Origin of the sequence: Achromobacter sp. NPDC008082 (genome assembly GCF_042957345.1) — a bacterium.
GTDB lineage: Bacteria > Pseudomonadota > Gammaproteobacteria > Burkholderiales > Burkholderiaceae_B > Achromobacter > Achromobacter kerstersii_A.
Window position 1 is genome coordinate 514,170 of record NZ_JBIBIB010000002.1, and the last position, 57,671, is coordinate 571,840.

General features: G+C 64.0%; 46 protein-coding genes (2 of these 46 cut by a window edge). 36 read left to right on the plus strand and 10 right to left on the minus strand.

Annotated features, from left to right (window positions below; genetic code table 11):
• From betT to ACFZAI_RS09455, 11 genes are all read left to right on the plus strand, one after another.
• A protein-coding gene (betT, locus tag ACFZAI_RS09405) for a choline BCCT transporter BetT (protein ID WP_391566661.1) crosses the window boundary here: on the plus strand, positions 1-1,801 show its 3' portion. The gene continues 170 nt to the left of window position 1, outside the view; 1,801 of the gene's 1,971 nt are visible here — the last part of the coding sequence; its start codon lies off the left edge, out of view; its stop codon occupies positions 1,799-1,801.
• A 157-nt stretch (positions 1,802-1,958) separates the two neighbouring features.
• Positions 1,959-3,092: an efflux RND transporter periplasmic adaptor subunit gene (locus ACFZAI_RS09410; RefSeq protein ID WP_391566662.1), complete on the plus strand. Its 1,134-nt coding sequence runs from the start codon at positions 1,959-1,961 to the stop codon at positions 3,090-3,092.
• Between the two features lie 13 nt (positions 3,093-3,105).
• Positions 3,106-6,207, plus strand: a complete 3,102-nt coding sequence (locus ACFZAI_RS09415) for a MexW/MexI family multidrug efflux RND transporter permease subunit (RefSeq protein WP_391566663.1) — start codon at positions 3,106-3,108, stop codon at positions 6,205-6,207.
• 199 nt (positions 6,208-6,406) lie between these two features.
• Complete coding sequence (locus ACFZAI_RS09420) at positions 6,407-7,825, plus strand: efflux transporter outer membrane subunit (protein ID WP_391567097.1); 1,419 nt, start codon at positions 6,407-6,409, stop codon at positions 7,823-7,825.
• Positions 7,826-7,883: 58 nt separating this feature from the next.
• A complete protein-coding gene (locus ACFZAI_RS09425; RefSeq protein ID WP_391566664.1) occupies positions 7,884-8,549 on the plus strand; it encodes a helix-turn-helix transcriptional regulator in 666 nt (221 codons plus the stop codon).
• Positions 8,546-9,442 (plus strand): LysR family transcriptional regulator, encoded by an 897-nt coding sequence (locus ACFZAI_RS09430; RefSeq protein WP_391566665.1) that lies wholly within the window; start codon positions 8,546-8,548, stop codon positions 9,440-9,442. Before ACFZAI_RS09425 ends, ACFZAI_RS09430 begins: the two co-directional genes overlap by 4 nt.
• 214 nt (positions 9,443-9,656) lie before the next feature.
• Entirely contained in the window at positions 9,657-11,159 is a 1,503-nt protein-coding gene (locus ACFZAI_RS09435) for an ABC transporter substrate-binding protein (RefSeq protein ID WP_391566666.1), read from the plus strand.
• Positions 11,160-11,244: 85 nt separating this feature from the next.
• Positions 11,245-13,044, plus strand: a complete 1,800-nt coding sequence (locus ACFZAI_RS09440) for a gamma-glutamyltransferase family protein (protein ID WP_391566667.1) — start codon at positions 11,245-11,247, stop codon at positions 13,042-13,044.
• A gap of 93 nt (positions 13,045-13,137) precedes the next feature.
• Entirely contained in the window at positions 13,138-14,130 is a 993-nt protein-coding gene (locus ACFZAI_RS09445) for a diacylglycerol/lipid kinase family protein (protein WP_391566668.1), read from the plus strand.
• Positions 14,127-14,921 carry a metallophosphoesterase family protein gene (locus ACFZAI_RS09450; RefSeq protein ID WP_391566669.1) on the plus strand — a complete coding sequence of 265 codons (795 nt, stop codon included), beginning with the start codon at positions 14,127-14,129 and terminating at the stop codon, positions 14,919-14,921. The genes ACFZAI_RS09445 and ACFZAI_RS09450 overlap by 4 nt, the downstream gene beginning before the upstream one ends.
• Positions 14,918-15,685, plus strand: coding sequence for a phosphatase PAP2 family protein (locus ACFZAI_RS09455; RefSeq protein ID WP_391566670.1), 768 nt, complete (start codon positions 14,918-14,920; stop codon positions 15,683-15,685). Before ACFZAI_RS09450 ends, ACFZAI_RS09455 begins: the two co-directional genes overlap by 4 nt.
• Here the strand turns inward: ACFZAI_RS09455 and ACFZAI_RS09460 are convergent.
• The 3 genes from ACFZAI_RS09460 to ACFZAI_RS09470 are packed head-to-tail and all read right to left on the minus strand — an operon-like array spanning position 15,656 to position 17,147.
• Positions 15,656-16,093: an NAD(P)-binding domain-containing protein gene (locus tag ACFZAI_RS09460; protein WP_391566671.1), complete on the minus strand. Its 438-nt coding sequence runs from the start codon at positions 16,091-16,093 to the stop codon at positions 15,656-15,658. The two genes, ACFZAI_RS09455 and ACFZAI_RS09460, sit on opposite strands and share 30 nt — an antisense overlap.
• Complete coding sequence (locus ACFZAI_RS09465) at positions 16,090-16,533, minus strand: PaaI family thioesterase (RefSeq protein ID WP_391566672.1); 444 nt, start codon at positions 16,531-16,533, stop codon at positions 16,090-16,092. The genes ACFZAI_RS09460 and ACFZAI_RS09465 overlap by 4 nt, the downstream gene beginning before the upstream one ends.
• Complete coding sequence (locus ACFZAI_RS09470) at positions 16,530-17,147, minus strand: TetR/AcrR family transcriptional regulator (RefSeq protein WP_391566673.1); 618 nt, start codon at positions 17,145-17,147, stop codon at positions 16,530-16,532. Before ACFZAI_RS09470 ends, ACFZAI_RS09465 begins: the two co-directional genes overlap by 4 nt.
• A 459-nt stretch (positions 17,148-17,606) precedes the next feature.
• Between ACFZAI_RS09470 and ACFZAI_RS09475 the strand changes: the two genes are divergently transcribed.
• The 17 genes from ACFZAI_RS09475 (at position 17,607) to ACFZAI_RS09555 (ending at position 36,691) form a co-directional block, all read left to right on the plus strand.
• Positions 17,607-18,722, plus strand: coding sequence for a porin (locus tag ACFZAI_RS09475; protein ID WP_391566674.1), 1,116 nt, complete (start codon positions 17,607-17,609; stop codon positions 18,720-18,722).
• Positions 18,723-19,020: 298 nt separating this feature from the next.
• On the plus strand, positions 19,021-19,380 hold the full coding sequence (locus ACFZAI_RS09480; protein WP_006217959.1) for an NADH-quinone oxidoreductase subunit A: 360 nt from the start codon (positions 19,021-19,023) through the stop codon (positions 19,378-19,380).
• A 42-nt stretch (positions 19,381-19,422) separates the two neighbouring features.
• Entirely contained in the window at positions 19,423-19,899 is a 477-nt protein-coding gene (locus ACFZAI_RS09485) for an NADH-quinone oxidoreductase subunit B family protein (protein WP_006217960.1), read from the plus strand.
• 76 nt (positions 19,900-19,975) lie between these two features.
• Positions 19,976-20,602, plus strand: a complete 627-nt coding sequence (locus ACFZAI_RS09490; protein ID WP_391566675.1) for an NADH-quinone oxidoreductase subunit C — start codon at positions 19,976-19,978, stop codon at positions 20,600-20,602.
• 3 nt (positions 20,603-20,605) lie between these two features.
• A complete protein-coding gene (locus tag ACFZAI_RS09495; protein ID WP_006217962.1) occupies positions 20,606-21,862 on the plus strand; it encodes an NADH-quinone oxidoreductase subunit D in 1,257 nt (418 codons plus the stop codon).
• Positions 21,863-21,909: 47 nt separating this feature from the next.
• Positions 21,910-22,404, plus strand: coding sequence for an NADH-quinone oxidoreductase subunit NuoE (nuoE, locus tag ACFZAI_RS09500; RefSeq protein ID WP_006217963.1), 495 nt, complete (start codon positions 21,910-21,912; stop codon positions 22,402-22,404).
• The gene (nuoF, locus tag ACFZAI_RS09505) at positions 22,401-23,768 is read left to right on the plus strand and encodes an NADH-quinone oxidoreductase subunit NuoF (protein WP_054424156.1); all 1,368 of its coding nucleotides are present in this window, start codon (positions 22,401-22,403) and stop codon (positions 23,766-23,768) included. The genes nuoE and nuoF overlap by 4 nt, the downstream gene beginning before the upstream one ends.
• Positions 23,769-23,783: 15 nt before the next feature.
• Positions 23,784-26,111 (plus strand): NADH-quinone oxidoreductase subunit NuoG, encoded by a 2,328-nt coding sequence (gene nuoG, locus ACFZAI_RS09510; RefSeq protein ID WP_391566676.1) that lies wholly within the window; start codon positions 23,784-23,786, stop codon positions 26,109-26,111.
• A complete protein-coding gene (gene nuoH, locus ACFZAI_RS09515; RefSeq protein ID WP_391566677.1) occupies positions 26,111-27,184 on the plus strand; it encodes an NADH-quinone oxidoreductase subunit NuoH in 1,074 nt (357 codons plus the stop codon). Before nuoG ends, nuoH begins: the two co-directional genes overlap by 1 nt.
• A 21-nt stretch (positions 27,185-27,205) precedes the next feature.
• Positions 27,206-27,694 carry an NADH-quinone oxidoreductase subunit NuoI gene (gene nuoI / locus ACFZAI_RS09520; protein WP_006217967.1) on the plus strand — a complete coding sequence of 163 codons (489 nt, stop codon included), beginning with the start codon at positions 27,206-27,208 and terminating at the stop codon, positions 27,692-27,694.
• A gap of 17 nt (positions 27,695-27,711) precedes the next feature.
• A complete protein-coding gene (locus tag ACFZAI_RS09525) occupies positions 27,712-28,365 on the plus strand; it encodes an NADH-quinone oxidoreductase subunit J (protein ID WP_391566678.1) in 654 nt (217 codons plus the stop codon).
• Positions 28,362-28,670, plus strand: coding sequence for an NADH-quinone oxidoreductase subunit NuoK (nuoK, locus tag ACFZAI_RS09530; protein ID WP_006217969.1), 309 nt, complete (start codon positions 28,362-28,364; stop codon positions 28,668-28,670). The genes ACFZAI_RS09525 and nuoK overlap by 4 nt, the downstream gene beginning before the upstream one ends.
• Before the next feature lie 17 nt (positions 28,671-28,687).
• Positions 28,688-30,730: an NADH-quinone oxidoreductase subunit L gene (gene nuoL / locus ACFZAI_RS09535; protein ID WP_391566679.1), complete on the plus strand. Its 2,043-nt coding sequence runs from the start codon at positions 28,688-28,690 to the stop codon at positions 30,728-30,730.
• A complete protein-coding gene (locus tag ACFZAI_RS09540; protein WP_391566681.1) occupies positions 30,727-32,229 on the plus strand; it encodes an NADH-quinone oxidoreductase subunit M in 1,503 nt (500 codons plus the stop codon). Before nuoL ends, ACFZAI_RS09540 begins: the two co-directional genes overlap by 4 nt.
• Positions 32,230-32,238: 9 nt before the next feature.
• On the plus strand, positions 32,239-33,723 hold the full coding sequence (gene nuoN / locus ACFZAI_RS09545) for an NADH-quinone oxidoreductase subunit NuoN (RefSeq protein WP_391566682.1): 1,485 nt from the start codon (positions 32,239-32,241) through the stop codon (positions 33,721-33,723).
• A gap of 13 nt (positions 33,724-33,736) precedes the next feature.
• On the plus strand, positions 33,737-34,066 hold the full coding sequence (locus tag ACFZAI_RS09550) for a DUF2818 family protein (protein ID WP_391566683.1): 330 nt from the start codon (positions 33,737-33,739) through the stop codon (positions 34,064-34,066).
• 348 nt (positions 34,067-34,414) lie between these two features.
• Complete coding sequence (locus ACFZAI_RS09555) at positions 34,415-36,691, plus strand: TonB-dependent receptor (protein ID WP_391566684.1); 2,277 nt, start codon at positions 34,415-34,417, stop codon at positions 36,689-36,691.
• 78 nt (positions 36,692-36,769) lie between these two features.
• On the opposite strand, the gene serB is transcribed toward ACFZAI_RS09555, so the two are convergent.
• The gene (serB, locus tag ACFZAI_RS09560; RefSeq protein ID WP_391566685.1) at positions 36,770-37,627 is read right to left on the minus strand and encodes a phosphoserine phosphatase SerB; all 858 of its coding nucleotides are present in this window, start codon (positions 37,625-37,627) and stop codon (positions 36,770-36,772) included.
• 25 nt (positions 37,628-37,652) lie between these two features.
• Positions 37,653-41,135, minus strand: a complete 3,483-nt coding sequence (gene mfd / locus ACFZAI_RS09565; protein ID WP_391566686.1) for a transcription-repair coupling factor — start codon at positions 41,133-41,135, stop codon at positions 37,653-37,655.
• Positions 41,136-41,164: 29 nt separating this feature from the next.
• On the opposite strand from mfd, the gene ispD reads away from it, so the two are divergent.
• The 3 genes from ispD to ACFZAI_RS09580 all read left to right on the plus strand — a co-directional run bounded on the left by ispD (position 41,165) and on the right by ACFZAI_RS09580 (position 44,609).
• The gene (ispD, locus tag ACFZAI_RS09570; protein WP_391566687.1) at positions 41,165-41,848 is read left to right on the plus strand and encodes a 2-C-methyl-D-erythritol 4-phosphate cytidylyltransferase; all 684 of its coding nucleotides are present in this window, start codon (positions 41,165-41,167) and stop codon (positions 41,846-41,848) included.
• The gene (gene ispF / locus ACFZAI_RS09575; RefSeq protein WP_391566688.1) at positions 41,845-42,330 is read left to right on the plus strand and encodes a 2-C-methyl-D-erythritol 2,4-cyclodiphosphate synthase; all 486 of its coding nucleotides are present in this window, start codon (positions 41,845-41,847) and stop codon (positions 42,328-42,330) included. Before ispD ends, ispF begins: the two co-directional genes overlap by 4 nt.
• A gap of 146 nt (positions 42,331-42,476) precedes the next feature.
• A complete protein-coding gene (locus tag ACFZAI_RS09580) occupies positions 42,477-44,609 on the plus strand; it encodes a DUF4344 domain-containing metallopeptidase (protein WP_391566689.1) in 2,133 nt (710 codons plus the stop codon).
• Positions 44,610-44,717: 108 nt separating this feature from the next.
• On the opposite strand, the gene ACFZAI_RS09585 is transcribed toward ACFZAI_RS09580, so the two are convergent.
• The 4 genes from ACFZAI_RS09585 to ompR form a co-directional block, all read right to left on the minus strand.
• Entirely contained in the window at positions 44,718-45,236 is a 519-nt protein-coding gene (locus tag ACFZAI_RS09585) for a carboxymuconolactone decarboxylase family protein (protein WP_391566690.1), read from the minus strand.
• A gap of 74 nt (positions 45,237-45,310) precedes the next feature.
• Positions 45,311-45,859, minus strand: a complete 549-nt coding sequence (locus ACFZAI_RS09590; RefSeq protein ID WP_006217982.1) for a peroxiredoxin — start codon at positions 45,857-45,859, stop codon at positions 45,311-45,313.
• A gap of 59 nt (positions 45,860-45,918) precedes the next feature.
• Positions 45,919-47,313, minus strand: coding sequence for an ATP-binding protein (locus tag ACFZAI_RS09595; RefSeq protein ID WP_391566691.1), 1,395 nt, complete (start codon positions 47,311-47,313; stop codon positions 45,919-45,921).
• Positions 47,314-47,347: 34 nt separating this feature from the next.
• A complete protein-coding gene (ompR, locus tag ACFZAI_RS09600; protein ID WP_003813882.1) occupies positions 47,348-48,082 on the minus strand; it encodes a two-component system response regulator OmpR in 735 nt (244 codons plus the stop codon).
• Positions 48,083-48,213: 131 nt separating this feature from the next.
• Between ompR and tsaB the strand changes: the two genes are divergently transcribed.
• Positions 48,214-49,482, plus strand: a complete 1,269-nt coding sequence (gene tsaB, locus ACFZAI_RS09605; RefSeq protein WP_391566692.1) for a tRNA (adenosine(37)-N6)-threonylcarbamoyltransferase complex dimerization subunit type 1 TsaB — start codon at positions 48,214-48,216, stop codon at positions 49,480-49,482.
• On the plus strand, positions 49,479-50,498 hold the full coding sequence (locus ACFZAI_RS09610; protein WP_391566693.1) for a uracil-DNA glycosylase: 1,020 nt from the start codon (positions 49,479-49,481) through the stop codon (positions 50,496-50,498). Before tsaB ends, ACFZAI_RS09610 begins: the two co-directional genes overlap by 4 nt.
• A 69-nt stretch (positions 50,499-50,567) precedes the next feature.
• On the opposite strand, the gene lplT is transcribed toward ACFZAI_RS09610, so the two are convergent.
• Positions 50,568-51,881, minus strand: a complete 1,314-nt coding sequence (gene lplT / locus ACFZAI_RS09615) for a lysophospholipid transporter LplT (RefSeq protein ID WP_391566694.1) — start codon at positions 51,879-51,881, stop codon at positions 50,568-50,570.
• A 264-nt stretch (positions 51,882-52,145) separates the two neighbouring features.
• Here lplT and smc point away from each other — a divergent pair, with 264 nt between their 5' ends.
• The 3 genes in view from smc to ligA are tightly spaced (at most 47 nt apart) and all read left to right on the plus strand, a layout consistent with a single transcriptional unit that may run on beyond the window.
• On the plus strand, positions 52,146-55,679 hold the full coding sequence (smc, locus tag ACFZAI_RS09620; protein WP_391566695.1) for a chromosome segregation protein SMC: 3,534 nt from the start codon (positions 52,146-52,148) through the stop codon (positions 55,677-55,679).
• Between the two features lie 47 nt (positions 55,680-55,726).
• Positions 55,727-56,809, plus strand: coding sequence for a cell division protein ZipA C-terminal FtsZ-binding domain-containing protein (locus tag ACFZAI_RS09625; RefSeq protein WP_391566696.1), 1,083 nt, complete (start codon positions 55,727-55,729; stop codon positions 56,807-56,809).
• Positions 56,809-57,671, plus strand: the start of a protein-coding gene (gene ligA, locus ACFZAI_RS09630; protein WP_391566697.1) for an NAD-dependent DNA ligase LigA. The gene runs 1,240 nt beyond the window's last position; only the first 863 of its 2,103 coding nucleotides appear in the window; it begins with the start codon at positions 56,809-56,811; its stop codon lies off the right edge, out of view. Before ACFZAI_RS09625 ends, ligA begins: the two co-directional genes overlap by 1 nt.

Here is a 57,671-nt window from a genome sequence, read left to right on the forward strand (position 1 = left end):
GGTCGTGGCGATCATCCTGTTGGCCGTGGTGTTTCTGGCCGTCAGCCGCTATGGCGACATCAAGCTCGGGCCGGATCACAGCGAACCCGACTATCGCAATTTCACGTGGTTCGCGATGCTGTTTTCCGCCGGCATGGGCATCGGCCTGATGTTCTTCGGCGTGGCGGAACCCGTGATGCATTTCATGTCGCCGCCGGTAGGCGAGGGCGGCACCGCTGTCGCCGCGCGCGAAGCCATGAAGATCACGTTCTTCCACTGGGGCCTGCATGCGTGGGCGATCTACGCGGTGGTGGCGCTGATCCTGGCGTTCTTCAGCTATCGCCACGGGCTGCCGCTGACATTGCGTTCCGCGCTGTATCCGTTGATTGGCAACCGCATCCACGGGCCGATCGGACACGCCGTCGACATCTTCGCCATCATCGGCACGGTGCTGGGCGTGGCGACGTCGCTGGGCCTGGGCGTGGCGCAGATCAACAGCGGGCTGAATCATCTGTTCGGCATTCCGGTCGGGGTGACGACGCAGATCATTCTGGTCATCGTCACCTGCGGGCTGGCTACGCTGTCGGTCGCAAGCGGCCTGGACAAGGGCATCCGCATCCTGTCCGAAACCAATCTGGTGCTGGCGGCTGTGCTGCTGCTGTTCGTGCTGGTCGTGGGGCCCACCGTGTTCCTGTTCCAGACTTTCGTGCAGAACACCGGCGCGTACCTGTCCGACATCGTCAACAAGACCTTTAACCTGTATGCCTACGAGCCCACCGACTGGATCGGCGGCTGGACGCTGTTTTATTGGGGCTGGTGGATTGCGTGGTCGCCCTTTGTGGGCCTGTTCATCGCGCGCATTTCGCGTGGGCGCACCATCCGCGAATTCGTCACCGGCGTACTGCTGGTGCCGGCCGGCTTCACGCTGTTCTGGATGACGGTGTTTGGCGACACGGCCATCCACATGATTCTGGTGGACAGGGTGCAGGGGTTTGCCGAAGTCGTCGAAGCCGACTCATCGCTAGCGCTGTTCGCCTTTCTTGAGCAGTTGCCGTGGAGCGGCGTGCTGTCGGTGGTTGCGATAGCGATGGTGGCGGTGTTCTTTGTCACGTCGGCCGACTCGGGCGCGCTGGTGGTAGACCTGCTGGCCTCTGGCGGATCAGACCGCACGCCCGTATGGCAGCGCATTTTCTGGTCGGTGCTGATGGGGGCGGTGGCCATCGCCCTGTTGCTGGCCGATGGCTTGACGGCCTTGCAGACAGCAACCATCGCCAGCGCGCTGCCGTTCTCGATTATCTTGCTGCTGTCCTTGTGGGGCCTGTTCAAGGCGCTGAAGCTGGACGCCACCAAGCGCGGCATCCGGTATCAGTCCCTGACCTTGTCGCGCCCGGCGCGTGGCGGCCAGTCTTGGGAACGCCGCCTGCGCAACATGGTCATGATGCCGCGCCGCTCCCATGTGCTGCGCTTCATCAGCGATGTGGTGCGGCCGGCGCTGGAAGACGTGGCCGACGAATTGCGCAAGCAGGGTTACGCGGTCGACGTCCGCGAAAACGAAGACGACGGCAGCGCCATTCTTGAGGTTTCACACGGCGAGCATCTGGACTTTTCGTACGCCGTGCAGCCCGAAGCCTTTGTGCGTCCCAGCCTGACGCCCGAAGAGGCGGCCGACGAAGAAGAGCGCAAGTACTTCCGCGCCGAAGTCCATCTGCGTGAAGGCGGGCAAGACTACGACATCATGGGCTGGAGCCGTGATGCGGTCATAGGCGACATCCTGGACCAGTACGAACGCCATCGCCATTACCTGCACATGGTCCGGACCTGAACCCGCATCCCTTTCCCCAAAAACCGCCCGCTTGCCCGGGCGGTTTTTTTTGCCCGATAGCCAGTCCCTATTTCCTGCATTGATTAAGCCGCTTTGACGGAATTGCGGGAGTCAAGGATTATCCAAGACTATTCTTGGATAAATAAGAGAGTGAATCATGAAGGCGAAATCTGGGGCATGGGCGGCGGGCGCTGTCGTGCTGGCGCTGGCGGTGGGGGGCGGGCTGGTCTGGAAGTTCGGGGGCACATCACAGGCGGGCGGCTGGGCGATGCCGCCGGCAAAAGTCGCCGTGGCGCCGGCCGTGCGGGCGGACTTTCCCATGGCGCTGTCCGGCATTGGTTCGCTGGAAGCCACGCGCCAGGTGCTGGTGCCCGCCGAAGTGGATGGCCGCGTCACGCAGATTCTGTTCACTGCGGGGCAGCGGGTGCAGGCCGGCCAGTTGCTGGTGCAGATGAACGACGCGCCCGAACAAGGCGAACTGGCCCGGCTTCAGGCGCAAGCGCGCAACGCCCGCACCCTGCTGGAACGCACGCGCAGGCTACTGCCGCAGCAGGCGGCCACGCGTGAACAGCTGGATCAGGCCCAGGCCGACTACGACCAGGCCGCCGCCGACATCAAGCGGGTGCAGGCGCTGATCGAGCAAAAGCGGGTGAAGGCGCCGTTCGATGGCGTGCTGGGTGTGCGGCGGGTCAACCTGGGCCAGTTCGCCAAGGCGGGCGACGCGTTGGTGTCCTTGACTGACGCCTCCACCTTGTACGCCAACATCACGCTGCCCGAGCAGGCGCTGGGCGCGCTGCGCGCCGGCCAGCCCGTCACGGTGACGGTGGACGCCCATGCCGGACGCGAATTCACCGGCACGGTCTCAACCATCGAGCCGCAGGTAGACGCGGGTTCGCGCACGGTGCGCGTGCAGGCCACCTTGCCGAACGCCGACGGCGCGCTCGCCGCCGGCATGTACGCCCAAGGCCGCATCGGCTTGCCCGACCGCCCCAACGTGATCACCGTGCCAGAAACCGCCGTCAGCTACAGCGCCTATGGCGATTCCGTCTACGTGCTGACGCCGCCCAAGCCGGGCGAGGACAAGGCCGCGCCCACCGTGCGCCAGGCCTACGTGAAGACCGCCGAGCGTGTGCGCGGCCGGGTCGTCGTGGCCGAGGGGCTGAACGCGGGCGACCAAGTCGTGACGTCTGGCCAGCTGCGCCTGCATAACGGCGCGGCCGTCGAGGTGATCCCCAGCGACACCGTGGCGCTAGGCGCACCGCAGCAAGCCGTAGCGCAAGCCGGGCAATGAGGCGGAGACAAGCATGAGATTCACCGATCTTTTCGTACGCCGTCCCGTGCTGGCGCTGGTTGTCAGCACGCTGATTCTGCTCTTGGGCATCAAGGCGCTGAGCGGGCTGCCCGTGCGGCAGTACCCGCTGACCGAAAGCACCACCATCACCATCACCACCCAATACCCGGGCGCATCGCCTGACCTGATGCAAGGCTTTGTCACGCAACCCATCGCGCAATCGGTGGCCACGGTGGAGGGCATCGACTACCTGTCGTCGTCGTCCACGCAGGGCCGCAGCGTGATCACGGTGCGCATGAAGCTGAACGCCGATTCCAACAAGGCCATGACCGAGGTCATGGCCAAGGTCAACGAGGTCAAGTACCGCTTGCCGCAGGATGTGTACGACCCGGTGCTGGTCAAGTCCGCCGGCGAAGCCACCGCCGTGGCCTATGTGGGCTTTTCCAGCACGACGTTGTCGCTGGCGGCGCTGACCGATTACCTGTCGCGCGTGGTGCAGCCGCAGCTGTCGTCCATTGATGGCGTGGCCAGCGTGGAGCTCTATGGCGGTCAGAAGCTGGCCATGCGCGTGTGGCTGGACCCCAACCGCATGGCCGCGCGCGGTATTTCCGCGGGGGAACTGGCGCAGGCGCTGCGTGACAACAACGTGCAAGCCGCGCCCGGCCAGGCCAAGGGCCTGTACGTGGTGTCCAACATTCAGGTCAATACCGACCTGGTGAACGTGGCGGAATTCCGCGACCTGGTGGTCAAACGCGACGGCGACGCCATCGTGAGGCTGGGCGATGTGGCGACCGTTGAGCTGGGCGCGGCATCCACCGATTCCAGCGGGCTGATGGATGGCGAACCCGCCGTCTACTTCGGCCTGAACGCCACGCCGGTGGGTAACCCGCTGGTCATCGTCAAACGCCTGCAAGAACTGCTGCCGAACATCAAGCAGAACCTGCCGCCCGGCACCAGCGTGCAAGTGCCGTTCGAGCTGGCCCGCTTCATCAGCGCGTCCATCGACGGCGTGATGCAAACCTTGCTGGAAGCAATCGCCATCGTGGTGGTGGTGATCTTCCTGTGCCTGGGGTCGTTGCGCGCCGTGCTGATTCCGGTGGTCACCATTCCGCTGTCGATGCTGGGCGGGGCGGCCATCATGGCGCTGTTTGGCTTCAGCGTGAACCTGTTGACCTTGCTGGCGATGGTGCTGGCCATTGGCCTGGTGGTGGATGACGCCATCGTGGTGGTGGAAAACGTGCACCGGCATATCGAAGAGGGCAAGTCGCCCGTGCGCGCCGCGCTGATCGGGGCGCGCGAAGTGGCGGGGCCGGTAATTGCCATGACGATCACGCTGGCCGCCGTCTACGCGCCCATCGGGCTGATGGGCGGGTTGACCGGGTCGCTGTTCAAGGAATTCGCGTTCACGCTGGCAGGCGCCGTGGTGGTGTCGGGCGTGATTGCACTGACCTTGTCGCCGGTAATGAGCTCGTTCCTGCTGAACCATCGCGTGTCGGACGGCTGGATGGCGCGCCGTGCCGAACACGCATTCGGGCGTCTGGGCGAGGCCTATGGCCGCGTGCTGGACGTATCCCTGCATCACCGCTGGGTGACGGGGCTGATTGCGGTGGCGGTGCTGGTGAGCCTGCCGTTCCTGTACAACGCCGCGCAGCGCGAGTTGGCGCCGGTTGAAGACCAGTCCACGGTGCTCACCGCGATCAAGTCGCCGCAGCACGCCAACATCGACTATGTCGAGAAGTTCGGCAAGAAGTGGGACGACGTGATGAAGACCTTGCCCGAACAAAAGGGGCGCTGGCTGATCAACGGATCAGACGGCGTGTCCAACAGCATCGGCGGGGTGGACTTCGTGGACTGGCACGAGCGCCAGCGCAACGCCGACGAGATCCAGGCCGACATGCAGGCCATGGCCAACCAGGTCGAAGGCAGCAACATCTTCGCCTTCCAGTTGCCGTCGTTGCCGGGTTCCACGGGCGGCCTGCCCGTGCAGATGGTGCTGATGAGCGCGGCCGATTACCCGGTCGTCTACGAGGCCATGGAAAGCCTGAAGCAGGCCGCCCGCGAAAGCGGCCTGTTCATGGTGGTGGACAGCGATCTGGACTACAACAACCCGGTCGTGCAGCTGAAGTTGGACCGCGCCAAGGCCAACAGCCTGGGCGTCACCATGAAAGACATTGGCGACACGCTGGCCGTGCTGGTTGGTGAAAACTACATCAACCGCTTCGGCATGGACGGCCGTTCGTACGACGTGATTCCGCAAAGCCTGCGCGAGCAGCGCATTTCGCCGGCATCGCTGGCGCAGTTCCACGTCAAGAGCGCGACGGGGGCGCAGGTGCCGCTGTCCAACCTGGTGACGGTGTCGATGGGTGTAGAGCCCAATTCGTTGACCCAGTTCAACCAGCTGAACGCGGCCACGTTCCAGGCCATTCCGATGCCCGGCGTCACCATGGGTGACGCGGTGCAATTCCTGACGCGCCAAGCCCAGCAATTGCCCGCCGGCTTCAGCTACGACTGGCAATCGGATGCGCGGCAGTTCAGCCAGGAAGGCTCGGCGCTGATGATCACCTTCATCTTCGCCATCATCGTGATCTATCTGGTGCTGGCCGCGCAGTACGAAAGCCTGCGCGACCCGTTCATCATTCTGGTGAGCGTGCCCATGTCGATCTGCGGCGCGCTGATTCCGCTGGCGTTGGGCATGGCCACCGTCAACATCTACACGCAGATTGGTCTGGTGACGCTGATTGGCCTGATCAGCAAGCACGGCATCCTGATGGTGGAGTTCGCCAACGAAATGCAGCTCAGCCATGGGCTGGACCGCCGCGCCGCCATGGAGCAGGCCGCGCGCATCCGCCTGCGCCCCATTCTGATGACGACGGCGGCCATGGTGATGGGGCTGATCCCCTTGCTGTTCGCCACCGGGGCGGGCGCGCATAGCCGCTATAGCCTGGGCCTGGTCATCGTGGTGGGCCTGCTGGTGGGCACCTTGTTCACGCTGTTTGTGCTGCCCACCGTCTATACCGTTTTCGCGCGCGACCACCGCGCGGCCAATGACACGCCGCGTGCTCGCGAGCTGGCGGCGGCGCAGGCCGAAGACGCCCGTGCGGCCGCGTCGCATTAAGGAACCGATCATGCATCAACGTCAATACGTCTTGGACCCACATGTCTCGAATGGCCACTTCCTGGGCCGGCACGTTGCGGGACGTCAGTTCCTGGGCAGGCATATTGTGGGACGTCAGTTCCTGGGCCGTCATGTTGTGGGCCGTCAGCCCCTGGGCCGTCATTTCTCGGGTCAGCACCCGTGGTTCCGCGCGGCCGCCATGCTGCTGGCCGCCCTGGCCCTGGCCGGTTGCGCTGTCGGCCCTGACTATCAACCGCCGCCATCTGCGCCCGTTGCGCTGGCCAGCCCCGAACAGGCCCTGTTCTCGGCCGACCAGTTGCAGCGCGACTGGTGGCGGCAGTTGCAAGACCCGCAGCTGGACCGGCTGATTGATCTGGCGCTGTCCCGCAACCACGACATCCGCATCGCGCAGGCTCGCCTGGCGGAATCCCGGGCGGTGCTGGACGAAAAAGAACTCGACCAGCTGCCGGCCGTGACGCTGGACGGCCGCTACGAGCGCAGCCTGTCGCAGGCCAATGCCGGTACGGCAGGGCAGCGCAATCTGGCGCAGAGTTATCGGGCGGGCTTTGACGCCACCTGGGAACTGGACCTGTTCGGCCGTCTGCGCCGGGCAGCCGAAGGCGCCGCGGCGCGCAGTGAAGCGCAAGCGGCCGACCTGGCTCAGGCCCGCATCGTCGTGGCGGCCGAAGTCGCCCGCAATTACTTCGAACTGCGCGGCGCTGAACAGCGCTTGGCCGTTGCGCGCGCCAATCTGGACAGCCAGCGCGACAGCCTGCGCGTCACGCAGGCCATGGTCACGGCGGGCCGGGGCGACGAGGGCGACCTGGCCAGCGCGCGGGCCGAACTGGAAACCGTGCAGGCCAGCGTGCCGGTGCAAGTGGCGGCCCGGCGGCTGGCGCTGTACCGCATCGCGGTGCTGGCGGGGATGCGGCCGGTGGAACTAGGCGAGCTGGACGCCGGCGAGCCGCTGGCGCCCTTGACCGCCAAGTTTCCCATCGGCGATGTGGGCGCGCTGCTGTCTCGCCGCCCGGACATCCTGGCCGCCGAACGGTCGATGGCCGCAGCCAATGCGGACGTGGGCGTGGCCACGGCCGAGCTTTATCCGCGTATCGACCTGGGCGGGTTCTTGGGCTTTGTTGCGCTACGCGGAGCGGATTTTGGTTCAAGTTCAAGCCGGGCCTTCAGCGTTGCGTCCGGCGTGAACTGGCCGGCGTTTCATTTGCCGACGGCGCTTGCCAGAAAGCGTGGCGCGGTTGCGCGTTCCGACGGCGAAGTGGCGCGCTACGAGCAGACCGTGCTGCGTGCGGTGGAAGAACTGGAGTCGGCGCTGACCGAGTTCGGCCAGACGCAGCAACGCTTGGGCAACTTGGCGCAGGCCGCCGCGTATAGCGGACGCGCAGCGGAATTGGCGCAGTTGCGCTATCGCGAAGGCAGCGCCCCGTATTTGACGGTGCTGGACGCGCAGCGTACGCTTTTGCGCGCCCAGGACGCCGTGGCGGTGGCGGAAACGGATTCCTATACGCGGCTGATCGCGCTTTACAAAGCGCTCGGGGGCGGGTGGGAGGCCCAGCCGGCAGCCGGCCCCGCTGCCCACCCCGAGCCCGCCGCCGCGGGCTGACCGCCCGCCCCGGTTCGTGGCACCATAGCCAACATTGCCCAGGAGTTTCGTTATCGCCATGTCCGACAGCCTGTCCCAACCCGTCACCTGGATGCCGCATCAGCCGGCCGACCGCGTGCTCATGACCTTGAAGACACGCGGCCCGCAGTCCATCGCCGTCATCGCCAAGGCCATGGACGTGACGGCCGAAGCGGTCCGCCAGCAGATGACGCGGCTGCATGCGGACGGGCTGGTCGATTCCGAAAGCCACAGCGCGGGCCGTGGCCGGCCGACGCAGATCTGGTTTCTGACGGAAGCGGGCCACGGCCGTTTTCCGGATACGCACGCCGAAATGACCGTGCAGATGATCGGCGCGGTGCGTCAGGTGTTTGGCGACGAGGGCGTGGAAAAGCTGATCCAGGTGCGGGAAACCGCGATGCTGAACAGCTACCACCAGGCGATGCTGGGCGCGAACGATCTGAAGGCGCGCCTGGAACGCCTGGTGCAGGTGCGTTCGTCCGAAGGCTATATGGCCGAGCTGCGCCAGGACGGCGATGCCTTCGTCTTCATTGAAAACCATTGTCCGATCTGTTCGGCGGCCAAGGCCTGTATGGGCTTTTGCCGCAGCGAGCTGGAATTGTTCCGCCAAGTGCTGGGCGAAGACGTGCAAGTGGCCCGCGAAGAACACATTCTGGCGGGCGCGCGGCGCTGCGCGTATCGCGTGCGGGAGCAGCCGCGCGCATGACGCTCAAGCAGCTCGAAGCCTTCTATTGGGCCGCCACCTGCGCCAGCTTTGCCGTGGCGGCCGAGCGGCTGCATTTGTCGGTGTCGTCCTTATCCAAGCGCATCACCGAACTGGAAGACGCGTTGGGCCAGCCGCTGTTTGACCGCAGCGGCCACAAGGCCGCACTGACCGACGCTGGCCAGCGGCTGGTGCCGCAGGCGCGTGAACTGCTGGCCGCGGCCGATCAGGTGCGCGCGTCCATGGCCCAAACGCCGGGCTTGCGTGGCCGGTGCCGCTTTGGCGTGGGCGAACTCACTGCGCTGACGTGGCTGCCGCGCCTGATCGGCGCCGTGCGCGCGGCCTATCCCGACCTGGTGCTGGAGCCGTATGTGGATATTGGCCAGGTGCTGGAGCAGCGCGTGGCGGACGGCGAGCTGGATTTTGCCGTGATCGCCGGGCGCTCGTCGCGCGCGAATATTGCCTCGACGCCTATCGGCGAAGCCCGCTTTGCCTGGGCGGCGTCGCCTGCCGTGCTGGGCGGGGAAACCCGCATGTCGCCGCTGTTGCTGGCCCGTCTGCCGCTGGTGACGCTGCCGGCCGGCGCAGGCACGACGCGCATCATCGACGACTGGCTGGCTGGGCGCGACGCCGCCGGTGAGCGCCTGTGCTGCAACAACTGGGGCGCCATTGTCGGCATGCTGATTGAAGGCACGGGCGTTGGAATGCTGCCCAGCCATTGGGCCGACGCGCTGGCGGCCGAGGGCAGTTTGCGGGTGTTGCAGGGCGAGCCCGAACTGGCCGCCTTGCCGTATTCCTTCCAGTACCGCCGTGACGACCACCGCGCGCTGGTTGCGTTGCTGCGCGATGCGGTGGCGTCGGCGGTGGACTTTTCGGCGCCTTGCCGGCTGCCCTGAGGCAGGGCGCCGAACGCCGAACGCCGATCTTCGACACTTGATGCCCAGATCGGGACCTGGACCCAATCCCCGATCCCGCTCCCAGACCCCCGACCCGCTCGCGTCCGCAAGGCGGCCATGCCCGCCAGAATTTAGCGCTGCGACAGCTGGCTCTCTATACAATCGCCGCGCGCCTGGCGCAGAATCCAACAAGATGCATAGACGGAGATCATTCATGCGTAAACTTTGCCTCGCCATGGCTATGGCGGGAATGCTGGCTAGCGGCCTGGCGCAAGCCCAGTCGACCCTGAAAATCGGTTTGCAGGACGACCCGGACGTGCTGGACCCGGTGCGTGCGCGCACTTTCGTGGGCCGCATCGTCTTCGCTTCCTTGTGCGACAAGCTGGTCGACATTACGCCTGACCTGAAGATCGTGCCGCAGCTGGCGCAGTCCTGGACGATCAGCCCGGACAACAAATCGCTGACGTTCAAGCTGCGCACCGATGCCGTGTTCCATGACGGCACGCCGGTCAACGCCGCCGCCGTCAAAGCCAACCTGGACCGGGCCCGCACGCTGCCGGACAGCAACCGCAAGAGTGAACTGGCCACCGTCGCCAGCGTGGACGCGCCGGACGAGCACACCGTTGTGCTGAACCTGTCCGAGCCGGACGCCTCGCTGCTGTCGCAGCTGTCGGACCGCGCCGGCATGATGATGTCGCCCGCCGCGTTCGACAAGGACCCCGGCGGCAAACCGGTGTGCTCGGGCCCGTACCAATTCAAGGAGCGCGTGCAGAACGACCGCATCGTGCTCGAGAAGTTTCCTAAATACTGGGACGCCGGCAACTATCACTTCGACCGCCTGGTCTTCACGCCGATTCCCGACAACACCGTGCGCCTGAACAACCTGCGCGCGGGCGACCTCGACATCATCGAACGCGTGGCCCCCAGCGACGCCAAGGCGGTGAAGGACGATCGCAACCTGCGTCTGGCGCCGGTGACGGGCCTGGGCTTCCAATCCATCTCGGTCAACCTGGGCAATGGCGCACGCGCCAACAACCCGCTGGCCAAAGACAAGCGCGTGCGTCAGGCGCTGGATCTGGCGATTGACCGCGACGTGCTGAACCAGGTGATCGGCGAAGGCATGTTCCAGCCGGCCTATCAACCGTTCCCGCCCGCCAGCTTCGCCTACAACACCGCTTTCGAGCACAAGGGCCGCGACCCGAAGAAGGCGCAGGCGCTGTTGAAGGAAGCGGGTTTTGACCGCGTGAAGTTCGAGATCACGTTCGGCAACAACACCACCATGCAGCAAGTGTTTGAGCTGGTGCAGGCCATGGGCGCCGAAGCTGGGTTCGACATCACGCTGCGTCCGGTCGAGTTCGCGTCGCTGCAATCGTCGCTGGCGCGCGGTGACTTCGAAGTGGGCCAAAGCGGCTGGTCGGGCCGGGTTGACCCCAGCGGCAACATCCACCAGTACGTCAGCTGCAAGGGCAACCTGAACGACGGCAAGTTCTGCGACGCCGGTGTCGACAAGCTGTTGAACGACGCCCGCGCCGAAGCCGACAACGCCAAGCGCCGCGCCATGTATGACCAGGTGTTGACGGCGATGCAAGACCAGCGCCCGATCGTCTACCTGTTCTACCTGCCGTGGACCTTTGGCGTGCAGAAGAAGGTGGAAGGCTTCGTCCCGTACCCGGATGGCTTGATCCGCCTGAAGGGCGTGACGGTCGCCAAAAAATAAATCAGGCGCCTTCCGACGGGACCCGAATTCGGGTCCCGTTTTCTCATTCGAGGGCGGCGCGAAGCCGTCTTCTACTGGATTCATCATGTTTACGACTCGCCCGGAAATTCTTGGCACCTTTGGTGTCGTGACCTCTACCCATTGGCTGGCCAGCGCGGCCGGCATGTCGCTGCTGGAACGCGGCGGCAATGCGTTTGACGCGTGCGCGGCGTCGGCCTTCGTGCTGCAAGTGGTGGAACCCCACCTGGTCGGCCCGGCTGGCGAAGTGCCGGCCGTGTTCTATTCGGCGCGTACCGGCAAGGTGGAAGTGCTGTGCGGCCAGGGCACGACCCCGGCCGCCGCCACGCTGGAGCGCTACCGCGCCGAAGGGTTGAAGCTGATCCCTGGCAACGGTTTGCTGGCCACGGTGATTCCGGGCGCGTTTGATGCATGGATGCTGCTGCTGCGCGACCACGGCACGATGCGCGTGCGCGATGTGCTGGAACCGGCAATCTATTACGCCGAGCAGGGCCACGCGCTGATGCCGCGCATCTCTAACACCATCGCCGGGTTGAAGGACTTTTTCGAAACCCATTGGCCGACGACGGCGCAGGTTTACGTGCCGGGCGGCAAGGTGCCCGAAGCGCGCAAGCTGTTTCGCAACCCGGCGCTGGCCCGCACCTGGACCCGTGTGCTGAAGGAAGCCGAAAGCGTGGGCGCTGACCGCGAACGCCAGATTGAAGCGGCACGCGATGCGTTCTACCGCGGCTTCATCGCCGACGAGATCGACAAGTTCGCGCGCAACACCGACGTCATGGACGAAAGCGGCACCACCCATCGTGGCGTCATCACGGCGGACGATCTGGCGGGCTGGTCGGCCAGCTACGACACGCCGCTGACCTACGACTATCACGGCTATACCGTGGCCAAGGCGGGCGCCTGGAGCCAGGGTCCGGTCTTTTTGCAAACGCTGGCATTGCTCAAGGATATGGATCTGGCGGGCGTCGGCCCGAACAGCGTGGAGTTCATCCACCGTGTCACCGAGGCCATGAAGCTGGCGTTCGCCGACCGCGAGGTGTATTACGGCGATCCGGCGTTCATCGACGTGCCGCTGGCGCATCTGCTGTCTGACGAATACAACGCGGAACGCCGCGCCCTGATCGGCGAGACCGCGTCGCATGACTTGTTGCCAGGCCAGGTGCCGGGCTTCGAGGCGCAGGTGGCGCGGGTGATGGATACGCTGGAGCGCTTGTCCAAGGTGTCGGCGCCAGGCAGCGCGACGAACGAACCCACGCTAGCGGACATGCGCGCGTCCGCCAAGCGCGGCGACACCACGCACGTGGACGTCATCGACCGCTGGGGCAACATGATCTCGGCGACGCCGTCGGGCGGCTGGTTCCAGTCGTCGCCGGTGATTCCAGAGTTGGGCTTTGGCCTGAATACCCGCGCCCAGATGTTCTGGCTGGAAGAGGGCCTGCCCGGCACGCTGGCCCCCGGCAAGCGGCCGCGCACCACGCTGACGCCGTCGCTGGCGCTGCGCGATGGCAAGCCTTACCTGGCGTTCGGCACGCCGGGCGGCGACCAGCAAGAGCAATGGCAATTGCTGTTCTTCCTGCGCCATGTGCACCATGGCTTGAACTTGCAGGAAGCCATCGACCTGCCGATGTCGCACACCATGCATTTCCCCACGTCGTTCTATCCGCGTGACCGCAAGCCGGGTCATCTGGCGGTAGAGGCCAGCTTCGGTGCGGACGTCATCGAGGGCTTGCGCCAGCGCGGCCATCAGATCGAAGAGGTGCCGGAATGGTCGGTGGGCCGCCTGACGGCCGCCTCGCGCGATGAAGACGGGCTGTTGCATGCGGCGGCCACGCCGCGTCTGATGCAGGCGTACGCGATCGGCCGCTAAGGCGGGTCTCGACTCGCCGATGTGCGCGGCCGTGGGGCGGCGGGCATCGGCGAGGCGCTGCCGCACAATGCCGCCTTGCGGCGTTTTGCCGGCATGCGCTATCTTTCTTCCATGACGTCATCCCAGCAGCGCCCGGCAAACGGAGCGCAATCCCTTACGGGGCAAGAGCCACTTTTCATCGTCCTCAACACCGGATCGGGGCGCGGCGACGCGCAGGTCCTGCAGGACACCATCCGCCGCATCCTCGACGAGGCCGGCCGGCGCTACACGCTGATGCCGGTGGACGACCCGTCCAAACTCACCGAAACCGCGCAGGCCGCGGTCAAGCGCGCGCAAGACGAGCAGGGCGCCGTGATTGCCGCAGGCGGCGACGGCACGCTCAATGCGGTGGCGGGCACCGTGTTGGGCAAGGGCGTGCCATTCGGCATCCTGCCCCAAGGCACATTCAATTATTTCGGACGCAGCTACGGCATCTCGCAAGATACCGAAGTGGCGTTGCGCGGCTTTCTGCAAGGGCATTTGCGGCCGGTGCAGGTAGGCCAGCTCAATGGACGGTTGTTCCTGGTCAACGCCAGCCTGGGCCTGTATCCCACGCTGCTTGAAGACCGCGAGGCCTACAAGCAGCGCTTCGGCCGCAGCCGCCTGGTGGCGCTGTGGTCAGGCGTGGTGACCTTGCTGCGCGCGCCGCGTCAGCTGCGGCTGCAACTGGAAACCGAGGGGCGCTCGCGCGAGCTGCGCACGCCCACGCTGGTGGTGGGCAACAACAAGCTTCAGCTTGAACATGTGGGCATCGAATCCGATGAGCTGGACCGCAACCGCCTGGTCGCCATGACCGTCAGGCCGGTCGGCACGCTGGCGCTGTATGGCCTGCTGGTGCGCGGCCTGTTCAGCCGGCTGGGCGAGGCCGAGCACGTCATCAGCTTCGGGTTCGACCGCCTGACGGTGGGTATACGCGGGCGCAACCGCGTCAAGGTCGCGATGGACGGCGAAATCTCGTGGATGAACACCCCGCTGGAATTCAAGGTGTCTCCCGAGCCGTTGCCGCTGGTGGTGCCGGCGGACTCGCAATACCTGGACCGCTCATGACGCGCATCCTGCAATTTTCAGACACGCATTTCGGCACGGAACGTAAACCTGTCGTCGAAGCCGCGCTGGATCTGGCGCGCTCATTGAACCCTGATCTGGTGGTGCTTAGCGGCGACATCACGCAGCGCGCCCGGCGCGCGCAATTTGCCGCGGCCCGCAAGTTCATCGAACGCCTGTCGCTGCCGGTGCTGGCGGTGCCGGGCAACCACGACATTCCGCTGTTCAATGTGTTTGCGCGCGCGCTCAACCCCTATGGCAATTACAAGCGGGCATTGGGCGCGGTGCTGGAGCCGGTGTTTGAAACCCCGGGCCTGCTGGCCATCGGCGTGAACACCACGCGGCCCCGCCGACGCAAGGACGGCGAAATTTCCGATACGCAGATCGCGCGCGTGGCGCAGCGTTTGCGGCAGGCGCGGCCGGGCCAACTGCGCATCGTGGTCGCGCATCACCCCGTGCGCGCCAAAGTCGAGTCCGACCTGTCCAACCTGCTGATCGGCCGCGAGCGCGCGCTGGCGGCTTGGGCGCAGGCAGGCGTCGACTTGATTCTGGGCGGCCATATTCATCTGCCGTACGTGCTGCCGCTGAGCGCGGCGGGCCAGCCCGCCGGCTGGATCGTGCAGGCGGGCACGACCTGCTCGCGCCGCGTGCGGGGCAGCGTGCCCAATTCGGTCAACGTGATCCGCTGCGAAGATGAGGGCGGCCAGCAGGTCTGCCAGGTCGAGCGGTGGGATTACGCCGAGGGCGCGCACGCGTTTGCGCCGGTCGACAAGACGCTGGTGGCGGGTACATGAACGATGTGTATGCGGCGTGGGCGTCGGCCCATGCCTTGGAATTGTTTGTCGGTCTGCCCCTGGTGACGGGCGCGGCGGCCGTGTGTGTCATGCGCGCGTATGTCGCGAGCTCGCGGCGAGGGCGCGCGGCGATCAGCATCGCCGGGGTGGGTGTGTTGTTGCTGGTGTTTCTGGCCTTGGCTGCCGCCGTGCGCAGCCAGGGCGGCATCGTCGCATTTGACGGCGCGCTGGCCGACGCGCTGAGCATGTCGATGAGTTCATCGTTGCTGTGGGCGTTGTCGTGGTTCACCTATCTGGGCGACCGCAATTTTCTGACGGTGCTGAGCGTCGGGATGACGCTGTACTTGCTGTGGACGGGATGGTGGCGGCTGGCTGCGTTCTGCGCCATCGCCACGGGTGTGGGGGGCGCGCTGAACTGGGTGCTCAAGCACACCTTCGAGCGCGTACGGCCAGAGCATGACCACGGGTATGCCGCCGTGACAGGCTGGAGCTTTCCCAGCGGCCACGCGTCCGCTGCGATGGCCGTGTACGGCACGGCCTGCTATCTGGTGTGGCGGCTGGCGCCAGCGTCGTGGCGTACGCCGTGTGTGGCGGTCTTTGCTGCGTTGATCATGGCGGTGGGCCTGAGCCGCATCCTGCTGCAAGTGCATTTCGCCAGCGACGTGGCGGCGGGTTTCGCCGTCAGCCTTGCCTGGCTGGCGATCTGCGTGGCGGTGGCCGAACGCTGGTGGCCGTCAAGCCGGGCAGAGCAAGAGCCGCAATAGCCGCCGTTGGCCGCCGCTGGCGTCGCCGTCCGTCAGGCCGGGGATGCTGGTGTAGCGCCCGCCCGCGCCGGCAATGGCCTGGTCCAGCCGGTGCGCCCGCTCAGGGGGCGGTGGCGCCAAGTCTACGATCAGCTTGCCTGACACGGGCGCCGTCACCTCACCATCGCTGAAGCGCTCAAGGGTCCGGTCGATCTCGCGTTCGCGGGGCAAGGCCAGCACGATGGTGTCCGATTCCGCCAGGGCTTCACGCGCTGATGTGGCCAAGGTGGCCGAGCCGCGAAAGTCTTCGCAGCGCTCGGGGTCGATGTCGTACAAGGTCAGTGCGATGTCCGGTTCGGCCTCCAGCAATCGCCGGGCGGCCAGCGTGCCGGTTGCACCCATTCCCACAATGCTGATGCGCAGGCTCATAGTTTGGGCACAGACCACGTGCTCACGATATGGGCCAGCGGCTCGTCGGAGCCTTCGCCGGTCAGGATGACTTCACCCGCGGACAAGCGGCCCACCTTCAGCAGCCGGGCGTCGGCAATGATGGCGCCCGCCGGGCTCTTGCGCAGAAAGTTGATGGTCAGGCTGGCCGTGACGGCGTGGGCCTGGCCCGTGGCGCCCACCACGGCGGCGTACATCGTCAGGTCGGCCAGACCCATCAGCATGGGACCCGCAACGATGCCGCCCAGGCGCTGATGCGCGTCTCGGGCGGGCAGCACGGCGCGCGCGGTGCCGCGGCCGATGCGCACGACGTCGATGCCCAGCAGCAGCGAGAAGGGGTGCTGGTCTGCCAGCAGGATGTGGAAGTCGGCCAGGCTGATCAGCGGTGCATCAGCGTCGGTGGCTAAAGCGGTGGCGGTCATCGTTGCTCCAGGGCAAGGCAGTAGTGGTCGAGCAAGGTGTCGGCCTGCTGGCCGAGCGACTTCAGCCGATGGGTGTGCAACAGCAGCAGCAACCCCATCAGGTAGGTAAACAGGTTCATCTGCTCGACTGCCGCGGTGGCGGCGTCCCAGCCCTTGGTGCGCGCAAGCGCCACGCCCAGCAGGTCGACGCATTGCCGCAGCCGGGCATTGAGCTTTTCGTCCATGTCCCGGCCCAGGCCTCGCGGACCCAAGCCCTGAAACAGATACATGCCCAGCGAGAAGTCGGTCCGCCGCTGCGCGTAGTACCCAAAGAAGGCGTGGATGGCGCGGCGCGCAGCGGTGGGCGCATCGCCCGCAGTGGCCGCTTCGCCCAAATGGGCGTGCAGCCGTTGTAGTGATTCGTCCAGCAATGCGCCGTAAATCGTTTCCTTGCCCGCAAACCAGGGGTAGATCGCCCCGGTGGTGCAGCCCGCTTCCTTGGCGATGGCCCGAATCGTGGTCTTTTCCAGCCCATCGCGTTCGAACACCCGGACGGCGGCGTCCAACACCATTTGGCGGCGCAGGGCATTGAGTCTTTCGGTGCGCGGGTTGCGGTCGGCGGGGGAGGTGGGCATGGAACGGGCAAATTCGTCGTAATTGCGTCAGATCATATCGACGATTTTTCTAAATAACAACGTTATTAACTGCTTGCGAAGCCGGGTCGTTTTCGTGCCTGAAGCGAGGCAGGTCCGGAGGGTTTCAGGGTGAAAAGCGGGGCCAAGCCGCCACAAAAGATGTCTGAAAGTGCTAGTCCGAATCCCCTTCGATAATTGGGGGCAGGGCTGAAAGTCGCATGGATACGTGCTTGCCTGTTTTGACTAGGGTTAGCCCTTGTCCCTTTGGCGCTGCGTCCGTGCGATGTTGCAAGATCCCAACAGGGGGGCCGTAAACCAGCACTTTTCTGATGCCGACCATAGCCAGCCCCCCCGATTTTTGATGCAATAGCGTCAACTTCCCTTCGCGGAGTTAGGGGGGCGGCAGGCTGGTTTGCTGGATTGCTGCTCTTGTCACTCAAATCAACGGAGATTTCTTAAATGAAAAAGACTCTGCTCGCTGCCGCCCTGCTCGCCGGTTTTGCCGGTGTCGCCCAGGCAGAAACGTCTGTCACCCTGTACGGCATCATCGACACGGGCCTCGGCTACAACAAGATCAGCGGCGCTGCGAACGATGCAGCGAACGGCAGCCGTTTCGGCATGATCAACGGCGTCCAGAACGGTTCGCGCTGGGGTCTGCGTGGCTCGGAAGACCTGGGTGACGGCCTGCGCGCTGTTTTCCAACTGGAATCGGGTTTCAACTCCGGTAACGGCAACTCCGCTCAAGGCGGCCGCCTGTTCGGTCGTCAAGCCACCGTCGGTCTGGCCAGCGACAGCTGGGGCCAACTGGACTTCGGTCGCCAAACCAACATCGCGTCGAAGTACTTCGGCTCGATCGATCCGTTCGGCGCTGGCTTCGGTCAAGCTAACATCGGCGTGGCTCTGAGCGCCGCCAACACGAACCGCTACGACAACATGGTCATGTATCAGACCCCGTCGTTCAGCGGCTTCCAGTTCGGCGTCGGCTACTCGTTCAACGTGAACGACACCAACGCTGCTCAAACCGGCTTCAAGACCGCCGACAACACCCGCGCCATCACGACCGGTCTGCGCTACGTCAACGGCCCCCTGAACGTCGCCCTGACGTACGACCAACTGAACGCCTCGAACAAGCTGTCGTCGGCTTCGGTTGACGCCACCCCGCGTCAGTACGCCATCGGCGGTTCGTACGACTTCGAAGTTGTGAAGCTGGCTTTGGCCTACGCTCGCACGACCGACGGCTGGTTCGCTGGTCAAGGCGTCGACACCAACATCGGCAGCGTCAACTTCGGCGCCAACGCCTTTGCTGACGGCTTCAAGGCCAACTCGTACATGGTCGGCCTGTCCGCCCCGATCGGCGGCGCAAGCAGCCTGTTCGGTTCGTGGCAGCGTGTTGACCCGTCGAACGACAAGTTGACTGGTGACGATGCCACCACCAACGTGTACTCGCTGGGCTACACCTACGACCTGTCCAAGCGTACCAACCTGTACGCTTACGGTTCGTACGCCAAGAACTACGCCTTCGTCGACGGTGTCAAGTCGACCGCCGTGGGCGTGGGCGTTCGCCACCGCTTCTAATCCAACGCAGGGCGCAAGCCCTGTCTGGATTCACAGCGAAAGCAAGCGAACGGACTTCGGTCCGTTCGTAAAAAAGCCACCCTTCGGGGTGGCTTTTTTCGTGTCCACAAGCGCTTTTTTATATTTCCTGCGTGCTTGCTGGCCGAGTCCTGTATCCTTGTCGTTCTGTTCTCGAAAACTGCGATTGTTCCATTTGAGGAATGCAGTCTTTCACCTGTTATTCAAGCTACAGAGTTCAGCCGGAAGTAACCGCGCGAATGCTACAATCCTAAGGTTTGCGCATTTGACGGACGCCTGAATGAACCTGCAACAGTATTTTCCCGTCCTGCTGTTTATCGTAGTGGCCACCCTCATCGGGTTCGCGCTGCTAACGGCCGGCTCCCTCCTTGGCCCGCGGCGTCCTTACGCTGAGAAGCTGTCGCCCTATGAGTGCGGCTTCGAAGCGTTTGAGGACGCTCGCATGAAGTTTGACGTGCGCTACTACCTGGTAGCGATTCTGTTCATTCTTTTCGACCTGGAAATCGCGTTCCTGTTCCCGTGGGCCATCGCCCAAGGCACAGTCGGGCTCGTTGGTTTCTGGACGGTCATGGTTTTCCTAGCCGTGTTGACCGTCGGCTTCATCTACGAATGGAAAAAGGGCGCGCTGGACTGGGAATAAACCCCCTCGGGTTTTTTTCACAGCACGCTATCAGAGACGAATATGGCTATAGACGGCATTCTCAAGCAAGGGTTCATCACAACCAGCGCCGACAAGTTCCTTAATTGGGCGAAGACCGGCTCCATGTGGCCCATGACCTTCGGTCTGGCCTGTTGCGCGGTTGAGATGATGCACGCGGGCGCGGCCCGTTACGACCTGGACCAATTCGGCATCATCTTCCGGCCCAGTCCGCGTCAGTCCGATCTGATGATCGTCGCTGGCACGCTGTGCAACAAGATGGCGCCGGCGCTGCGCAAGGTCTACGACCAGATGCCCGAGCCGCGTTGGGTCGTTTCCATGGGCTCCTGTGCCAATGGCGGCGGCTACTACCACTACTCGTATTCGGTGGTTCGTGGCTGCGATCGCATCGTACCGGTAGACGTCTACGTGCCGGGCTGCCCGCCCACGGCCGAGGCGCTGGTCTACGGCTTGCTGCAAATGCAGAACAAGATCCGTCTGACCAACACGATTGCGCGCTGAGCGTTCGCCCCGTCTGCGGCAGTTCTTGCCGCCGGCGCTATCGAAACCAGCGTATCGGTTCACCTAAGCGTACAAGATGATGACCAGGCTCGAAACCCTGAAAAACAATTTGCAGACCACCCTCGGCGCGGACATCGCGCTGACCGAGGCGTTGGGCGAGCTGACGCTCGAAGTGCCCGCGCAGCAGTGGTTCTCCGTCTGCAACAAGCTGCGCACCGAAGCCGGTCTGCGCTTTGAAACCTGTATCGACCTCTGTGGCGTCGACTACCTGACCTGGGGCAATGGCACGCGCCAACTGCCCGAAGAGTCCAACGCCAAGGTGCACCGCGCGCGCTTCGCCGTCGTGATCCACCTGCTGTCGATCGAGAACAACTGGCGCCTGCGTGTCCGCACCTGGGCCGCTGACGACGAATTCCCGATCATCGCGTCGCTGATGGAATGCTGGCCGGCCGTGGGCTGGTTCGAGCGCGAAGCGTTTGACCTGTACGGCATCGTCTTTGAAGGCCACCCGGACCTGCGCCGCATCCTGACCGACTACGGTTTCATCGGTCATCCGTTCCGCAAGGACTTCCCGCTGTCGGGCACCGTAGAAATGCGGTACGACCCCGAACAGCGCCGCGTCATTTACCAGCCGGTCACGATCGATCCGCGCGAGATCACTCCGCGCGTGGTCCGCGAAGACTCCTACGGCTTGGGGCGTTAAATCATGGCAGAAATCAAGAACTACACGCTTAACTTCGGTCCTCAGCATCCGGCCGCGCACGGTGTGTTGCGCCTGGTGCTGGAGCTGGACGGCGAAGTCATCCAACGCGCCGACCCGCACATCGGCCTGTTGCACCGCGCCACCGAAAAGCTGGCCGAGCACAAGACCTACATCCAGGCGCTGCCCTACATGGACCGCCTGGACTACGTGTCCATGATGTGCAACGAGCACGCCTACGTCATGGCCATCGAAAAGCTGCTGGGCGTTGAAGCCCCGCTGCGCGCCCAATACATCCGCGTGATGTTCGACGAGATCACGCGTCTGTTGAACCACCTGATGTCGCTGGGTTCGCACGCACTCGACGTGGGCGCCATGGCGGTGTTTCTGTACGCCTTCCGTGAACGCGAAGACCTGATGGACTGCTACGAAGCGGTCTCGGGCGCGCGCATGCACGCGGCCTACTACCGTCCGGGCGGCGTTTACCGCGACCTGCCTGACACGATGCCGCAGTACGGCGACACCAGCAAGTATCGTGGCGACAAAGAAATGCGCATCATGAATGACGCGCGTTCGGGCTCGCTGCTGGATTTCATCGAAGACTTCACCAACCGCTTCCCGGCCTGCGTCGACGAGTACGAAACGCTGCTCACCGACAACCGTATCTGGAAGCAGCGTCTGGTGGGCATCGGCGTGGTTGATCCCGACCGCGCCAAGGCGCTGGGCTTCACCGGCCCGATGCTGCGTGGCTCGGGCGTGGCCTGGGACTTGCGCAAGACGCAGCCCTACGAAGTCTACGACCTGCTCGATTTCGACATCCCCGTGGGTGTCAACGGCGACTGCTACGACCGCTACCTGGTCCGCATCGCCGAAATGCGTGAAAGTAATCGCATCATCCGCCAGTGCGTGGAATGGCTGCGCAACAACCCGGGTCCGGTCATGATCGAGAATCACAAGATCGCCCCGCCCAAGCGCACCGCCATGAAGACCAACATGGAAGAGCTGATTCATCACTTCAAGCTCTTCACCGAAGGTTTCCACGTGCCCCCGGGCGAGGCGTATGCCTCGGTGGAGCACCCCAAGGGCGAGTTCGGCATCTATCTGGTGTCGGATGGCGCCAACAAGCCTTACCGCCTGAAGATTCGGGCCCCCGGCTTTGTCCACCTGCAATCGCTGGATGAAATGTCGCGCGGTCACATGATCGCCGACGCCGTCACCATCATTGGTACGCAGGACATCGTTTTCGGCGAGATCGATCGCTGATCCGCCCAGACAGTCACGAGCACGCCCGCATAACCCGGATTCAAACTATGCTGCTTTCCGAACAGGCCTACCAGAAAATCGACCGAGAACTCGCGAAGTTCCCGGCCGACCAGCGGCAGTCCGCCATCATGGCCTCGCTTGCCATCGCGCAAGAAGAGAAGGGCTGGTTGGCTACCGAAACCATTGAAGATGTGGCCAATTACATTGGCGTCCCGCCCATTGCGGTGCAGGAAGTCGCCACGTTCTACAACATGTTCGACGTCAAGCCCGTCGGCAAGAACAAAATCGCCGTCTGCACGAACTTGCCCTGTGCCTTGCGCGATGGCGATCGTGCCGGCGAATACCTCAAGCGCAAGCTGGGTGTCGACTATCGTCAAACCACCGCCGACGGCCAGTTCACGCTGGTGGAAGGCGAATGCATGGGCGCTTGCGGCGATTCCCCCGTGCTGATCGTGAACAACAAGCATATGTGCGTGCGCATGACCGACGAGAAGCTGGACGCGCTGGTCGCGGCCCTCAAGGTGCAAGGAGAGTCGGCATGAACGCGCCCGACCTGTACAAGCAGTTCGCGCAGGGGCTCGACCCCAACCCGCTGAACGACGTGTCCAATTCGATGTGCCTGCACGGCCGCCACATTACGCCGCAGATCATGGCTGATGTCGACGGCGCCAACTGGCGCCTCGAAGAGTACGTCAAGCGCGGCGGCTACGAAGCCCTGAAGAAGATCCTGACCACCGGCATGAAGCCGGAAGACGTGATCGCCGAAGTCAAGGCGTCGGGTCTGCGCGGCCGTGGCGGCGCGGGCTTCCCGACCGGCCTGAAGTGGAGCTTCATGCCGCGCGCGTTCCCGGGCCAGAAGTACCTGGTCTGCAACTCGGACGAAGGCGAGCCCGGCACGTTCAAAGACCGCGACATCCTGCGCTTCAATCCGCACATCGTGATTGAAGGCATGGCGATCGCGGCCTACGCCATGGGCATCAGCGTTGGCTACAACTACATCCACGGTGAAATCTTCGAAGTGTACGAACGCTTCGAAGAAGCGCTGGAAGAGGCGCGCGCCGCCGGCTTCCTGGGCGACAAGATCCTGGGTTCGGACTACAGCTTCCAGCTGCACGCGTTCCACGGCTACGGCGCCTACATCTGCGGCGAAGAAACCGCGCTGCTGGAATCGCTGGAAGGCAAGAAGGGCCAACCGCGCTTCAAGCCGCCGTTCCCCGCCAGCTTTGGCCTGTACGGCAAGCCCACCACGATCAACAACACGGAAACGTTCGCGGCCGTGCCGTGGATCATCCGCAACGGCGGCCAGGCTTACCTGGAAGTCGGCAAGCCGAACAACGGCGGCACCAAGCTGTTCTCGATCACCGGCGACGTCGAACGCCCCGGCAACTACGAGATCCCGCTGGGCACCCCGTTCTCGACCCTGCTGGAACTGGCGGGCGGCATGCGCGGCGGCAAGAAACTGAAGGCCGTGATCCCTGGCGGGTCTAGCGCTCCGGTGCTGCCGGCCGACATCATCATGGAATGCACGATGGACTATGACTCCATCGCCAAGGCCGGCTCGATGCTCGGTTCTGGCGCTGTGATCGTCATGGACGAAACGCGCTGCATGGTGAAGTCGCTCTTGCGCCTGTCGTACTTCTATTTCGAGGAAAGCTGCGGCCAGTGCACGCCGTGCCGTGAAGGCACTGGCTGGCTCTACCGCATGGTGCATCGCATCGAAAACGGTCACGGCCGTCCGGAAGATCTGGACTTGCTGGACAACGTGGCAGGCAACATCATGGGCCGCACCATCTGCGCCCTGGGTGACGCCGCCGCCATGCCCGTCCGTGGCTTCCTCAAGCATTTTCGCGACGAATTCGCGCACCACATCGAGCATAAGTCTTGTGTGGTCCCGCAATATCTGTAGGTCTCAGGAACAGCAATGGTTGAACTAACCGTCGACGGCAATCAGGTCGAAGTGCCCGAAGGCAGCATGGTCATGCATGCCGCTCAGAAAGTCGGGCTTTACGTGCCGCATTTCTGCTACCACAAGAAACTGTCCATCGCGGCCAACTGCCGGATGTGCCTGGTTGAAGTGGAAAAAGCGCCTAAGGCGCTGCCCGCCTGCGCCACGCCCGTGACCAACGGCATGGTCGTCCACACCTGCTCTGAAAAGGCTCGCGCCGCTCAGAAGTCGGTGATGGAATTCTTGCTCATCAATCACCCCCTCGACTGCCCGATCTGCGATCAGGGCGGCGAATGCCAGCTGCAGGATCTGGCTGTGGGTTACGGTGGCTCTTCCTCGCGTTACCAAGAGGAAAAGCGCGTCGTCTTCCACAAGGATCTGGGCCCGCTGGTTTCCGCCGAGGAAATGAGCCGCTGCATCCACTGCACCCGCTGCGTGCGCTTCGGCCAGGAAATTGCCGGCGTCATGGAGCTTGGCATGCTGGGCCGTGGCGAACACTCCGAGATCACGACGTTTGTCGGCCGCTCGATCGAGTCCGAACTGTCGGGCAACATGATCGACATCTGTCCGGTGGGCGCGCTGACCTCCAAGCCCTTCCGCTACAGCGCCCGCACCTGGGAACTGGCCCGCCGCCGTTCGGTCAGCCCGCACGACAGCCTGGGCGCCAACCTGGTGGTTCAGGTCAAGGGCGACCGCGTCATGCGCGTGGTGCCGTTCGAAGACGAAGCCGTCAACGAATGCTGGATCAGCGACCGCGATCGCTTCTCGTATGAAGGCCTGAACAGCGACGACCGCCTGACCGCCCCGATGATCAAGGGCACCGACGGCAAGTGGCAGGAAGCCTCGTGGGCTGACGCGCTGCAAGCCGTGGCTCAAGGCCTGTCGCGCGTTCGCGACAGCTTCGGCGCTGGCCAGATCGGCGCGCTGGCGTCGGAATACGCCACCACCGAAGAATATGCGCTGCTGGGCCGCCTGGTCCGCGCGCTGGGTTCCGAGAACATCGACTTCCGTCTGCGCCAGACCGACCCGGCTTTCGACGCCGCGTTGACCGGTGCTCCGTGGCTGGGTATGCCCATCGCTGAACTCGACAACCTGGACCGCGTCCTGGTTGTCGGCTCGTTCCTGCGCAAGGATCACCCGCTGATGGCGCAACGTCTGCGTCAAGCCGCCAAGCGCGGCACGCAGATCCTGATGGTCGACAGCGCCGCTGACGATCCTCTGATGCCCATCGCCGCCCGCATCACCGTGGCGCCGTCCGAGCTGCCGCGCGCGCTGGCCGAAGTGGCCGTCGCCCTGGCGCAAGCCAAGGAACAAGCCGTGCCGGCCGAATTCGCGTCGGTCACCCCGGGCGAAAGCGCCAAGATCATCGCAGCCAGCCTGGCTTCCGGCGCCAGCACCGCCGTGCTGCTGGGTAACCTGGCTGTGGCCAGCGCCCAAGCTTCGACGCTGGCCGCCAACGGCCGCGCCGTGGCGAACCTGGCCGGCGGCAAGTTCGGCTTCCTGACTTCCGGCGGCAACACCGTCGGCGGTTATCTGGCTGGCGCCGTTCCGGGCAAGGGCGGCAAGACTGCCGCCGCCATGCTGGCCGAGCCGCTGAAGGCCTACATCGTGCTGCACGCCGAGCCGCTGCTGGATGCCGACAACGGCCAGCAAGCCATCGCCGCGCTGCGTGGCGCGCAATTCGCCGTCGCCCTGACGCCTTACCGCTCGGCCGCCGCCGAATGGGCCGACGTCATGCTGCCGGTGTCGCCGTTCACTGAAACCTCGGGGACCTTCGTCAACGCGCAAGGCCTGGCCCAGAGCTTCAAGGGCACGGTCACGCCGTTGGGTCAGACGCGTCCGGGCTGGAAGGTTCTGCGCGTGCTGGGCAACGTCCTGCATCTGGCTGGCTTTGACGATGAAACTTCGGAATCGGTCCGCGACGCCGCGCTGGCGGGTGGCATCGAAGGCCGCCTGTCCAACGACGTCAAGGCGCCGCTGGGTCTGGGCCAAGCCGCAACCGGCCTGGAACGCGTGGCTGACGTGCCGATCTACCGCACCGACGCCATGGTTCGCCGTTCCGAGCCGCTGCAAGCCTCCCCGGCCTCGAAGAAGCCCGCCGCCGCCATGAACGGCCGCACGCTCACCAGCCTTGGCCTGACGGCCGGCGTCAAGGTGCGCGTGACGGGTGCGGAAGGCGCCGTCGAACTCGAAACCGTGCAGGATGATGCCGTGGCCGATCGCGCCGTGCGCATTTCCGCAGCCTTTGAAAACACCGCAGCCCTGGGTGGCGCATTCGGTCAACTCAGCGTGGAGCGTGCCTGATGGAATGGCTTAATGTTCTTGAGAGCCACGGGCAGGCATTGCTGGGCCCGACGGTCTGGATGGTCCTCTGGACCCTCATCAAGATTGTGATCATCGCCGTGCCGATCATTCTGTGCGTTGCTTACCTGACGTACTGGGAACGCAAGATGATCGGCGCCATGCACGTGCGCATGGGCCCGAACCGCGTGGGTTTCAAGGGGCTGTTGCAGCCGTTTGCCGACGTGTTCAAGCTGCTGACCAAGGAAGTCGTGGTTCCCAGCCAGGCCAACAAGGTGCTGTTCATCGTGGCCCCCGTGGTCACGCTGATGCCGGCCCTGGCCGCCTGGGCCGTGGTTCCCTTCGGTCCTGATGTCGTGCTGGCCAACGTCAACGCCGGCCTGCTGTACATCATGGCCATCACGTCGATTGGCGTGTATGGCGTGATCGTGGCGGGCTGGGCGTCGAACTCCAAGTACGCGTTCCTGGGCGCGCTGCGCGCCTCGGCACAGATGCTGTCCTACGAACTGGCCATCGGCTTCGTGCTCGTCACGGTGCTGCTGGTGTCGGGCAGCCTGAACATGTCCGAGATCGTGCACGTCCAGAACCGCGGCTGGTTTGCCGACAAGGGCCTGACGTTCATGTCCTGGAACTGGCTGCCGCTGTTGCCGCTGTTCGTGATCTACGTGATTTCGGCCGTGGCCGAAACCAACCGCCATCCGTTCGACGTCGTCGAAGGTGAATCGGAAATCGTGGCCGGCCACATGGTCGAGTACTCGGGTATGGCTTTCGCCCTGTTCTTCCTGGGTGAATACGCCAACATGATCCTGCTGTCCTGCATGGCGTCGATCATGTTCCTGGGCGGCTGGGCTTCCCCGATCGACATCGCGCCGCTGACCTGGATTCCGGGATGGATCTGGCTGGGTCTGAAGACGTTCTTCGTGGTCTCGTTGTTTGTGTGGTTCCGCGCATCGTTCCCGCGCTACCGCTATGACCAGATCATGCGTTTGGGTTGGAAAATCTTCATCCCGCTGACCGGCGTTTGGCTGGTCGTGGTGGCGATCTGGATGCAGACGCCCTGGAACATTTGGCGCTAAGCCGCCAGGCAGAGGCAGGATATGGAAGCGATCAAAGATTTCTTCGGCAGCCTGATGCTGACCGAGTTGCTCAAGGGCATGCGCCTGACGGGCAAGTACTTTTTCAAGCGCAAGGTGACCTTGCGCTATCCGCAGGAAAAGACGCCCACGTCGGCGCGATTCCGCGGCCTGCACGCATTGCGCCGCTACCCCAACGGGGAAGAGCGCTGCATCGCGTGCAAGCTGTGTGAAGCCGTGTGCCCGGCCTTGGCGATCACCATCGAATCGGACCAGCGTGAAGACGGCACCCGCCGCACCACGCGTTACGACATCGATCTGACCAAGTGCATTTTCTGCGGCTTCTGTGAGGAAAGCTGCCCCGTGGACTCGATCGTGGAAACCCATATCCACGAATACCACGGCGAAAAGCGCGGCGACCTGTATTTCACCAAAGACATGCTGCTCGCCGTGGGCGACCGCTACGAAGCCGACATCGCCCGCCGCCGGGCCGACGACGCTCCTTACCGTTGAAGCCCAGGGTCTGATCCATGACTTTTACCACTGTCCTTTTCTACATACTGGCCGCCGTGCTGGTGATCGCGGCGTTCCGCGTGATCACCGCACGCAGCCCGGTCACCGCAGTACTTCACCTGATCCTGGCATTCTCCAACGCAGCCATGCTGTGGATGCTGCTGGGCGCTGAATTCCTGGCGTTGCTGCTGGTGCTGGTGTACGTGGGCGCCGTGATGGTGCTCTTCCTCTTCGTTGTGATGATGCTGGACATCCGCATGGATGCCATGCGCCAGGGCCTGAAGACCTACCTGCCGCTCGGCCTGGTGATCGGTCTGGTGCTGGTGCTGGAAATGTCGTTCGTGCTGGGTTCCACCTGGTACGGCGCAGGTCCGCAAGCGCCGGTCGCAGGCGACTACAACAACGCCCGCGCGCTCGGCGAAGCCATGTACACGCAGTACATCTACGCCATCGAAGTGGGCGCCGCGCTGCTGCTGGTGGGCATGGTCGCCGCGATTGCGCTGACGCTGCGCCGCCGCCGCGACGTGAAGTACAACGACCCGGTTGCCGCCGTTCGCGTCCGTTCGAAGGACCGCTTCCGCATGGTGAACATGCCCGCCCAGAGCGAGCGCGCCCAAGCCAAGCGTGACGCTTCGTCCGGCGCCGCCGCGCCCCAAGGAGAAAAACAATGACGCTGACGCTGGCTCACTATCTGATCCTTGGCGCGATCCTGTTCGCCATCGGGATCTTCGGCATCTTCCTGAACCGCCGCAACCTGATCATTCTCTTGATGTCCATCGAGCTCGTGCTCCTGGCCGTCAACATGAACTTCGTGGCGTTCTCCAGCTGGTTCGGCGATACCGCCGGCCAGGTGTTCGTGTTCTTCATCCTGACCGTGGCCGCCGCTGAAGCGGCGATCGGCCTGGCCATCCTGGTGCTGCTGTTCCGCAACCTGAACACGATCAACGTTGACGAACTCGATCGCCTGAAGGGCTGACGGGGTATTGGAAGAAAATGTCTAGCTCACCCAATCTCTACTTGCTCATCGCGCTGGCGCCGCTGGCCGGAGCAATTCTCGCGGGCCTTTTCGGCACCGGGTTCCTGGGCCGTCCCATCGGCCGCCGCGCGTCCCACGTCATCACGATCCTGGGCGTGCTCATCTCCGCCATCGGTTCGGTGGTGGTGCTGGGCGACGTGCTGAACGGCCTGCGCTTTGACGGCGCGGTCTACACCTGGAGCCTCATCGGCCAGACCAAGCTGGAAATCGGCTTCCTGATCGATCCGCTGTCGGCCATGATGATGGTCGTGGTGACCTCCGTGTCGCTGATGGTGCACATCTACACCATCGGCTACATGGCGGATGACCCCGGCTATCAGCGCTTCTTCTCGTACATCTCGCTGTTCACGTTCTCCATGCTGATGCTGGTGATGTCGAACAACATGGTGCAGCTGTTCTTCGGCTGGGAAGCGGTGGGCCTGGTGTCGTACCTGCTGATCGGTTTCTGGTACACCCGCCCGACGGCCATCTTCGCCAACATGAAGGCGTTCCTGATCAACCGCGTCGGTGACTTCGGCTTCGTGCTGGGCATCGGCCTGTTGTTCGCGTACGCCGGCACGATGCACTACGGCGATGTCTTCGCCCAAGCCGACAAGCTGGCCGCGATGACCCTGCCGGGCTCTGACTGGATGCTGCTGACGGTGGCGTGTATCTGCCTGTTCATCGGCGCCATGGGCAAATCGGCTCAGGTTCCGCTGCACGCCTGGCTGCCTGACTCGATGGAAGGCCCGACCCCGATCTCCGCGCTGATCCACGCCGCCACCATGGTGACGGCCGGTATCTTCATGGTTGCGCGCTTCTCGCCGCTGTTCGAACTGTCGGACGTGGCGCTGTCGTTCATCATCGTGATCGGCGCCATCGGCGCGCTGTTCCTGGGCATCCTGGGCATCATCCAGACGGACATCAAGCGCGTTGTCGCGTACTCCACGCTGTCGCAGCTGGGCTACATGACCGTCGCGCTGGGCGCTTCCGCCTACTCGGTGGCCATTTTCCACCTGATGACGCACGCGTTCTTCAAGGCGCTGCTGTTCCTGGGCGCGGGTTCGGTCATCATCGGCATGCACCACGACCAGGACATCCGCAACATGGGCGGCCTGCGCAAGTACATGCCCATCACCTGGATCACCTTCCTCTTGGGCACGCTGGCCCTGGTTGGCACGCCGTTCTTCTCGGGTTTCTACTCGAAGGAAAACATCATCGAAGCCGCCGGCCACGCCAACGTCTGGGGCGCAAGCTTCGCGTACTACGCCGTGCTGATTGGTGTGTTCGTGACGTCGCTGTACTCGTTCCGCGTGTACTTCCTGGTCTTCCACGGCAAGGAACGCTTTGACACCAGCGACCATGGTCACGGCCATGGCCACGACGATCATGCCCACGACGGCCACGGTCACGACGACCACGGCCACGGCCATCATGGCGGCAAGCCGCATGAGTCGCCCTGGGTCGTGACGTTGCCGCTGATCCTGCTGGCGATTCCGTCGGTGCTGGTTGGCGCCTGGGCGGTTGACCCGATGCTGTTCGGCAAGTTCTTCAACGGCGTGATCACGGTGCTGCCGCAGCATCCAGCCATGCACGAGCTGCAAGAAGAGTGGCACGGCTGGGTCGCCTATGGCCTGCATGCCTTCCAGACTCTGCCGTTCTGGCTGGTGGTGGCAGGTTTCGTCATCGCCTGGTACTGCTACCTGATCAATCCCAAGGTTCCGGCCGCGATCAAGTCCAGCCTGTCTGGCGTGAACAAGGTGCTTGAGAACAAGTACTACGTGGATTGGGTCAACGAGCAGATCATCGCTCGCGGCCTGCGCGCCCTGGGCCGCGGCCTGTGGAATACCGGCGACCGCGGCATCATCGACGGTCTGCTGGTCAACGGTAGCGCCCGCGTGGTGGGCTGGGTGGCTGCGGTCAGCCGCCACCTGCAGTCCGGCTTCATCTATCACTACGCGTTCGCGATGATCATCGGCATCATGGCGCTGGTGACTTTCTTTGTGCTGATTCCCCAATGATGGCAAGCGAGATGGCATCCAACACTTTCCCCTGGCTCACGCTTGCGATCTTTGTCCCGATCGTATTCGGCCTGCTGGTGCTGGCGGTGGGCCGTGACGATCGTCGCGGCCTGACGCGCGGCCTGTCGCTCGTCGGCGCCGTCGCCGGTTTCCTCGTCACGATTCCGCTGTACACCGGTTTTGACAACACCACGGCCGCCATGCAGTTCGTGGAGAAGACTTCCTGGATTGAAGCCTTCAACGTCAACTACCACTTGGGCATCGACGGCATTTCGCTGTGGTTCGTCCTCCTGACCGCGTTCATCACCGTCATCGTGGTGCTGGCCGGCTGGGAAGTCATCACCAGCCGCGTGGCGCAGTACATGGCCGCCTTCCTGATCCTGTCGGGTCTGATGGTGGGCGTGTTCGCCGCGCTGGACGGCATGCTGTTCTACGTGTTCTTCGAAGCCACGCTGATCCCGATGTACATCATCATCGGGGCGTGGGGCGGCGATAACCGTATCTACGCGGCATTCAAGTTCTTCCTGTACACGCTGATGGGTTCGTTGTTGACCCTGATCGCGTTCATCTACCTGTGGCACGCATCGGGTGGTTCGTTCGACATCCTGACCTGGCACAAGGTCAAGCTGGGCCAGACCGAGCAGATCCTGATCTTCGTGGCGCTGCTGGCGGCTTTTGCGGTGAAGGTGCCGATGTGGCCGGTGCACACGTGGTTGCCGGACGTTCACGTTGAAGCGCCCACGGGCGGCTCCATCGTGCTGGCGGCGATCATGCTGAAGCTGGGCGCCTATGGCTTCCTGCGCTTCTCGCTGCCGATCACGCCGGACGCGTCGCACAGCCTGGCTGGCCTGATGATCACCTTGTCGCTCGTCGCGGTGATCTACATCGGCCTGGTGGCGATCATCCAGGAAGACATGAAGAAGCTGGTGGCTTACTCGTCCGTGGCCCACATGGGTTTCGTGACGCTGGGCTTTTTCATCTTCAACACGGCCGGCGTCGAAGGCGCCATCGTGCAGATGATCTCCCACGGCTTCGTGTCGGGCGCCATGTTCATGTGTATCGGCGTGCTCTATGACCGCATGCACTCGCGCCGCATCGCCGATTACGGCGGCGTGGTCAACGTGATGCCGCGCTTTGCGACGTTCTTCATCCTGTTCTCGATGGCCAACAGCGGCCTGCCGGCCACCAGCGGTTTCGTCGGCGAGTTCATGGTGATCATGGGCGCCGTCGAGCACAACTTCTGGATCGGCCTGTTGGCGGCTACCGCCCTGATCCTGGGTGCTTCGTATTCGCTGTGGATGGTCAAGCGTGTGGTTCTGGGCGACATCGCCAACGACCACGTCCGCGAGCTGACCGATATCAACCGCCGCGAATTTGTGATTCTTGGCGTGATGGCGATCGCCGTGTTGTACATGGGGATCTATCCCAAGCCCTTCACCGACGTGATGCACGTGTCGGTCGAGGCCCTGCTGCAACACGTTGCCGTCTCGAAACTGTAAGACAAGACAATGATGCAATCCCAAATCGATTTCGCCCTGGCGACACCGGAAATCCTTCTGCTGGTTTCCGGCCTGGCTATCCTGCTCGTCGACGCGGTCAGCAATCACCCCGAGCGCAAGCCGACGTTCCTGCTGACCATGCTGGTGTTGGGCGTGCTGACCGTCGTGTCGGCCGTGCAATGGAAGAACGGCGTCACGGGCGCCACCTTCAACGGCCTGTACGTCACCGACGAACTGTCGCACCTGCTGAAGATCGCGTCCTACATCGCCGTGGGCGCCACGCTGGTTTACGGCCGTGTCTACGCCCAAGTCCGTGACATGCTCAAGGGCGGCGAACTTTACGTCCTGACGCTGTTCGCGCTGCTGGGCCAGATGGTCATGATTTCCTCCGGGAACCTGATCTCCATCTACCTGGGCCTGGAACTGATGTCGCTGGCGCTGTACGCGCTGATCGCATTGCGCCGTGATGACGTCGTCGCCACCGAAGCCGCCATGAAGTACTTCGTGCTGGGCGCGTTGGCTTCGGGCTTCCTGCTGTACGGCATGTCGATGGTGTACGGCGCGACGGGTCACCTGGACCTGGCTGAAGTGTCCAAGGTCATCGCCGCCGGCAAGGCCGAGAAGATGGCGCTGGTGTTCGGCATCGTGTTCCTGGTGTCGGGCCTGGCGTTCAAGCTGGGCGCCGTGCCGTTCCACATGTGGGTGCCGGACGTCTATCAGGGTTCGCCGACTGCGGTCACGCTGATCCTGGGCGGTGCGCCCAAGCTGGCGGCCTTCGCCATCACGCTGCGTCTGCTGGTGGACGGCCTGCATGGCTTGGCCGCCGACTGGCAGCCGATGCTGATGATCCTGGCCGTGCTGTCGCTGGCTATCGGTAACCTGACCGCCATCGCGCAAACCAACTTCAAGCGCATGCTGGCTTACTCGACCATCTCGCACATGGGCTTCGTGCTCTTGGGCCTGATGTCGGGGTCGGTCGCGGGCAAGCCGGAACTGTCGTCCGCCGCTTATGGCGCGTCGCTGTTCTACATGCTGACCTACGTGCTGACCACGCTGGCAAGCTTCGGCATCGTGTTGCTGCTGTCGCGCCAAGGTTTCGAGTGCGAGCACATCGACGACCTGAAGGGCCTGAACCGCCGCAGCCCGTGGCATGCCGCCATTGTGCTGCTGCTGATGTTCTCGTTGGCGGGTATCCCGCCGCTGGTGGGCTTCTACGCCAAGCTGGCCGTGTTGCAGTCGCTGGTTAGCGCCGGCCACGTGACGCTGGCTGTGGTGGCCGTGCTGTTCTCGCTGATCGGCGCGTTCTACTACCTGCGTGTCGTCAAGGTCGTGTACTTCGACGAGCCGGCAGCGGACGCCGCCCCGATCGTCGCCACCTGCGGCCAACGCGGCCTGCTGTCGATCAACGGCGCCATGATGCTGGTGCTGGGCTTGCTGCCCGGTGGCCTGATGGCGCTGTGCGTGCAGGCGATTCGTTCGTCGCTGAGCCTGTAAGCGGAACGCAGCCATGAACCAGACGCTGGCGGTATGGCTGTTGATTGCGCTGGCGTTGGTCAGCGCAAACCTCCCGTTCCTGACGGAGCGGGTGTTCGCCGTATTGCCCTGGAAGCAGGGCGGGGCGGAAGCGGTCAAGCCGTTCTGGTTGCGTCTGGTTGAAGTGTTGGTGTTCTACGCCATCGTCGGCGCGCTGGGCTTTGCGTTTGAATCCACGCTGGGGAATCGCTTTTCCCAGACCTGGGAGTTCTACGCCATCACCTTGAGCTTGTTCCTGGTGCTGGCGTATCCCGGCTTCGTGTACCGCTATCTGTTCAAACGCCACCCACGTTTGCGCGCCTGAAGGCCCGCCAATGCGTCAAACGCCCCGTCTGGGGCGTTTTTCTTTTGGGGCCGTGGAAAGTGATCCACCAGCGCTCGCCCCGCGTGGTGGCGGCATCAAAGGGCTTTCCGAGGCGTCCCTGATTGTGGCGGGATGAATGAATGCGCGAATGCCCTCGGCTGTGTATTCGGCACCATTAAGCGTCGCTATAAGCAGGTATATATAGCGATCGTCGCGGATCAAGTGTTGTATTTTCATCTTTTCCTCGCGCGGATTGCTTTCATTCAGGTTTCATTCAGCGGCCAGGATCAAAATCGCAACCGGTAAAAAAACAAGAATCGTTGCTATTTACGTTCTGGAGAAGCTGGTTTGAAGCCCCAAGATTCGTATTCCCTGAATACGCTCACTACCTCGCTGGCCGCCGCCATTGCCGCGCCCGCCCTGTTCATCAGCCCCTACGCTGCCGCCCAAACCGCTGACGCGGGCGTGACGCAGCTGTCGCCGGTTCGCGTGGAAGGCGAAGGATCGGCCTACCAAACCACGACCGTTCCGTCGCCGAAGATGACGGCGCCGCTGCTGGATACGCCGCGCACCGTACAGGTGGTGCCCAAGCAGGTGATTCAGGATCAAGCCGCGTCAACGTTGCAGGACGTGCTGCGCAACTCGCCGGGCATTACGTTCGGTGCGGGCGAAGGCGGCCGCCCGGGTGGCGACTTGCCGATCATCCGTGGCCAGAACTCCGCGGGCAGCTTGTTCCTGGACGGCATTCGCGACTCCAGCACGCAAGTGCGCGACACCTTCAACCTGGAACAGGTGGAAGTGATCAAGGGGCCGGACTCGGTCTACTCTGGCCGTGGCGGCGCCGGTGGCAGCATCAACATGATCAGCAAGACGCCCAAGGCGACGGACTTCACAGAAGCCACCGCGCAGATCGGTACGGACAACAACTACCGCGCCACGATCGACAGCAACTGGCGCCTCGACGAGAAAGCCGCCTTCCGCCTGAACGTCATGGGCAACAAGGGTGATGTGGCTGGCCGCGACAACGCGGTGGATTTCGAGCGTTGGGGCGTGGCCCCGTCGCTGATGCTGGGTGTGGGCACGCCGACCCGCATCACGCTCAGCTACTACCATTACCAAGACGACAGCATGCCGGATTACTCCATCCCGTATGACCCGAAGACGGGCCAGCCGGTGACGGAAACGATGGGCGTCAGCCGCAAGTCGTTCTACGGCCTGACGGGCCGCGACTTCATGAAGACGCGTGATGATGTTGCCACCGTCGACTTCCAGCACGACTTTTCTGACAAGCTGCAACTGCGCAACGTGACCCGCTACGGCCGCGGCACCACGGACTTCGCCGCGACCAACCCGGACGATAGCAAAGGCAACGTGGCCAACGGCCTGGTGTACCGCGCATTGAAGTCGGGCTACTACGTGACCAAGAGCTTCGCGAACCAGACCGATCTGACGGGCGAGTTCGATACCGGCAGCCTGAAGCACACGTTCGACCTGGGCTTTGAATACAGCAACATCAAGCAGAACAAAGACGGCTACACCGAAACCGGCGTGCCCGCGGGCGGCAGCAATTGCGTGACCGCCACGACGAACGGCCGCAACACCTATGCCAACCCGGCGTTGTGCGCCGCGTTGTGGAACCCGGACCCCGGCACCGACTACCCGGGCACCCTGCAACGCAACAACAACCCGGCGCGCTACAACACCGACACGGTGGCGGTCTACGGTTTTGACACCATCAAGTTCAACGAACAATGGCAAGCCAGCGTCGGCGCCCGTTGGGACAACTACCGCACCAGCGGCAGCAACATCGCCGCCGGCCGCAGCGACCCGGCAGGCACGCCCGCGTTCTACAGCACCAGCCGCGAAGACAGCCTGTTCAACTACCAGCTGGGCCTGGCCTACAAGCCGCTGCCCAATGGCACGATCTACGCCACCTACGGCACCTCGTCTACGCCGTCGGCCATCGCCGCAGGCGCGATCAGCGACGCAACATCGCTGTCGACTTCGTCGCTTGCGCCTGAAAAGAGCCGCACGGTGGAAGTGGGCACCAAGTGGCAAGTCTTCGAAGACCGCCTGACGCTGTCCGCCGCGGCATTCCACGACACGCGCAAGAACACCAGCGTGGCCGTGTCCGCCACCGAGGTGGCGCAAGTGGGCGAGGCCAAGGTGCGCGGCATCGAACTGGGCTTCTCGGGCAGCATCACGCCCAAATGGAACGTGTTCGGCGGCTACACCTTCATGGACAGCGAAATGACCAAGGGCGCCTACAACAGCGGCGCCGTCGGCCAGGACCTGCCCAATACCCCGCGTAACGCCTTCAGCCTGTGGACCACCTACAAGGTGCTGCCCAAGCTCACGGTGGGCGGCGGCGCGTACTACGTGGACAAGGTGTACGGCAATTCAGACGCCACGAAAAACGCCGACGGTACGCCGAAGGCGCGCTGGGTGCCCTCGTACTGGCGCTTTGACGCGATGGCGGCCTACGAATTCAACGACCACTTCTCGGCGCAGTTGAACGTGCTGAACCTGTTCGACGAAACGTACTACACGAAGGCTTACGCGGCGCACTACGCGGCGCTGGGTACGGGCCGCGCAGCCCTGTTGTCGCTGAAAGTCCGGTATTGATCAGTTCCGGTAGCAAGAATGAAAAAGCCACCTGAGCAAGGTGGCTTTTTTTTGCTTGGCGCAAACGCGAACAGCGGATCAGCTTTCAAACCAGTTCAGCACGCCGTCCAGCCCGGTGACATTCAAGGCGAAACGCGTCTGCTCGCGCACCAGCGGCTTGGCGTGATAAGCGACGGGGAAGCCCGCGGCGCCCAGCATCAGCAGGTCGTTTGCGCCATCGCCCATGGCGATGATCTGTTCTTTCGTGGCGCCGTGCGTGCGGGCGAATTCGCGCAGGTAGACCGCCTTGGCCTGAGCGTCCAGGATGTCGCCAACGACCTGCCCGGTGAGCAGGCCGTTGTTGATTTCGAGCGTGTTGGCGTGCGCGCTGTCCAGATTCAGGCGTTCGCGCAGGCGGTCCGTGAAGAAGGTGAAGCCGCCCGAGACCAGCAGCACTTTGATGCCGGCGGCCTGGGCCGTCGAGATCAGACGTTCCGCGCCCGGGTTCAGGCGCAGCTTTTCCACATAGACCTGTTCCAGCGCTTCGGCCGGCACGCCCTTGAGCAGGGCCACGCGGCGGCGCAGGCTTTCGGCGAAGTCTTTGATTTCGCCGCGCATGGCGGCTTCGGTGATCTCGGACACTTTGTCCTTCACGCCCACCACGCCTGCGATTTCATCGATGCACTCGATGTTGATCAGCGTGGAATCCATGTCCATCGCCAGGACCTTGCAGCCAGACAGCTTCAGGCCGGCTGGCACGAACGCCACGTCGACGCCGTTGTTATTCGCCCAGGCCACGACTTCGGCTTGCGTCAGGGGGTCGTGCTGCACGTCGAGCAGGCGTGCGGCGGTGTTGTTGATGCGCGCCACGCCCTGGGCCTGAGCCAGTGCGGCCAGCTGCTCCGCCTGTTCGATGCGCAGGCCGGGGGATTGAACGACAAGGTGATGGGTGGTCATAAGCGGTAGAGGGGTGGCTTTTGGATTACTTCAGGGCGCGCAGCACGGCGCGCACGGCGTCAGCGCGGGCGGGAATTTGCGCTGCCTTGATCTCAACCCGCAATTTATCCTGTCCGGCCAGTTTGATGTTGCGCTGGCGCTGCACGAGTTCGATGATCTTGGCGGGGTCCACCGAGGTCTTCGGCCCAAACTGAAGCAGCGCCTGCGTTTCGCTGGCGTCGATTTTCACGATGCCCAGCGGTTGGGCGGCCAGGCGCAGGCGGTGCGTGGTCAGCAGCGTCTGCGCCGCTTCCGGCAGCTTGCCGAAGCGGTCGATCAGTTCTTCCTGGATGTGGATCAGATCGTCTTCGTCCGCCGCATGCGCCAGGCGCTTGTAGATGCCCAGGCGCGCGTGCACGTCGGCGCAATAGTCCGACGGCAGCAGCGCGGGCGCGTGCAGATTGACTTCGCAGGCCAGGTTGAAGGGCGCGTCCAGGTCCGGTTCTTCGCCGGCGCGCAGCGCGCGCACCGCTTCGTTGAGCATCTCGTTGTACATCGAGAAGCCCACTTCCTGGATGTTGCCCGACTGCGAATCGCCCAGCACTTCGCCGGTGCCGCGGATTTCCAGATCATGCATGGCCAGGTAGAAACCGGAACCCAATTCTTCCATGGCCTGAATGGCTTCCAGGCGCTTCTTCGCGTTGGTGGTGATGGCGTCTTCGCCCGGCGTCAGCAGATAAGCGTAGGCCTGGTGGTGCGAACGCCCGACGCGGCCGCGCAGTTGGTGCAGCTGCGCCAGCCCGAAGCGGTCGGCGCGGTGGATCACGATGGTGTTGGCGCTGGGCACGTCAATGCCCGTCTCGATGATGGTGGTGCAAAGCAGCACGTTATAGCGCTGCTGATAAAAGCCCTTCATCACCTGTTCCAGCTCGCGTTCGGGCATCTGGCCGTGGGCGACCGCGATGCGGGCCTCGGGCACCAGCTCTTCCAGCCGCGCGCGCCGGTTGTGAATGGTTTCGACTTCGTTGTGCAGGAAGTAGCACTGCCCGCCGCGTTTGAGTTCGCGCAGCAGGGCTTCGCGCAGCGTGCTGCCGTCTTCGCGGCGCACGAAGGTTTTGATGGCCAGGCGCTTCTGCGGCGCGGTGGCGATGACAGAGAAGTCGCGGATGCCTTCCAGCGACATGCCCAGCGTGCGCGGAATAGGCGTGGCGGTCAGCGTCAGCACGTCGACCTCGGCGCGCAGCGATTTCAGCGCTTCCTTCTGGCGCACGCCAAAGCGGTGTTCTTCGTCGATGATGACCAGTCCCAGACGTTTGAATTTCACGTCTTTGGACAGGATCTTGTGCGTGCCGATGACGATGTCCACGCGGCCATCATTGATGCCTTCGATGGCGGCCGCCACTTCCTTGGCCGAGCGGAAACGCGACAGCTCCACGACGCGCACGGGCCAGTCGGCGAAGCGGTCGGAGAAAGTCTGGGCGTGTTGTTCGGCCAGCAGCGTCGTGGGGCAGAGCAGGGCGACTTGTTTGCCATTGGCCACCGCCAGGAAGGCGGCGCGCAGCGCGACTTCGGTCTTGCCAAAGCCCACGTCGCCGCAGACCAGGCGGTCCATGGGACGGCCCGACGTCATGTCGGCAATGACGGCTTCGATGGCGGCGGCCTGGTCAGCCGTTTCCTCAAAGCCGAAGCCTTCGGCAAACGCCTGGTAGTCGTTCAGCGGCAGATTGAAGGCGAAACCTTCGCGCGCGGCGCGTTGCGCATACAGGGCAAGCAGTTCGGCGGCGGTGTCGCGCACCTGTTTGGCGGCCTTGCGGCGCGCCTTGTCCCATTGGCCGGAACCCAGCTGGTGCAGCGGCGCGGCTTCCGGATCGGCGCCGCTGTAGCGGGCGATCACGTGCAGCTGCGACACCGGCACATACAGCGTGCTGCCGTTGGCGTATTCAAGATGAAGGAATTCCATCTCGCCTTCGCCCATGTCCATGTTGACCAGGCCGTGATAGCGGCCGATGCCGTGCTGCGCATGAACGACCGGGTCGCCCGCGCGCAGTTCGGACAGGTCGCGCACCATGGCTTCGACGTTGCTTGCGCGTTCCTGGTCGCGCTTGCCGCGCCGGCCGGTGGTGGCAAGGCCCGGGTACAAGTCGTTTTCGGTCAGGAAGGCCAGGTTGGCCTGGGGCAGCCCGAAGCCGGTGGTCAGCGGCGCGGCGACGATGCCGAAGTTGGCGTCCGACGCGAGGAACGCTTCGATGGTGTCCGGCTGCGCATCCGGCGTGACGCCAAATTCATTCAGCATCTGCACCAGCGTTTCACGGCGGCCGGCGGAGTCCGCGCACAGCAGCACGCGAGTCTGGCGCGTTTGCACCAGCGCGCGCAGCTTGGCGATGGGGTCGTCGGAACGGCGCGCGACGCTGACGTCCGGCACGGGGCGGAAATCCGGATGCGGCTCGCCTGCAGACAACGACAGGCGGCGAAATTCCTTCAGCCGCGTGTACAGCGTTTCGCTGTCCAGGAACAGGGCGGACGGCGGCAGCACCGGGCGTTCGCGGTCGCTCTTCAGGAAGCTATAGCGGCTGGAGGTGTCTTGATTGAAGCGCTGGATGGCGTCGTCGATGTCGCCAACCGTGACGGTGACCGTGCCTGCGGTCAGGTAGTCAAACAAGGTTGCCGTTTCTTCGAAGAAGAGCGGCAGGTAGTACTCGACGCCGGCAAAGGGGATGCCGTTGCCGATGTCTTTATAGGGCAGGGCGCGCGAAGGGTCGCCTTCGAAGACTTCCCGGAAACGCGCGCGAAAGCGCGTGCGCGAATCCTCGTCCATCGGGAATTCGCGGCCCGGCAGCAACTGGACTTCGCGCACCGGATACAGGCTGCGCTGCGTGTCCACGTCAAAGCTGCGGATGGTTTCGATTTCGTCGTCGAACAGGTCCAGCCGGTAAGGCACCACCGAACCCATCGGGAACAGATCGATCAGCCCGCCACGCAGGCAGAATTCGCCGGGCGCGGTCACTTGCGTGACGTGGTTGTAGTTGGCCAGCGTCAGTTGCGCGCGCAGGGCGGCTTCGTTCAGCTTGTCTTTCTGCTTGAACGAAAACGTGTAGGCCGCCAGGAACGAGGGCGGCGCCAGACGATAGAGCGCGGTGGTGATCGGCACCGTCAGCACGTCCACCGTTTTCATCATCAGCGAATGCAGCGTGTTCAGACGCTCGGAGATCAAGTCCTGATGCGGCGAGAACGCGTCGTAAGGCAGCGTTTCCCAGTCAGGCAGCTGGCGCACGCGCAGGTCCGGGGCGAATAGCTGAATTTCTTCTGCCAGGCGCTGGGCCTCGAGCGGCTCGGCCGTCAGGATGACCAGCGGCGCGGACGCCTGCCTGGCCAGATCCGCCAGCAGCCAGGCGTCTCCCGAACCCGGCGGACGGGGTTGCGCATAGCGCGCGCCGGGTTTCAGCGCGGACAAAGTCGGGGCGGTCGCAGGGACCGGCGGCGCGGCGGTGATAGGAGAAGTGGGGGCGGGCATCAGGGTGGAAGCAGGCATCAAGCGGAAGATTATAAAATCACCGCACCATGTCTGACTCAATCATTGCAATCGTTCCCGCTGCGGGCGTCGGCGCCCGCGCCAGCCACCCCGGTGCGGAGCCCGTGCCTAAACAATATCGTCCATTGGCCGGACAGCCCATGTTGCGCCACGCGGTGCAGGCGCTGCTGGCCGATGACCGTGTTTCCCAGGTGCGCGTGGCCGTGACGCCGGGCGATGGCTGGGTGGACGCGGCGCTGGCCGGCCTGCCGCGCACGGTGTGGCGGGCCTGCGGTGGGGCGACTCGCGCGGATACCGTCGAAGGCGCGTTGGCCGACAGCGGTGTGGCTGATGACGTTTGGGTGCTGGTCCATGATGCGGCGCGCCCCGGTTTGCCCGCGGCCGCGCTGCGCCGCCTGATCGACGCCTGCCTGGCGGACCCGGTGGGCGGTCTGCTGGCGCTGCCCGTGGCGGACACGGTCAAGGGCGGCCACGACCGGGTCGAGCGCACGCTGGACCGCAATGGCTTATGGCTGGCGCAAACGCCGCAGATGTTTCGGGCCGGCGTGCTGCGCGATGCGCTGGCGGCGGCCTCCGTAAATGGCGTGACCGTCACCGACGAGGCCTCGGCCCTGGAAGCGGCCGGATATGCGCCATTGCTGGTTCCCGGCGCCTTGCGCAATTTCAAGGTGACGTGGCCGGATGATTTCGAACTGATGGAAAAATGGTTATGAGCATTCCTTTTCGCGTCGGGCAGGGCTTTGACGTACACGCCTTGGTCGAAGGCCGCCCGCTGATCATCGGCGGGGTCACGATTGCCCACACGCATGGTTTGCTGGGGCATTCAGATGCGGACGTGCTGCTGCACGCCGTGACCGACGCGCTGCTGGGCGCGGCTGGCCTGGGCGATATCGGCCGCCACTTTCCCGATACGGACCCGGCCTTCAAGGGGGCAGACAGCCGCGAGCTGCTGCGCGAAGCCATGGCGCGCGTGCGCCGCGCAGGGTGGACGCCGGTGAACATCGACGCCACGATTCACGCCCAAGCGCCCAAGATCGGCCCGCACGCGCCGGCCATGGTGGCGAATATCGCCGCTGACCTCGGTTTGGCAGAGACCGAGATCAACATCAAGGCCAAGACCAACGAAGGCTTGGGGTATCTGGGCCGCAAGGAAGGCATCGCGGCCACGGTCGTTGCGCTATTGGCCCGCGTATAAACCTCTACCGCTTAACGCGTTCCGACCGTAATGCAATGAAATTCCATTGCATTTACTTTGCTATACATCTTTAACAAATAAATAAGCGGGTCGGATTGATCTGGAATATTCTGCGCACCTCAATCTGCCTACATAGAGAAATTCAGATGCGTTTACGTGGCGTCGCCCTGTTTTCGGTCCTCGTTGCTGCGGCCTCGCCCGCGCACGCTGAGTTTGAACAACAGCTGGGACCCCTGGCAGGCGCCGTCAGACAGCAGATGCTGCAAGGCTGGACCGCCGCCGTGCAGGATGGCTGGTTCACGTTGCGCAACCCGGCCACGGCCGGCAGCGAACAAACGCTTTATCTTTCCGTTGGGCCCGCACCTGAACAGGGCCGCGTGACCGATGTGAATGTGGTCGTCAATTCGCAGAATCCGAAGGCGTCGATTGGCGTGGCGCTGAATAATCGCGCGAAGAAAAGCCTGTGCCTGATCGAGATTACGGCGGACAAGAGCACGATTCTGTTCTGCCTTGAAGGCCAGAACCGTCGCGATATCGCAACGGTTCCCAATCTGGCGAAGCTGGATGGCTCGGACCGCATCAAGGTGGTCGAGCTGCCGGGCGCGGCCCGCTTCATCGTGAACGGCAAGATCATTGGCGACGTCACGGATTCGTCGGCGGTGGGCGGCGACATCGGCATCATGGCCTATGACATCGGCACGTTCGGCATTGCGGATTTTTCGATCAATACCGACCTGGCGCCCCGGCAGGGCGCGCCCGCGCAGCAAGGCAGCGGCTTGCCCCCGCGTAGTGGCGCTACGGCGCCTCAATCTGCCGGCTTGCCGCCGCGTGGCGGCAGTGGCGGCGGCGCCGGCGCGCCGCAGACCAAGCAGGCGCCCGCGCCCGCCCAATCCGACAACTCGGGCTTGCCCGGTGCGGGTCCGTACCCCCGGTTTGGCGGCGATACGCTGCGTATCGTGTCCGTGTACATCGGCATCATGCGCAGCATTTTCATGCACGAATTCGGCCATGCGCTGATCGGCGAACTGGAACTGCCGTCGACCGGCGCCGAAGAAGACGCGGTCGATATCTACGCGGCGCTGCAAATCGTTGAGCCAACGATGTACCCGTCGAACGACAAAGACGTAAACACCATGGCGCGCGACGCCGCAACCTACGCCGCCTTGCAGTGGTATTACAGCGGCAAGCTGGCGGAAAGCCGGGGCGCGTCGGAAACATCGGCCTGGCAGGACGAGCACACGGGCGACTTGAAGCGCTTTCGCAACATGCTGTGCATCATGTACGGCGGCAACCCGTCGGTGTTCGAATCGGTGGCCAAGCACGTGGGGCTTGAAGATCGGACCAAGGCGCGTTGCGCTGATGAATTCAACAAGCAGAACCGTGCGTGGCGCCGAATCCTGGCGCCGCACACCCGTGTCGGCACGTGGTCGCCTGATGGGCAGCAGCCGGCCAATGCGCCCGGTGCGCCGGTCAACGTCACGTTCGAACGGTCGTCGCGCAAGATCGGCAATCTGTTTGCGAACAATCTTTCCGAAGCCATCACCAACAACATCAAGCTGCTTGGGCAGACCTATGTGTTGCCCCGGCCGGTGAACGTGGTGTTCAAAGATTGCGGCAAGCTCAACGCCTGGTACAACCCGCGCGAAGGCTCGATCACCATGTGCTATGAGCTGATCGAAAACATTGCGGTGATGATCTCCGACATCGAAATGGGCACGGTGGGCGGTGAAGTGGCCGCTAAAGATGGCGGGCGCGCGCCGCAGCAGCAACCCCAGCAGCAGCCCCGGCAGTCGTCGCCGGGTCAGGGCATGCCGCCCAGCCCCATTGATGAGCTGGCAGACATGGGCGTGCCGCCGACATCGCTGCTGTTCGCCGCGCCGTATAAAGGCCCGACGCCGAATCAGATTTTCCGCGCCAAGCTGGTTACCACGGGCGACCTGGTCGGCATGATCAAGAACGACAAGAATCTGCTGATCGTCGACACCAGCGGGCTGGCCGACACGCTGCCTATTTCCTATCCGCTGCCGGATGCGGGCTCGGATGGCAGCGTCACGGACCAACTGCAAAGCGCGCTGGATTCCTGGCTGCTGAAAAAAGCAAACAACAATCGCGGTGCGTCAGTGGTGTTTGTGGGCGCGGGCATGAACGACCGTTCGTCCTACAACGCGGCATTGCGCGCCGGTTCGCTCGGCTGGTCCGCGTACTGGTATCGCGGCGGTGTTCAGGCCTGGGTCTCGAACGGCCTGCCGACCACCTCGGATATGGCGAAGAAGAACTAAGCGGGGGCCAAGCGGTTTTGCTGAGGCGGGTTCACGCGCTTTTTCCAAACAAAAAGCCCGCCTGTTTTCACAGGCGGGTTTTTTTTGGCTGGCAGCTTCTTGCGTGGCTTACTTGCCTTGGGCAGCCAGGGCCAGCGCAGCGGCGTTGACCACGGCGGCGATACGGCCGGCGTCGCGCAGCTGTTCGGTCGACAGGCCGTCGTTCTTCAGGTTTTCATAGTGCGAGGCCACGCAGAAATGGCACTTGCCGATGATGGACGCCACCAGCGCAAACAGCTCGAAGCGCTTCTTTTCCACGCCGCCATGGGTGGCGTAGGCGTTCATGCGCAGCTGGGCCGGCAGGCTTTTCAGGTTGGCGTCGCCCGTCATTTCGACGTAGGGATACCAGGTGTTGTTCATGCCCATCAGCGCCGAGGCGGTCAGCGCGGCATTCGCGTCGCCTTCCGACAGGCCGCTCTTGAAGGCTTCAACCAGCACCGGGCTGCGCGCGGCGTAAGCGGCGGACAGGGCGGCGCCGAGGGCGTCTTCAGGCGCAAGCGTCGAACGGGCAATGACGGCGTCCAGATTCAGGCGGATGTCCTTGGCCCAATCCGGCAGCTGTTCCTTAATGGTCGTAAGAAATTCCATAGTTTTTACCTATAATCTAGAGCAATTAAAGCCCAGCGCCGGGCCTGCAAGCAGACCCTTGGCCGGGCTGGAAATTACAGCGTAGCGCCGCCAACCGTACGGTTGCACGGGCACAGCTCATCGGTTTGCAGACCGTCGAGCAGACGCAGAACTTCTTCCGGGTTACGGCCGACGTTCAGGTTGTTCACCGAAACGTGCTGGATCGTGTTGTCCGGATCAACGATGAACGTGGCGCGCAGAGCAACGCCAGCACCCTTTTCACGGACGCCCAGTTGGTCGATCAGGGCACCGGTGGTGTCGCCGAATTGGTAGTGACCCAGCTTGTTCAGGTCCGGGTGCTCACGGCGCCATGCCAGCTTGACGAATTCGTTGTCGGTGGAACCGCCCAGCAGGACGGCGTCGCGGTCTTCGAAATCCTTGGCCAGCTTGTTGAAGCCGACGATTTCGGTCGGGCACACAAACGTGAAGTCTTTCGGGTAGAAGTAGATCACCTTCCACTTGCCGGGGAACGAGCTTTCGGTGATGTCTTCAAACGCCGACACGCCATTTTCTTCGTGCTGGTTGAAGCCGGGCTTGACGCCGGTGACCTTGAAAGGCTCGAGTTTGTCGCCAACAGTTTTCATGTTTACTCCCAGTAGTTGTTGGTGGAGATAAGGCAGTGCCTTAAACCATAAATTCTACGCTATGGATTATCGTTGTCTAATTGATAATTCCTAAACTTGGCTTTGGGCAACTCTATCCGCGCAGTCAGTCCGCCGCCTTCACGAGGCAGCATCCGCAGCGCGCCGCCCACGTGCTTGAGCAGGCGTTCCACAATGGCCAGACCCAGGCCCGCGCCGCTGACGCCAGTACGCGCTGCTTCGCCACGCGAGAAGGGCCGCAGCAGCCGGTCCACGTCTTCGGGGGCGATGCCGGGGCCGCGGTCTGAAACCTCGATCACGATCATCGCGCCTTCAGCTTGCAGTGTCATGACCAAATGCGCCATGCCATCGCTGGAACGGCCATAACGGCGGGCGTTCTCGATCAGGTTGCTGACCACGCGCTTCAAGTCCAACGCCGTGATGCGCGCGCGCAGGCCTTGTTCCAGAGACGCGTCGAGCTCGCCGCCCAGCGACGCCGTGTGGCTGCGTTCGCGTTCATAGAGCTCGGCCAGGACGGCGGAAATATCGGTTGCCAGCTGCGGCAAGGTGCCGGCCGGGCGCGCGTATTCCATCAGTTGCCCGATGCTGTGGTCGATCTGACCAAGGTCTTCGTCGATGGCCTGGCGCGCGTCTTCCGACACGCCGCTGAGTTCGATTTCCAGCCGCATCCGCGCAAGCGGAGTTCGCAAGTCGTGTGAAATCCCCGCCAGCATCAGTTCCCGGTCGGCCTCGGCTTGCCGCAGGTCTTTGGCCATCCGGTTGAAGGAGGCGTTCAGGTCGCGGATTTCAAGCGGGCCTTGTTCGGGCAGCGCCGCCGGCGTTTCGCCGCGCGACAGCACTTGCGCCGCGCGCGCCAGCCGCGACAAGGGCCGGTTCACGAAGCCCACGCTGACCGCCGCACCGACAAGGGAAAGCAGCAACGCGGTCGCGCCCCATCCCAGCCATTCGATCCCGCCCGTCAACCCGATCTGCTCACGCTCGAACACCAGCCAATACAGATCTTTTTCAATCTGGAAGCTGACCCAGAACCCAGGCACCTGATTCACGCCCCAGGCAATCTGCGTTTCCGGGCCGAAGCGCGTGCGGATGTGCTGGGCAACGCGTTGCCAGTAGTCGTCGTCAGGGAGGGCTTCGGCGAAGTCGGTGACTTCGCGCGGGTAGACCTGGATGCCTTCGTTGGTGGCCAGGTCCAGCAGGAGCTTGCTGCGTTCGCCGTTATGCGAGTAGATCAGCGCCGTGCGTGTGATATTGACGGCCGTGATCACCCGCTGCGCCATTTGATTGGCGCGCGGCCCCAGCTCCATGCTGAAGAAGACTTGTAGCCACGCCCCCAGGCTCACCAGCATCAGCGCGGCGAGCAACAGGAACGTGCGGCCGAACAAGCCGAGCCGCAAACGTGAAGTCAAGTTCCTGAAGGTTCTGCGCAAGCGGGGCACGAGGCTGCGCTCCTGCCCGGGGCGGGCGAGCCGATCAGCTACCACCGTCCGGCACAAACACGTATCCGAGACCCCAAACGGTCTGGATGAACACGGGCTTGGACGGATTGGGTTCGATCAATTTGCGCAGGCGCGAGATCTGAACGTCGAGGCTGCGATCGAAAGCTTCGTATTCGCGGCCACGCGCCAGCTCCATGAGCTTGTCGCGGGACAGGGGGATCTTCGGATGGCGCGCAAATACCTTGAGCACCGAGAATTCACCGGTCGTGATCGGCACTTGTTCACCGTTGCGCGTGAGCGTGCGGGTGGACAAGTTCAGCACGTACGGGCCGAAGGCGATGGATTCGTTTTCCTGGCTGGGAGCGCCGGGATGTTCCTCGGTGCCGCGGCGGCGCAGGATCGCGTTGATCCGTGCCAGCAGTTCCCGGGGGTTGAAGGGTTTGGACAGGTAATCGTCCGCGCCCATCTCCAGGCCCACGATGCGGTCGATTTCTTCCGCCTTGGCCGTGAGCATGATGATGGGGGTATTGTCGTGGCCACCGCGCAACCGGCGGCAGATGGACAAGCCATCTTCGCCGGGCAGCATCAGATCCAGCACAAGCAGATCAAAATGCTCGCGTTGCCAGAGTTTGCCCATCTCTTTGGCGTCTTCGGCAACGAAAACGTTGAATCCCTGCTCGGACAAATACCGGCGCAGCAAATCGCGCAAGCGCGGATCATCGTCAACGACGAGGATTTTTCGGGTGGGGGTGGTGTTTTGCGTATTCATGGCCGGAAATGTAACAGTGACAAGAACCAGCGGCTAGTGGGCGTTCACAAGATATTACACATTGCGAACCATGGTTGAAATCCCCCTTACAACCGGGGGACAAGTCGCGGTATTTCGTACAATCTGCATCTATGGAACTAAACCTGCTGGCTTTGGAAACGTCTTCGTCCCGTTGTGGGGTGGCCCTTTTGCGGGCGGTCGATGGCCGCCTGGTGGTCAGTACCCGCGAACACGAGGGGTCTCAAGAGCATGCGGAACGCCTCTTGCCGATGGCAAATGAGCTGTTGGCGGAGTCAGGATTGGCTCCCGCCGCCCTGCATGCCGTGGCGTTTGGCCAGGGGCCGGGCGGCTTTACGGGCCTGCGTGTGGCTTGCGGCGTTGCGCAAGGCATGGGGCTAGGCTTAGGTATACCCGTTTTGCCCGTGGTGTCGCATCAGGCGGTGGCCGCACAGGTGGCCGAGGCCGGCCCCGATGACGCAATTGTCGTGGCGCTGGATGCCCGCATGAACGAGGTCTATCTGGCCGTTTATCGGCAAACGGCCGCCACTGAAGGCGAGCCCGGCTGGGACGTCTTGCAGCCGCCCTTGCTGATTGCCGCAGCAGAAGTCGTGCCCTGGACCGCCCATCACCTGGCGAACTGGTCGCGGCAAGCCGGCCGCCCCTTGCAGCCGGTGTTGGCGGGAGACGCCTGGGACGCCTACGCTACCGAGATGGAATTTCCCGATTTGTGGCGTCGCGCCGCGGATGCGCTGCGCCCCGAAGCCGCAAGCGTGGCACGCCTGGCGCGCCAAGGCTGGCTGCGAGGCGAAGCCCTGCCGCCTGAGCAGGCCGCGCCGCTCTACGTGCGGGATAAAGTCGCCTTCACCACCGCTGAACGCATGCGTGGGGAAGGGGGCAATCCGAAGGCCCAGCCCTCGCTGGCGCCGGGTTTGACGCTGGTTCCGCAGGTGCTGACCGAGTCCGATCTGGACGAGGTCGTGGCGCTGGAAGCCCATGTGCAAGCCTTTCCCTGGACACGCGGCAATTTCGCGGATGCGCTGGCCACCGGCTATGGGGCCTGGGTGCTGCGCCGCGAAGGCAAGGTTGCCGGGTTCTGCATTCTGATGTTCGCGCCAGACGTCGCGCATCTGCTGGTGATTGCGGTTGCCAAGGACCTGCATCGTCAGGGCCTGGGCGGCGTGCTGCTTGACTGGTGCGAGCAGCAGGCGCGCGAGCGGGGCCTGGAAGGCGTGCTGCTGGAGGTGCGGCCGTCGAATACATCCGCCGTCGCCTTCTACAAGCGCCACGGCTATTTGCAGATTGGTGTGCGCCGGGGCTATTACCCGGCGGAGAAGGGCACGCGTGAAGACGCGTTGGTGATGCAGAAGCGGTTCGCCGCTGTGTCCGAGGTGGCGGCATGACCCTGCCGACCGCCGCCGCGCCCCGCGTCAATCCTCTGCAGCGCATCTGGCTGCGCGAGATCGGCATGGAACGCCTGTGGCTGCGCCCGGCGCCTGCGGCCCCGCGGCTGGCTGCTGACCCGCAAGCGCTTGTTTCCAAACCGATTTTGCCGGTTGCCGGGATTGGTTCTGCTCCCGGGCCAGCTCCCGGTTTTGGTCCGGCCTCTGCGCCCGCTTCCGCAGCGCCTGGCACGGAGGCCATGCCCGCCCAGGGCCTTGCTGCCGAACCCATTGCGTCCCAGGCAACCCCACCCGCCGCCCGCCCCGCTGAACGCAGCGGTGAGCGCGCCAACGGCCGCCCCGGCATTCCCGCATCCATCCTGAACCGCACCGGCCCGCCGCCGCGCCCCGTCCCCAAGACGGCCGAAGAAGAAGCGGTTGAAGCGCCGCGTATTCCGGTCGCCGAAGCGGTCAAGAACGCCACGCTGGACGAACTGCGTGAGCAGGTGGTGGCTTGCACGGCCTGTGGGCTGTGCCAGGGCCGCCGCCACGCGGTGTTTGGCCATGGGGCGACCCCTACCCGTTGGCTGGTCGTGGGCGAAGCGCCTGGCGAGCAAGAAGACCGTCAGGGGCATCCGTTCGTGGGCCGTTCCGGTCAATTGCTGGACGCGATGCTGGCCGCTGTCGGCATGAGCCGCGATACGGATGTTTTCATCACCAACGTCATCAAGTGCCGACCGCCGGGCAACCGCAATCCCAAGCCCGAGGAAATCGCCTCGTGCAGCCCGTACCTGATGCGCCAGATTGCGCTGCTCAAGCCCGAACGCATCCTGGTGCTGGGCCGGTTCGCCGCGCAGACGCTGCTGGGCACGGACGCTACCATCGGTAGCCTGCGCGGCCGCGTGCATACGCTGAAGACCGACGAAGGGGTGGAAATCCCGGTCATCGTCAGCTATCACCCGGCGTATCTGCTGCGCAGCCCGTCCGAGAAGGCGCGGGCCTGGCAAGACCTGAAGCTGGCCTCGCGGATGGTCTGAAAAGCCGTCAAAAAAGCCGCCAATAAAAAACCGGGCCTGAGCCCGGTTTTTTATTGGCAGATCAAGCGCTTAGTGTGAGGAATCCAGCGCGCGGCCGTGGCCTTCCTGGCCGATCTGGTCGTGCAGGTCGGGGTTGGCCTGCAGGTTGCGCTTGCTCCAGCGCATGAACACCACCATCAGCACGGCGACAACCGTGCCGAAGATCACGATGATGATGTTGATGGGCAGTTGCAGCCAGAGCAGCAGCGTGTACATCGCCACCATGAGCAGGATGTTCAACTGTTCGTTGAAGTTCTGGACCGCAATCGAATGGCCCGCCGACAGCAGCACGTGGCCGCGATGTTGCAGCAGCGCGTTCATGGGCACGACAAAGAAGCCCGCCAAGCCGCCCGTGAGCAGCAGCAGCAGGTAGACGCTCCACGGCGAGTACACCAACGGCATCAGCAGCACGACCAGCCCCATGGCGGCGCCCACCGGCAGCACGGCCAGGGCGCGGCGCAGCGGAATCCGGCCCGCCAGGATCGACCCCACGACCGTACCCAAGGCCGCCACACCCATCAGCATCGACGCCTTGTCCAGCTGATAGCCCAGGTGGCTGCGGCCCCATTCGATCACGATCAGTTGCAGCGTGGCGCCCGCGCCCCAGAACAGCGTGGTCACGGCCAGGGAAATCTGGCCCAGCTTGTCTTTCCACAGCACGCAAACGTAGCCCCAGAACGTGCGGATCAGGCGCACCGGGTTCTTTTGCTGCGGCGGATAGCGCACGTGGGTGCGCGGAATCATCAGATTGCACAGGGCCGCCAGCAGATAGACGAAGGCGATCACCAGAATGGCCGCTTCGGCGGGCGTGTGCACCAGGTTGCCGATGAACGAATGGCTGAGCAGCGCGGTGGACACGGACGACGAAATAAGCAGCCCGCCCAACACCGTGCCCAGAATGATGGAGAAAACCGTCAGGCCTTCGATCCAGCTATTGCCCTTGACAAGCATGTGCGGGGGCAGCATTTCGGTGACGATGCCGTACTTGGCGGGCGAATAGGCGGCCGCGCCGATGCCGACAACCGCGTAGGCCGCGCACACCAGATAGGTTTGATATTCAGGAGCCACGCCGATGCTGGCGTACGAGAACATCAGCAGACAGCCGGCGACTTTCAGGGCGTTGGTGGAGAACATCACGCGGCCCTTGGGGAAGGAGTCGGCCAGGGCGCCGACAAAGGCCGCCAGCACCACGTAGGCCAGTGCGAACGACCATTTCATCATGGGCGCCAGCCAGTCAGGGCCGTGCAGCTCCTGTATCAAGGCGATGGCTGCGATGAACAGCGCATTGTCCGCCAATGACGAGAAGGCCTGCGCGGCCATGACCAGATAGAAACCACGTTTCAAGAATGTCCCCGTTCTTTGGCCTGAGCCCGGCCAGTCCGCGTGAAAATTATGTGTCGTGCCAAAAAGTGTCAGGGAGTATAGCCGGTGGCTGGAACGGAACCATTGCGCGTTTGCCCGTGGGTTGACCGTTGCTGACGTTTAGGGACAGACTGCCTGCGGTATCATACGACCCATATGTGAGCCGGCCCTTGATGGGCCGGTTTGCAATCTATGCGGCAGGTCCGTTAACGCCTTTCGTTCAACCCACCCCGTCGTCATCGTACTGTGCGTCTCACTCAGCTAAAACTCGCCGGCTTCAAGTCCTTCGTTGATCCCACCGTGATCCCCGTGCCCAGCCAATTGGTGGGCGTGGTGGGTCCCAATGGCTGCGGGAAATCGAACATCATTGACGCGGTGCGCTGGGTGCTGGGCGAGGCCAAGGCCTCGGAACTGCGCGGCGAGTCCATGCAGGACGTCATTTTCAATGGCTCCGGCAACCGCAAGCCCGCGGCGCGGGCCTCGGTGGAAATGGTGTTCGACAACAGCGAAGGGCGCGCCGCCGGCCAGTGGAGCACCTACGCCGAAATCGCCGTGCGCCGCGTGTTGACCCGCGACGGCACCAGCAGCTACTTCGTCAACAACCAGCAAGTCCGCCGCCGCGACATCCACGACATCTTCCTGGGCACTGGCCTGGGCGCACGTGGGTACGCCATCATCGGGCAGGGCATGATCAACCGCCTGATCGAGGCGCGCCCTGAAGAACTGCGGGTGTTCCTGGAAGAAGCGGCCGGGGTGTCGCGCTACAAAGAGCGCCGCCGCGAGACCGAAAACCGCCTGTCCGACACGCGCGAAAACCTGACCCGCGTGGAAGACATTCTGCGCGAACTGAACAGCCAGCTGGAAAAGCTTGAGGCGCAGGCCGAAGTGGCCACGCGCTATCGCGAATTGCAGGCCGACGGCGAAAAGAAGCAGCATTCCCTGTGGTTCCTGAAGGAAACCGGGGCGCGCGAAGAGCGCGCCAAGAAAGCCCAGGAAATGGCGCAGGCCCAAAACGAGCTCGAATCCGCCATTGCCGGCCTGCGGGCGGGCGAGGCCGCGCTGGAATCCCGGCGTCAGGCTCACTATGCGGCCAGCGACGCCGTCCACACCGCCCAAGGCGCGCTGTACGAAGCCAATGCCCAGGTCAGCCGCCTGGAAGCCGAAATCCGCCATGTGGTGGATTCGCGCAACCGCTTGCAGTCCCGCCGCGACCAGCTTCAGCAGCAGATCGCGGAATGGACCAGCCAGCGCGAGCACTGCACCGAACAGATCGCCCAGGCCGAAGACGACCTGGCCGCCGCCGCCGCCCGCACGGAAGAAGCGCGCGCCGCGGCGGAAGACGCCCAGGCGGGCTTACCCTCGGTCGAGCAGCGCGTGCGCGAAGCCGCGTCTGGCCGCGACGAGATGCGCGCCGCCCTGGCCCGCGTTGAACAGAATCTGGCGCTGGTCGCGCAGACCCAGCGCGATGCCGACCGCCAAATGCAGGTCCTGGAGCAGCGCCGCGAACGGCTGCAGCAGGAACTGCGCGAATTGCACGCCCCGGACCCCATCCGCCTGGAACAACTGGCCGGCGACCGCCTGGCCGGCGAAGACCAGCTGGAAGAGGCGCAGGAAGAACTGGCCACGCTGGAAGGCCGTGTGCCGGAAGCGGATGCCGAACGCAGCCGCGCCCAGGCCGCCGCCCAGACCGACGCCCAGAATCTGGCGCGCTTGGAAGCCCGCCTGTCCGCGCTGGTGAAGTTGCAGGAAGACGTGCAGAAGCAGGGGGCGCTGGAACCCTGGCTGGCCAAGCACGAACTCGCCGGGCTGTCGCGCCTGTGGCAGAAGCTGCATGTCGAGCCGGGTTGGGAAACCGCCCTGGAATCCGCGCTGCGCGAACGCATGGCGTCGATGGAAGTGCGCAACCTGGATTGGGCCCGCGCTTTCGCTGAAGACGCGCCGCCCGCCCGGCTAGCGTTCTATCAATTGCCCGTGGCGGCCCCGACGCCGCCCGCGCCCGCCGGCCTGACGCCGCTGGCCAGCTTGCTGCGCATCACCGACCCTGACCTGCGTACGTTGCTGAACGACTGGCTGGCCGGTATTTACACCGCCACCGATGTGACGCAGGCCCTGGCCATGCGTGCAACCTTGCCCGCCGGCAGCGCCTGCGTGGTCAAGGCCGGCCACCTGATCGACGCGCACAGCGTGCGCTTCTACGCGCCGGATTCCGAACAAGCCGGCCTGCTGGCGCGCCAGCAGGAAATCGAAAATCTGCAACGCGAGATCAAGGCGCAGCAACTGATCGCCGATCAGGCGCGCGCCGCGGTTGCCCGGGCTGAAGCGGCCTGGCAGCAAGTGTCGCAGGCCATCGCCCCGGCGCGCACGCGCGTGGCCGAGGTCACGCGCCGGGTGCATGACATCCAGCTGGAGCACTCGCGGCTGCAACAGCAAGCCGAGCAATCTGGCGAACGCGCCTCGCGCTTGCGGCAAGACCTGGAAGAAATCAAGGTTCAGGAAGAAGACCTGCGCGCCACTCGCGAAGAGGCCGAAGCCCGCTTCGAGACGCTGGACGAAGAGCTGGCCGAACATCAATCCCGTTTTGCCGATGCCGAAATCGACGGCGAAACGCTGGCCGCCCAGGCCGAAGCCGCCCGCACGCGTTTGCGTGAACTGGAGCGCGCCGCACAGGAAGCGGAATTCGCCGAGCGCGGCATCCAGGTCCGCATCACCGACTTGCAGCGTAATCAGCAATTGGCCGCCGACCAAAGCCAGCGCGGCACGGTCGAACTCGAACAACTGATGGGCGACCTGGTTGAGCTGGACGCATCCGCGTCCCAGGCTGGCCTGCAAGATGCGCTGGAAGCGCGCGCCGAACGCGAAGAAGCGCTGTCGCGCGCGCGCCAGGAAATGGAAAATCTGGCCGCCTTGCTGCGCGGCGCCGACGAAGACCGCCAGCAGCAAGAGCAGACGCTGGAACCGCGCCGTGCGCGCATCATGGAATTGCAGTTGCAGGAACAGGCGGCCCGTCTGGCCGAAGAGCAGTTCACCGAACAGCTGAACGCGCGTGAAGTCGACCGCGAGGCGCTGGCGCAAGACCTGGCCAATAGGCCCGACGAATGGCGCCGCGCCAGCTGGCTGCAACAGGAAGTGGGGCGTATCTCGCGCCAGATCGAATCGCTGGGTTCGGTCAACCTGGCGGCGCTGGACGAATTGAACACGTCACGCGAACGCAAGGGCTTCCTGGATTCGCAACACCAGGACTTGATGACCGCCATCGAGACCCTGGAAGACGCCATCCGCAAGATCGACCGCGAAACCCGCGAGCTGCTGCAAGAGACGTTCAACATCGTGAACGGCCACTTCGGTGAGCTCTTCCCCAAGCTCTTTGGCGGCGGCGAGGCCAAGCTCAGCATGACCGGCGAGGAAATTCTCGACGCGGGCGTGCAGGTGATGGCCCAGCCGCCCGGCAAGCGCAACAGCACGATTCACCTTTTGTCCGGCGGCGAAAAAGCGCTGACCGCGACTGCGCTGGTGTTCGCGCTGTTCAAACTGAATCCGGCGCCGTTCTGCTTGCTGGACGAAGTGGACGCGCCGCTGGACGACGCCAACACTGAACGCTACGCCAACCTGGTCGCCAACATGAGCGAGCAAACCCAATTCCTGTTCATTTCGCACAACAAGATCGCCATGCAGATGGCCAAGCAACTGATCGGTGTAACCATGCAAGAGCAAGGGGTTTCGCGTATCGTTGCGGTAGATATAGATTCGGCCGTGCAAATGATGGCCTCCGAAGCGGCATAACCCCCAATATTTAGAATGGCGCCGCCCTCCCGGCGCGGGATTTACACATGAGTGATTTGCAGATTGGGCTGATCGCCCTGGGCGTCTTGCTGATACTGCTGGTGCTGGGATTCAACTGGTGGCAGGATCGGCGCGTCCGGCGCAAGATGCAGAGCCATTTCCCCACCTCTGAACAAGATCCGTTGCTGGGTGCTGGCGCAGGGGCTGCGGCCGGCTCGGCGGCAGCGTCCGCCACGGCCACAAGCCGCCGTGAACCCGGCATGGGCGGCGACGCCCCGCGCGCGCCCGGCCAGCCCGCCCCGGTTGATCCGGGCAGCGATGCCGACGACGCCGAAGAACCCGATCCCGCTTGCGAAGTGGTCATCGAAATCAATTTCGCGGAACCCGTGCGCGGCGCGGATCTGTTGCCCTACATGCAGAGCCTGCGTCACGTGGGCCGCAAGCCCATGCGCGTGTTCGCCGAAACCGACCAGCGCCGCCATCGTGCGCGCGTGCATGCCGGCGAGTCCTACGCGTCCATGCAACTGGCCGTGTTGCTCGCCAACCGCAGCGGCCCGCTGACCGCCATCGAATGGTCGCAAGCCTGGGCGCGTGCCCAGGATATGGCCGAACGTTTCGACGCCACCATCGAAGGCCCGGACCAGCAAGCCGTGCTGGAGCAGGGCGCTCGCCTGGACGACACCTGCGCCGCACTGGACACCCAGGTTGGCCTGACCTTATTGCTGGGCGCAGCCCAGCCCGCCGCCGAAGTGCTGGCCGTTGCGCGCGATTCCGGCTTCGTGTCGGATGGCAACCGCCTGGCCTGGCCTGCTGAAAATGGCGTCACCCGCTTCACCCTGGCGCGCGCCGATGGCGCCGCGTTCGACGCGGGCATGGGCGGCATTGAACGCCTGTACCTGCTGCTGGATGTGCCGTGCGCACCCGCCGATACCCGCGCCTTTGGCCGCATGGTTGATGTGGGCCGCGACCTGGCCTCGCGCCTGCGTGCCGAACTGGTTGATGACCAGGGCAAGCCGCTGGCGGACGGGTCGGAAACGGTGATCGACGAACGGCTGCAAGTGCTGTTCGAACAGCTTGAGCAAGCGGGCCTGCCCGCCGGAAGCGAGCGTGCTCAACGGGTGTTTGCTTAATGAGCAGCAAGTCCGAAGGGGAAAATGCGGCCCAAACCGCAGCGCGCCTGCGCGCCGAACTTGAGCAGCACAACGTCCGCTATTACGTCTACGACGAGCCGTCGATCTCGGATGCCGAGTACGACGGCCTGATGCGCCAGCTTGAAGCCCTTGAGGCCGAGCACCCTGAACTGGTTACGCCCGAATCCCCCACGCAACGCGTGGGCGCGGCGCCGGTATCCGCCTTCGGCAGCGTGCGTCACGCCGTGCCGATGCTGTCGCTGAATAACGCGTTCGACGAAGAAGAAGTCGCGGCGTTCGACCGCCGCGTGACGGATACGCTGCGTGGCGCGGGCCTCTTGGGCCCGGCGCAGCAAGCCGATTACTTCTGTGAACTGAAGCTGGACGGGCTGGCGATCAGCCTGCGCTACGAGGATGGCCGTCTGGTGCAAGCCGCAACGCGCGGCGATGGCCAGACAGGCGAAGACGTCACGTCCAACATCCGTACGATCAAGGCGATTCCGCTGCAACTGAAGGGCGCGGCCCCGAAGGTGCTGGAAGTGCGCGGCGAAGTGCTGATGAACCGCGCCGACTTCGAAAAGCTGAACGTGGCCCAAGCCAAGCGCGACGAGAAGGTCTTCGTCAATCCGCGCAACGCCGCGGCTGGCAGCTTGCGCCAGCTTGACCCTCGCATCACCGCCAAGCGGCCCTTGCGATTCTTCGCCTACGGTTGGGGCGAGGTGCAGGGCCTGCCTGGCACGCAAAGCGGTCTCTTCGACGAAGCTTCGGCAGGCGCGGGGCAAGCCTCGCAATTGCCCGAGAAATCACACGGCGCAATGCTGGCCTGGCTGCATGAGCTGGGCTTGCCGGTCAACCTGATGCA

Excerpts from the sequence above, each read along its gene's own strand:
- ACFZAI_RS09540 (WP_391566681.1), top strand. The coding sequence starts at position 30,727 with ATGATGGCAAGCGAGATGGCATCCAACACTTTCCCCTGGCTCACGCTT.
- ACFZAI_RS09420 (WP_391567097.1), top strand. The coding sequence starts at position 6,407 with ATGCTGCTGGCCGCCCTGGCCCTGGCCGGTTGCGCTGTCGGCCCTGAC.
- nuoK (WP_006217969.1), top strand. The coding sequence starts at position 28,362 with ATGACGCTGACGCTGGCTCACTATCTGATCCTTGGCGCGATCCTGTTC.
- nuoI (WP_006217967.1), top strand. The coding sequence starts at position 27,206 with ATGGAAGCGATCAAAGATTTCTTCGGCAGCCTGATGCTGACCGAGTTG.
- ACFZAI_RS09435 (WP_391566666.1), top strand. The coding sequence starts at position 9,657 with ATGCGTAAACTTTGCCTCGCCATGGCTATGGCGGGAATGCTGGCTAGC.
- nuoG (WP_391566676.1), top strand. The coding sequence starts at position 23,784 with ATGGTTGAACTAACCGTCGACGGCAATCAGGTCGAAGTGCCCGAAGGC.
- ispD (WP_391566687.1), top strand. The coding sequence starts at position 41,165 with ATGTCTGACTCAATCATTGCAATCGTTCCCGCTGCGGGCGTCGGCGCC.
- ACFZAI_RS09415 (WP_391566663.1), top strand. The coding sequence starts at position 3,106 with ATGAGATTCACCGATCTTTTCGTACGCCGTCCCGTGCTGGCGCTGGTT.
- ACFZAI_RS09480 (WP_006217959.1), top strand. The coding sequence starts at position 19,021 with ATGAACCTGCAACAGTATTTTCCCGTCCTGCTGTTTATCGTAGTGGCC.
- ACFZAI_RS09550 (WP_391566683.1), top strand. The coding sequence starts at position 33,737 with ATGAACCAGACGCTGGCGGTATGGCTGTTGATTGCGCTGGCGTTGGTC.
- ACFZAI_RS09410 (WP_391566662.1), top strand. The coding sequence starts at position 1,959 with ATGAAGGCGAAATCTGGGGCATGGGCGGCGGGCGCTGTCGTGCTGGCG.
- nuoH (WP_391566677.1), top strand. The coding sequence starts at position 26,111 with ATGGAATGGCTTAATGTTCTTGAGAGCCACGGGCAGGCATTGCTGGGC.
- ACFZAI_RS09590 (WP_006217982.1), bottom strand. The coding sequence starts at position 45,859 with ATGAAAACTGTTGGCGACAAACTCGAGCCTTTCAAGGTCACCGGCGTC.
- ACFZAI_RS09460 (WP_391566671.1), bottom strand. The coding sequence starts at position 16,093 with ATGAGCCTGCGCATCAGCATTGTGGGAATGGGTGCAACCGGCACGCTG.
- ACFZAI_RS09525 (WP_391566678.1), top strand. The coding sequence starts at position 27,712 with ATGACTTTTACCACTGTCCTTTTCTACATACTGGCCGCCGTGCTGGTG.
- ompR (WP_003813882.1), bottom strand. The coding sequence starts at position 48,082 with ATGAATACGCAAAACACCACCCCCACCCGAAAAATCCTCGTCGTTGAC.
- ACFZAI_RS09470 (WP_391566673.1), bottom strand. The coding sequence starts at position 17,147 with ATGCCCACCTCCCCCGCCGACCGCAACCCGCGCACCGAAAGACTCAAT.
- ACFZAI_RS09580 (WP_391566689.1), top strand. The coding sequence starts at position 42,477 with ATGCGTTTACGTGGCGTCGCCCTGTTTTCGGTCCTCGTTGCTGCGGCC.
- ACFZAI_RS09610 (WP_391566693.1), top strand. The coding sequence starts at position 49,479 with ATGACCCTGCCGACCGCCGCCGCGCCCCGCGTCAATCCTCTGCAGCGC.
- mfd (WP_391566686.1), bottom strand. The coding sequence starts at position 41,135 with ATGCCTGCTTCCACCCTGATGCCCGCCCCCACTTCTCCTATCACCGCC.
- ACFZAI_RS09455 (WP_391566670.1), top strand. The coding sequence starts at position 14,918 with ATGAACGATGTGTATGCGGCGTGGGCGTCGGCCCATGCCTTGGAATTG.
- tsaB (WP_391566692.1), top strand. The coding sequence starts at position 48,214 with ATGGAACTAAACCTGCTGGCTTTGGAAACGTCTTCGTCCCGTTGTGGG.
- ACFZAI_RS09465 (WP_391566672.1), bottom strand. The coding sequence starts at position 16,533 with ATGACCGCCACCGCTTTAGCCACCGACGCTGATGCACCGCTGATCAGC.
- serB (WP_391566685.1), bottom strand. The coding sequence starts at position 37,627 with ATGACCACCCATCACCTTGTCGTTCAATCCCCCGGCCTGCGCATCGAA.
- ACFZAI_RS09425 (WP_391566664.1), top strand. The coding sequence starts at position 7,884 with ATGTCCGACAGCCTGTCCCAACCCGTCACCTGGATGCCGCATCAGCCG.
- ACFZAI_RS09475 (WP_391566674.1), top strand. The coding sequence starts at position 17,607 with ATGAAAAAGACTCTGCTCGCTGCCGCCCTGCTCGCCGGTTTTGCCGGT.
- ACFZAI_RS09430 (WP_391566665.1), top strand. The coding sequence starts at position 8,546 with ATGACGCTCAAGCAGCTCGAAGCCTTCTATTGGGCCGCCACCTGCGCC.
- ACFZAI_RS09445 (WP_391566668.1), top strand. The coding sequence starts at position 13,138 with ATGCGCTATCTTTCTTCCATGACGTCATCCCAGCAGCGCCCGGCAAAC.
- ACFZAI_RS09585 (WP_391566690.1), bottom strand. The coding sequence starts at position 45,236 with ATGGAATTTCTTACGACCATTAAGGAACAGCTGCCGGATTGGGCCAAG.
- nuoL (WP_391566679.1), top strand. The coding sequence starts at position 28,688 with ATGTCTAGCTCACCCAATCTCTACTTGCTCATCGCGCTGGCGCCGCTG.
- ACFZAI_RS09450 (WP_391566669.1), top strand. The coding sequence starts at position 14,127 with ATGACGCGCATCCTGCAATTTTCAGACACGCATTTCGGCACGGAACGT.
- nuoN (WP_391566682.1), top strand. The coding sequence starts at position 32,239 with ATGATGCAATCCCAAATCGATTTCGCCCTGGCGACACCGGAAATCCTT.
- ACFZAI_RS09490 (WP_391566675.1), top strand. The coding sequence starts at position 19,976 with ATGATGACCAGGCTCGAAACCCTGAAAAACAATTTGCAGACCACCCTC.
- ACFZAI_RS09495 (WP_006217962.1), top strand. The coding sequence starts at position 20,606 with ATGGCAGAAATCAAGAACTACACGCTTAACTTCGGTCCTCAGCATCCG.
- ispF (WP_391566688.1), top strand. The coding sequence starts at position 41,845 with ATGAGCATTCCTTTTCGCGTCGGGCAGGGCTTTGACGTACACGCCTTG.
- ACFZAI_RS09625 (WP_391566696.1), top strand. The coding sequence starts at position 55,727 with ATGAGTGATTTGCAGATTGGGCTGATCGCCCTGGGCGTCTTGCTGATA.
- nuoF (WP_054424156.1), top strand. The coding sequence starts at position 22,401 with ATGAACGCGCCCGACCTGTACAAGCAGTTCGCGCAGGGGCTCGACCCC.
- ACFZAI_RS09440 (WP_391566667.1), top strand. The coding sequence starts at position 11,245 with ATGTTTACGACTCGCCCGGAAATTCTTGGCACCTTTGGTGTCGTGACC.
- nuoE (WP_006217963.1), top strand. The coding sequence starts at position 21,910 with ATGCTGCTTTCCGAACAGGCCTACCAGAAAATCGACCGAGAACTCGCG.
- ACFZAI_RS09485 (WP_006217960.1), top strand. The coding sequence starts at position 19,423 with ATGGCTATAGACGGCATTCTCAAGCAAGGGTTCATCACAACCAGCGCC.